Origin of the sequence: Leptotrichia sp. HSP-342, from assembly GCF_041199995.1 — a bacterium.
GTDB lineage: Bacteria > Fusobacteriota > Fusobacteriia > Fusobacteriales > Leptotrichiaceae > Leptotrichia > Leptotrichia mesophila.
Window position 1 is genome coordinate 2,191,519 of sequence record NZ_CP165646.1, and the last position, 57,671, is coordinate 2,249,189.

Below are 57,671 nucleotides of genomic sequence, written 5' to 3' on the forward strand. Positions count from 1 at the left end.
TCTGCTATCCAAAGCGGAATTACATCATCCACTCCAAATTTTCTCATAAGTTCCTTATATTTCACAGAATGATTATTCTTTCTATCAATAATTTCATCAAAATTGTACTTCATAAAATCACATCCTTTTATTTATTTTTTAATTATTTTTTGTTGACAATCCTCAAATTAAATTATAAAATATATCTAAAATACTATAAAGAGGTAAATTTAAATGACTAAAGAATATAATAAAAATTTTATAATACAGCAAAGTGCAAAACTTTTTTATTATAAAGGCTATAAAAACACCGAATTAACGGATATTTTTAAGGCTTGTGAAATGCCTAACGATATTTTTTACAAGTTTTTTTCTAGCAAGGAAGAATTGCTTATTGCTGTTATAAAGTATCATACTGAAAATCTTATAAACTTCTTTAACAGCAATGTAGATGACTTATCAATCCATAAATTTCACTATTTTTTTGAAAAATATTTTGAAAATATTGTAAATAACAAGTTTCATGGTGGAAGCCCGCTTGGAAATTTAGCTTTAGAGCTAGCAGATTTAAAAAATAATATACGTGAAGAACTTGTAAAATCCTATAAAAAAATAGAACTTAGATTTTCTTTTTTTATAACTACTTTAAAATATTCTTTTCCTGAAAAATACGATGATATCGTTCCAGAAACAACGGCAAGACTTCTGATAGCTCTACTCGAAGGAACTATTCTTATGTTAAAAACTGAAAAAGAAAGTTCTGCAATTAACGACTTCTTTATATTTTTTGATAATCTTTTCCAACTTAATAATGATACTGATGAACAGCTAGAATCTGAAGAAACTGTTTCAGAAAGTGAAAAAATGATTTCTAGTGACGTAACGATCAATATTCCCGATTCTATAGAAAATGAGATCGCAGGTGGAGAAATAGATGGAGCCGCTATTAACGAAGCTCACAATATTGACGTTTCTCAAAGTATTTCAGATGATATTTCCGAAGAAGACAATATTCAGAATGAAGAAATTGATGAAATTAAAAGCTTTGCAAATTTCAAGACTGATGATTATTATAATGACAGTATGTATTATGATGTTGATTCTGATAGTCTTATCAATGTTTTTGACGATTTAGAAAATTCCAAAAATAAAATTGAAGATAATGAATAAATATAATTTTAGATTAAAAACTTAGGGAGAATATATAAAAACTCCCTTTTTTATTTTATTTATATTCAAGTCTTTCACTTGAAACAATTTTGCCATCTTCTGCAACGATTACTTGGTAATATGCTTGTGAACCATATAAAATAACCTTCCAATTTCTAAATCCTTTTTTATACAATCCAACATGCTGAGCTCCAACTGCCTCATTAAATTTTTTCTTTACCTCTTCAATGCTATTGCTAACAACAGTATCCCTCGATACAACTGCCGAATCTGGTACAACTCTTTTTCCAACTGATGAACAACTTATTAACATTCCAAAACATAAAATTATTATTATTTTTCGTATTTTCTTTTCCATTAATTATTCACTACCTCTATTTTAATATCGAATTGCAAATCTGTTTTTTCCTCATCCAGATAAGTATATTTTATTTTTTTTAGAACAGCATTTGGATTACTGTCAAGAATTTCATTAATATTTTGATTTGCCTTTTCAATTTGCTGAAAATTTTCCGCAAGCTGAGCATTTGAAAATCCCTTTATTTTAAGATAATTAAACATATTAAAATCATACATAAAATTCTCCTTTCTTAAATAAAGATTTTTATTTAAATTTATTTTTCAAGTTCTTGATATGTTTTTTCCAAAATTTCCTCAAAAGATAAATTTGTCTTGAAACCAGCGGCTTTTATATGTCCTCCACCACCAAAAATTGAAGCTATTTTATTTACGTTATATTTATCATTTGCACGAAAACTTCCTTTTAATGAACCATCAACATCTTCTCTTACAAATAGTGAAAGTTCCATTCCTTCAATCTTTAAAAGCATTTCTGCCGCACCATCTGTATCATCTTTTTCAATACTTAGCTTTTTCATTTTTTCCTGTGTCAAATAGTAGCTTATGAACTTATAATACTCATTAATTTTTTTATTTTTATAAAGCTCACCAATAAATCCAACTTTTTTTTCACTAACTTCAAAAATAATATTAGCAATCTTGTGATTATTAACACCTGCTCCAATCAACTTGGAACATACAAAAAAAGTATGTTCTGTGACATTGTCATGCCTAAAGTTACCAGTATCATTAATTATTCCAAGATACATATATTTAGCGATTTTCTCTCTCAGCTCAATCTCAAAAATCTCTAAAAACTGATACAAAAGCTCCCCTGTACTGCAAATGTCTTCCACATAATTAAAATCTGCATGTTCAGTATTGCTAATGTGATGATCGATATTTATAGATTTTTTACTAAGTTTTTTTATTTCTATAGCCTTTCCATATCTTTCCTTATTTGCACAATCTAAACTTATAAACAAGTCAAATTTTTCATCATTTTGAAAATTATGCTTAAATTTCTCACCAAATTTTTCATAACTCCAAATCAATTCTGTATCTTCAAAATGTCGCATATACTTAGGCAACTTATCATCAACAACGATTTTTATCATTTTTTTCATATTATTTTTTTTGCAAAAATCATCTATCATAAAATAAAATGCCAAAAGCGAGCCTAATGCATCTCCATCGGGATTAATATGCGCTGTTAAAATAATATTTTTAGATAGTTTTATTTCATTTACGATTTCTTTTGGAGAAATGTTTCCTTTATAATTTTTTTTCATATATTTTTATTTTATTCCTGTTCTTAAATTTTTTAGCTATTATTTCCCAACAGAACGGATCATATAGCCACTTCCTGCTTTCTTAGCTTGATTTTCCATAGTTTTTAAAGTATTCGGGTTGTCTGTCATATTTGACATCACTACATAAACTGTTCTTCCATTTACTGAAGTTTTTTTATAATAGAAATTTCCACCTAGCTTCTTAGCTATTTCTCTTGCTGAAGATTCCGAAGTTACCGAAGCTACCTGAATGTACTTTTTAGATCCGCTTTTTATCTGATTTTTTTTGGCTTCTTCCCTTGCTTTTCTTGCTGCCTCTTCTTTAGCATGCTGTTTTACCGCTTCTACTCTTGCCTGTTCCTTTCTAGCTGCCTCCTGCTGCTGTTTTCTTATTTCAGCTTGACGAACTTCTATTTTTGCTTCTTCCTGACGTTTCTGCTCAGCAATTTTTGCCTCTTCCTGTTTTTTCTGCTCTAATTTTTTAACTTCCAGTTTTGTTTCTTCCTGTTTCTTTTTGGCATCATTAGTTATTTTTACATTTGTTTGTGATTGTGATGAAACGTTTTTTGGATTAATTGCTATTTGATCTTGCTGTAAATTAATTGGCTGTGAGCTTTTTGCCTGCTCAAGCTCTTTTGTGACTGTTTCATTATTATTTTCCACAACCTGATTTGGTAAAGTCAAATTGTTTTTATAGTCTTTAGAATTGTAAAAATCCTTATTTCTAATTTTCATCTCTTTTGTAACGCTTTCAGTCGTAGTTTCTTTTGACTTTTTATAGCCTGTTGCAAGCACTATACCATAAGTAACAACTGCAACAATTCCAACTGCTCTCATTACTTTAAACGGATTTAACCGAAAACTCATTTTTTCTCCCTTCTTTCAACTTTTTATTTTATTAAACAATCTCTTTTAATATTTTTTTAGAATTTTCCGCTGCAAGTTTTACAAAACTTGTGTATTCCATTCCGGAATCATCTGTAATCGAATCTGAAATTGAACGGATTATCAAAAATTTTACACCTAATCTTGTGCAAACCTGAGCTACAGCTCCACTTTCCATATCCACACAAAGTGCCTCAAAATCCTTTCCAAGCTGAATTTTTATTTTTTTTTGACTCACAAACTGATCCCCAGTCAAAATCCTTCCAAGTAATATCTGATGTTCAAAATCAGTTATATTTCCAGTTTTTTCAATAAGTTCCTTATCTGACTCAAATGCCCACTCCTTCATTTGAGGAATCTGTCCCATTTTATAACCAAATGCTGTAGCATCAACATCATGTTGAACAACATCTCGCCCAATAACAACATCTCCAACTTTCAGTCTTTCATCCAACGATCCTGCAACTCCTGAAAAAATTACCTCATCTACACCAAATTTCTCAATTAATAAAGTAGCAGTAATCGCAGCATTTACCTTCCCAATTCCAGACTGTACAAAAACAACATCTTTATCATTAAATTTCCCAGTAAAAAACGATATTCCGTTTATAATATTTTCTTTAATATCCTTAATTTCCTTTTTTATTGCCTCAGCCTCTTCAATTACAGCTCCAATAATTCCTGTCATCATTCGTTTCCTCCAATTCTTATTTTTGTTCTTTATCAATATTATTTATATTTTCAGAACCATCATTATTTTCAATAGTTGTATTTATACTTCCTTCATAAACATAAGTATCCTTCAACTTGCAAGTCTTTGTCTCATTTGTATTAAGAACTGCCTGAAATTCCCATTTTTCATCTTTTCCAAGCGAACTTATATTGTCAACTGCATCTCCAATTTTTGCTCCATTTTCATCAAAACATGGAATCTCAATAGTTAAATTTCTCTTTGTTACTCCATTATGTGTTAAAATCCCTGTAACAATAGTCTTATTGCCTGTTATTTCAACTTCTGCATCTGAAAATTTATATTTTGTATTTTTGGCCTTTATTTCTCCATCTTTTCCACCAATAATACCTCCAATCAATTTACCAGTTGTCCCAATAACCGCTCCAGTAATCCCACCTGCAGCTTTTATAGTTCCTCCAACTACACTTCCAACTCCGCCAACAATTCCACAAGATGAAATTCCAAGCATTATTCCAATTAACAAAATCTTTTTTTTCACTTTTCTTAATTCCTATTCTTTCAATTATTTTTTCAAAAACTCTATAAATTTTTTTATTAATAAATATTTTTCTTATATTTCTTTATACTTTTTTAGGGCAAACGGAAATAACCACCATACCTTTTTAATCCCAGCTCGTTTAGGCATTTTTAATTTAATAAACAAATAGTTTAGTAAAAAATATTAAGCAAAATTTCGTCAGAAGAAAAATAGTTGTTTAAACTTTTATAAATTATTTAAAATTATATATACTTATTCATATTAAAATAACCTATATTTAAAAATGAGTTCTATTTTTCTTTTATAAGAAAATTTTACGTCAAGAAGGGTAGTTCATAGAACTTTTCGCCATTAGCTCTAAGAGGTAGCCAGTTAAGTATTCAAATAACTGTTATTATGAAAGAGGGCATGATGTCGATGCCCTTACGTTAAAATGAATTATAAATATAAATAGAAAAACAATTATTAACTAAAATATACTAAAATAAAAATTTAATATATATTTTCAAAACATTATATATTATTTAACTATAAAACAATATTAGTATAACATTAGAATATCATATTCCAACTAAAAAAACAAGGCAAATCATCCAATTTTACCTAAAAAGTAAACTAGAATTCTTGCCTTCATCTACTTAAATTACAGTCCTTAAAATTTCAAAGCTTCCAATAGTTTTTATATTAATTCCAACAGGGATTAAAACTGTTTCTCCTTTTTTAATTGAAAGCTCTTCGTTTTCTCCCCATACAATTTTTCCTTCTCCTTCCAATATTGAATAAATTGTCATGTTTTCATTGTTCACATCTTCAAAAGAATCAGAAAATTTTAATTTATCAATTGAGTAATATTCTTTTTTTATAATATGTTTTCTCAAAATATCTTTCCCATTTTCAGAATCATCAAAATCAGTATTTTTAATTTCCACTTCTTTTCCAAAATCAATTACATCAGCAGAATCCTGTAAGTGTAGTTCTCTTTTTTTCCCATTTTTATCAATTCTGTCAAAATCATAAATTCTATAAGTTACATCTGAGTTTTGCTGAACTTCTGCAAAAAGTACGCTTCCTTTTAATGAGGCGTGAACTGTTCCCGGTGTAATATCAATAAAATCACCTTTTTTAACAGTTTTTTCTTCAAATAATCCATCAAAATCATTTTTTTCTACTTTTTCCAAGAATTTTTCTTTTGTGATACCAGGCTTCATTCCCATAATTAAAGTTGCATCATCACTTGCCTCCATTATATACCAAGATTCACTTTTCCCAAATTCATTGTGTTTTTTTAGGGCAACTTCATCACTTGGATGCACCTGGATAGAAAGTCTATCGTTTACGTCCAGATATTTTATAAGAAGCGGAAATTTATTTGGATATTTTTCATAAACCTTTTTTCCAGCAAGTTCTCCTTTATATTCCTTGTAAATATCATCCAGTCTTTGTCCAGCCAAAGCACCATTTTCCACAATACCCATTCCATGCGGATGTGCCGATACTTCCCAAGATTCTCCAATTTTTTTGCCTTCAGGCAATTTCATTCCTAATTTTGTTTCAAATTCACGTCCACCCCATACTTTTTCCACAAAAAATTTTTTAAACTTCATTGGATATAACATAAGAACTCTCTCCTTTATTTAATTTATATAATTAATTTTCAATAATTTCTTTATTTCATGATAACATTTTGAATCAAATTTTACAACAACATAATGAAAAAATTTTGCAAAAAAAACCTGCAAATAATATCTGCAGGGGAAAAGTATTTTTTCATTTTTGGGGTGTTATCCTCTACTTAAAAAATAGTAGACAACTACAATTTGAATTATGATATAAATTATATCACGCTCCATGACAGTTTCACCCCCAATCATGGTATATTAAGGTTTTTGACGAAAACCCAAATAATTATATCAAATTATAATACAAAAAGCCAGCTTAAATCAAACTGGCTTCTGTCGTCAAATTTTTAATATACACATGATTGCTTTTTACAAAATAATTATACCATAAAAAAAGTTTTTTATCAATTAATTTGAAAAAATTTTGTTAATATTGTAAAATGCTTAAAAGACGATTTTTAATGTTAAGAGGTTAAAGAATATGTATGTTTACGATGAGCAGAAAATTGAAAAGGAAAAGAGAAAAAGACGACTGTTTATTTTAATGAATAGCTTAATGTATGTGATTATTCCAATTATAATAGGATTTTTGAAAATTAATAAAAATATTATATCTATTTGGTTAATAATTATTTTTGGAATTTTGAAGTTTTATTTGGAAACGAAAAAGGATTTTGTAAATGATTATGAAAAAGAAGATGAAGAAACTGGAGATTTTGAGGAAACTTTGCGAAAAGAGAAGTTAAAAAAGAAAATTTTTTATTTAAAGATGAGCTGTGTATCAGTTTGTTTAATTGTAATAACTCTAATTAATATAAATATATTTCAGTTGCCAAGTTATGTTAGGGATTTAAAAGAAATTAGGAAAATTATTTCAAATAGCAAAGAACTTTATGTAAATGGGAAAAAGCTTGAAAATACAGAAGATGTGAAAAAATGGATTTGGGATTCTACAAATTATTTTGAGATTTTGTGGGATTACAAGAGGACAGATAATGTAGAAGAACCCAAAATAAAGGCAACTTTATCCAATGATAAAGGACAGTATCTAGTAATTGAGAAAAAAGAATACGGATGGAGTTTTTTGAAAATGAAAGAAAACCATTACTATAAGTTAGGTATTACTTACAAAAAAGATGTTGACAGAACAATTGAAATGGAAAAATCTTTGGGACTTATTACTCAAGATTAAATATTTTAACTGAACAGGAAATTTCAAAAGTCAAAAAAATTAAAGCAAGGAGATGAAAAAATGAGTTTAATGAAGGAAAGAAAAGTTGAAAATATCTAACTTTTTTATGATTTGATATTTGTTTATGCTATTTCGAAAATATCAGGAATTATTCATCATCCTCATCACGGAGTGATTGAGCCTTGGACATTTTTTAATTTTGTATTAGCATCGCTCGTTGTCTTACAAGAATGGTTGTATATGACAAACTATTTGAATAGATTTGGGACGTTTAACTTTCGTGAAATTATGACTATGTGTGTAAATATGACGACAGCGATTTATTTGTCTAATTCTTTTTTAGCAGATTCGAGTCAAGCCTACTATCCTTTTACAATTTCAATGTTAATTATGGCTTTGACTGTAGCATTTTCGTATCACTGTCAAGCAATGAAAAAAGGATTTGGCGAAAAAGAAGCTGTTAATGAGAGAAATATTCTTTTAATCGTTAGTTCATTGCTTATAATCAGTCTGTTCGTAAATTTTTATATTGGAACAATACTTCTTATAATTGCAAACTTTTCAGGAGTTTTTCTTCCTGTAATTTACAAAATTGAATTTGACAACAATGTTGCTAAGTTTGGACATTTAAAAGAACGATTTGAATTATTGACAATTTTGTTCTTTGGAGAAATGATTGTCGGGATTGCAAAATATTTTGATATAAAGCATTTTACAATTTATCCATTTATCGCTTTAATTGCAATATTTTCACTATTTGGAACATATACAATCTTGATAAACAAAATGATAAACCATCATCTGGTAACACGTGGATTGGTGCTGATGTATTCACATTTTTTCCTGCTAATTAGTTTAGGAATTATAATTTCCTCTTGGAATTTAGTTGGGCAAGAACCGAATAAAACTTTTTTGGCACTTTTTTACATTTTTGGATATACAGGCTTTTACTTAATGTTATTCGCAAATGGTATTATCTGGACAAAGAAAAACGTCTAAACAGAAAGGTTTTTTCAAAAATTTTAGGAATTTTAACTATTTCATTTGCAGCAATTTTTATTTTTAGACAAAATTTGATAATTATGGAATTTTTGATATTATTTCTAACTTGTGCAATTTTACTGATAATTGCTAGGAAATATAGAAAAACACAATCTTAGAGCATAATTCCAGTAAATAAAATTTTATAACATAAATAAAACTGCCTCAATATTCTGAAGCAGTTTACTTTTTTATTTTTATAAATTTATTATTTAATTAGTCTATTTATTTTCGATAATTACTGTTTTTGGATCAACTTTATTTCCGTAAACAGGCTCAAGAGTTGCTTTATATGCTTTTTCAAAGAATCCTTCCTTAGTAAGAGCATCTATTTCAGTATTTAGCCAGTCTAACAGTTCCTTGTTCCCTTTTCTTACAGCTGGAGCAATGTAGTCCTGTTCCCCTAACTGTTTAATATCCACAACAAATCCTGGATTTTCTGTTGCCCATGCGAATACTAGAGTATTATCATGTGCAAGTGCAGCTCCCCTTTTATCTAATAATGCGTTAAATGTTTCTGTGTTTTGGTCATATTTCAGTAATTCTATATCTGGATGATTTTTAGTAAAGTAAATTTCTGCCGTTGTTCCTTTGTTAACTATTAATTTTTTACCTTTCAGCTCCTTCACATCTTTTATTGGAGCACCTTCTGGCGAAACAATCCCTAATGATACCTTCATATAAGGTTTTGCAAAATCAACTTTTTGTTTTCTTTCATCTGTTACTGTAAAGTTTGCTAGAATAATGTCAACTTTATTTGATAATAAATATTCCACTCTGTTTGCAGCTTCTAATGTGATAAATTCTATTTTATTTTCATCACCTAATAAATCTTTTGCAAGTCTTTTTGCCAAATAAACATCATAACCCTGATTTTTCCCATTTTCATCAACAAATCCAAATGGCGGCTTATCTCCAAATACTCCTATTCTTATTTTTCCTGCTTTTTTTATTGCCTCAATTGATCCTGGTTCAGCACTTCCCTTTCCACCTTTTCCACAGCTTATTGCAAATACCCCTAAAACTAAGATTGCAATAATTTTTACAAACCTTTCAAAATTCTTTTTCATAATTACCTCCAAGTTTATTTAATATTTTTGTTATTTCTTATCCTAATTTTTCCAATTCATCTTTTAAATATTTAGCTAGTTCCAACATAGCATATTTCTCAGCTATTTTTTCAGCATCGGCATTGTAGTTGGTATTTGTATTTATGTCATAAACAAAAACTTCGTTGTTTTCATTTATGATAAACTCTATTGCCGCCACATCTATGTGGTTTTCTTTCAAAAATTTCTCATATTTTTCAATTTGATTTTCTGGCAATCTTTCGATAATTCTAAATTTTGATTTTTCTGCCGCTTCTTCTCCTACAGGACAGAATTTATCATTTATCTGGCACGAATCTGCTGGACATAGTTCAAATCCGTCGCTTGAGTCAACTTTTACGGCATAAAGATATTTTCCACCTATAAATTCAGCTCTTATGATATGTCCATCCACAGGCTTCACATATTCCTGAATCAAGCTTATTCCATCAACAGAATCTTCAAAATCATTTCCATTTACATAATTGTCAAGTTCTTCATAACTTCTTATAAGCCTTACCCCAAGTCCTTTTCCAGCTCTGTTATGCTTTATGATAAAAGGATATGTGTCAAGTTCCTTTGCAGCATTTAAGATTTGCTCTTTTCCCACAGCTCCCAATGTTTTTGGAGTATTTATCCCTGCCTTTTGCAGTAATATGTATTGTTTCAGTTTACTCACTTCAAGATTTATTGCAGATGTTCCATTAATTACACGGACTGCTTCTGTTCCTTTGTTTTCCAGCCATGTTAAGACTTGCTCCGTTAATTCTGGTGCGTATCTGTGCCCTCTTGTATGTGAAGAAGCGCTCATTCTATTATAATACACGCCTTTTTCAGGCTCTTTTCCTATATTTAATATTCCTTCTGATAAATCCAGTTCTTCATAAGGAACTGACAATTCATCCAGCCTTGCAGTCAGATGCCTTGTCCAATCCATATTTTCATGAATTATGTATACTTTTTCCATGTTTTCATCCTTTCTATTTTTATTTTTAAAGTTTATTCAGCTACAGCTGCATTTTCTCGAAGTCCAGCATACACTTCCTCTGTTTCCACAACTTCATATTCTGCAGTTTTTTCAATAATTGCAGGAACAAGCGTGTTTCCAACTACATTTACCGCTGTACGTCCAGCATTTGCCAAAAAGTCAACTGATACAATCAGGGCAATGCCTTCTGCAGGTAAATTAAGCTGCGCCGCAGTTGCAAGCAGTACAACCAATGCTCCAGATGGGACTGCTGCAATTCCTTTTGTAATTATTGTCAAAAACAATATTAACGGTATTAATTGACCCCATGTAAGCGGAGTTGAGTACAAGTTTGTTATAAATGTTACCGATAAACTTATATAAATGCAGGCTCCAATAAGATTAAATGAATATCCAAGCGGTGTAGCAAAAGCTGAAACTGATTCAGATATTCCATTTTCTTCACTACGTTCAAGAAGTGTAGGTAAAACTACTGCAGAACCTCCTGTTGTAAAAGCTATTAATACCAAATCCTTAATATTTGATAATAATTTTAAATAAGGAACTTTGAATATGTATGCAATAATCGGAAATACAACTAATAGAGCTGCCAAGTATCCAACATAAAGAAGCAGTACAAACTGTCCTAATAAATACAAATCTCCAAGTCCAGTTTTTGCGACATTGCTTGCAATCAGCCCAAACACTCCCACAGGTGCAAATGCAATGGCATAATCTACAATCTTATACATAGCCTTTATCCAAGATTCAAAGAACGTTATAACAGGTTTATTGTCATCTCCAACAGCAATTAAGGCAATTCCCAAAAATACTGCAAAAAATATAACTGGTAAAAGATTTCCATCTGCAAATGCTGTAAATACATTTTTAGGTACAATTGATGTTAAGAAATCGCTCAAATTAATGTTAGAAGCAACATCTTTAATAGCTTCTGTGGAAATGCTTCCAGCTTTTATATTTGCACCAATTCCTGTTACTTTCCCTAAAATAAGGCTAAGCGTGATTACTAACGTTGTAATTGAGAAAAAGTGTAAAAATGTCTTAAATGCAAGATTTCCAAACTTTTTAGTATTTTTCATTGTAACTATTGACAGAACAACCAGCGGGAATACAAGCGGTACAATAACCATCTGAACTAAACTTGTAAACAGCACTCCCAGTATTTTTAACTCTTTAGCAAATGACGGAAATAACTGTCCGATCAAAATCCCTAATAGCGCACCAATCAATATCTGTGCCAATAAATTCAATTTTCTAAATCCTAATAATTTTTTCATACTTTCATTCTCCCTTCAACAATTAGCATTCACTAAATTGTTTTACTAAATTTTTTATTTATATCAACAAAGCTGATTCCACCTTATCTTTCTTTTCAAAATTAAATATATTTAAGAATTTCTTAGCCCTTTCAGTTTTTGGATTTCTAAAAAATTCCAGCGGATAATTTGTTTCAACGATTTCTCCAGAATCCATAAATACTATCCTATCCGCAACTGCTTTAGCAAATTCCATTTCATGAGTAACGATTATCATTGTCATTCCTTCCTTTGCCAATTCCAGCATTACATCCAGCACTTCTCTTACCATTTCAGGATCAAGTGCCGCTGTAACTTCATCAAATAGTATTATTTCTGGATTCATACATAGTGATCTTATAATTGCTATTCTTTGTTTTTGCCCTCCTGACAGTTCTCTTGGATATGAGTTCTTTTTATCCAGAAGCCCTACTCTTTCGAGCAATTTTTCTGCTTGTTCCGTAACTTCCTTTTTATCCCTTTTCTGTACTTTAAGCGGTCCTAACAGAAGATTTTGCATAACTGTCATGTGGTCAAATAATTCATAACTTTGAAACACCATTCCTATTCTCTGACGTATTAAATGCCATTTTGTCTTATCTTTATTAATAGCATTTCCTTGTAATTTTATTTCTCCAGACTGTATTTCTTCAAGTCCGTTTACACATCTTAAAAGTGTACTTTTCCCGCATCCAGAAGGCCCTAGTATTACTACAACCTCGCTTTTATTTACTGAAAGCGAGACTCCTTTTAGTGCGGGAATGCCTTTTTTATATTCTTTTTTTATATCAGAAAGTTCCAATAAAACTTCCGAATCTGCCATTTTGCTTACCTCCGTTTCCTCTATTTTTTAAACAGCCCATTTTTTCTCCATTTTTTTTGATAATAATGTAATTGGATAACAAATTATGAAATATAGAAAAAATATGAACAGATACACCCAAAATGGTGCCATCGGATTTTTCCTGCTTGAAAATTCTATAATTTGCCGTCCTATTTTTAGAACTTCTGCAACTTCTATAAAAATCGCAAGTGAAGTTGTCTTAATCATTCTTGTTATAAGATTTACCGCTGCAGGTGCAATTCTTCTTACTGCCTGCGGAAGCAGCACATATCTATAAACCTGACTTGTATCAAGCCCCAAAGCCTTTGCACTTTCTCCTTGAATTTTTGGAAGAGAAATAATAGCTCCCCTCACAATATCCATCATTTCAGCCGTTCCCCATATCACAAACACTATTATTGTCGTAGTTTCTGAGTCAATATGCAAATCAAAGCCTTTTGCAACTCCAAAATAAATTATGAACAGCCACACAAGCAAGGGAATGATTCTCATACTTTCCAGATAAAACTTCAATATTCCATAAATAATCTTATTTTTTGAAGTCATAACTATGCCCAGAATTAATCCAAACAATATTGAAAATACTATGGAAACAAGGGCAATTTGTCCTGTTACAATAAGTCCACCCATAAGTCTTTGCAAATTGACTCCTTTAAAAATAACATCAATTCCCGACAGTTGCATATCTTATTCTCCTTTCAATTACTGTTAAAATAAACGAAACTGGTAAAATAATAATCAAATATGCTGCAACAAGCATAAACAGACTTTCATTTGTTTTATAATAAAGCCCTATCAAATCCCGTGTCAGATACATCAGTTCCATTAAAGCCAAAATCCCTATTACTGAAGTTTCTTTCAAAAGAAATATTATATTTGCCGCTATCGCGGGAAATGAAACTGTAAATGCCTGTGGCAATATCACGTTAGTTATAAGCTGTGATTCTGTAAGTCCAATACTTAATCCAGATTCCCGTTGCCCTTTCGTAACTGACTCCAATCCGCTCCGAAATGCCTCACACATGTAACTTCCGCCAAGGAAAGATAATCCAATCACGGCACAGATATGCGAATTAAACGTAATTCCAATTTTGGGAAGCCCAAAATACAGAAAGAATAACTGTATTACAAGTGGCGTATTTCTCGAAAGCTCAATATAAATTCCCACAATCTGTCTAACAGCTGGAACTCTATAATAAAGCACCAATGCACAAACTATTCCAATCAATATTGAAAATATAATTCCAAAAATTCCTATAGTCACAGTCAATTTCATTGCTTCTAAATATTTAGGAATATTTTCTATTATAAAATTAAAGTCCATTTTTGTATTTCCTTTCTAAGAATGTTATTATATATTCTATTTTTTTACCTCTTATATTTGTATATAAAAATATTATACTATAAAAAATTTTATTTGTAAAGAATTATTTTGTATATACATATATTTTTTATTTAAAAAACTATAAAAAATTTTTTTAAAATTTAAAATATAATACTTGAAAACAATAGTTTTATAAGGTATAATTTATTTATGACATAACTCAGTGAAGAAACTAAGAGCATAGTTGCTGAGGTTATAGCGGAAAATGAGTTGAATTATTCGGGATACTGAATATGTAGGCTTTTGATAAAGTGGCGACATTAATCAACGAGTGTATACATTCACAAGATTAAGTTATAAGCATATTTGTAATGATAGAAGATTAAAGCACTTTAATTGGATTAGGCAGATTCAATAGACGTTCCTGTGGAAAATAACCTTAAAAGACTTGAGGGTGATAGCTCAAGAAACTATAAGGAATAATCAAAATCTGTTAGGTGGTTGATGTGAACTGAATAAGTCACTATAATTGATTGTTAAAGTTACAACGGCAAAAATAAATCCACCAGATTAAATTATGAATACCAAATTCTGAATGCTTTGTTGTTGTTATTGGTGAAATTCCAGTATATCTTAACTATCATTTGATAGAGTTTAAGAAGTATAAAGGTAGCTCCTTTATGCTCAGACTTAGGCTGATATTAGCTAAATAAATCAGTTATTACAAATGTAGAGCGAAAGCTCATGTCCATTATACATGTGAAAAAAAAACTCCAAATATTTTTATTTAGAGATTTTTTTTGTCACTATTTTTTGATGTTTTTTAAAAATTTTTTTACTTTCTATATTGAATAAATCTCAGTTTCACTTTCAGAATACCTTTTCAGAAAATTTTGTAACCGTTGATTTTTCGAATTAATAAAAATTTCTTCTGGCTTTCCTTCTTCTATAATTGTTCCATCATCCATAAATACAATATAATCAGAAACTTCCCTTGCAAACTGCATTTCATGGGTAACAATTATCATTGTCATATTTTCTTTTACCATATCTTTTATAACTTTCAGAACTTCTCCAATAAGTTCAGGATCAAGTGCCGAAGTTGGTTCATCAAGCAAAATTACCTCTGGACTCATTGCAACCGCCCTTGCGATCCCCACTCTTTGCTGCTGCCCTCCAGAAAGCTGATTTGGATAAAATTCGGCTTTATCTTTTAACCCCACTTTTTCAAGCATTTTCAATCCGATTTCTGTTGCTTCGTTCCTATTCATTTTTTTCACAATTAAAAGACCTTCAATTACATTTTCCAAAGCAGTTTTGTTTTTGAACAAATTATAATTCTGAAAAACCATTGTCGTATTTTTTCTAAGCCTATTTATATCTTTTTTATTTATTTTACTTAAGTCAAAAGTTTCATTTCCAAAAGTTATTGTTCCAGATGAAGCTGTTTCAAGAAAATTAAGGCTTCGTAAAAATGTTGATTTTCCCGATCCACTCGGTCCTATGATGCTTATTACCTGTCCTTTTTCTATTTTAAAGTTTATTCCTTTCAAAACTTCATTTTTTCCAAAAGACAATTTTAGATTTTCAACCTTTATCATTTTACAGTCCACCTACTCTCAATTTCTTTTCCACAATTCCCATTACTTTTTCCACAATTATACAAACAACCCAGTAAATTCCCGCAACAACAATATATGCCTCAAAAATATCCAGCCCCGAAGCCGATATTATTTTTGCTTTTCCCATCATTTCCACAATTGAAACTGTAAAAGCAAGTGAGGAATCCTTTATCAAACTTATGAAAGTATTTCCAAAATTAGGAAAAGTTATTATAATCGCCTGTGGAAGTACAATTCTTCTCATTGCCTGCCATTTTGTCATTCCAATAGACAATGCAGCTTCAACTTGCCCTTTATCCACCGACTGAATTGCTGCCCTAAATGTTTCCGACAGATAACCTGATACATTTAAAATAAATGCCACGTAAACAAAGATAATCGCAGGAATATTATTCACATCTATATTAAATCCATACTTTAAATGTATATAATCCAATATTTTAGGCAATCCATAATAGGCAAGGTAAATTTGAACTAAAAGAGGTGTTCCTCTTATAAAGGACACATAAATTGTAGCAAGTCTTGTTAACACAGGAATTTTATTTATTCTCACAAGTGCGATAAAAAAACTAAGTATCAGCGAAAATATCATCGTAACAATCGCAATATTCAAAGTCATCGGCAATGCTTTCAGTATTTCTGGAATCGCTCTTACCATAAAACCCCAGTTTAAAAAAGGTACATTATTATTCATTACTTTTCTCCTGTTTATAAATTATTTCGTATAATCTCCACCAAACCATTTTTCTGATATTTTGGCAAGCGTTCCGTCAGCTTTCATTTCAGCTAGTGCTTTATTTACTTTATTTTTCAATTCTTCGCTATCTTTTCTAAATGTGAAGTATACAGGTGTTTTTGTTACAGGCTCTCCTACGATTTCTACAAGATTTCCTCTTTGCTTTGTGAAATATCCTACTGTTAATCTGTCATTTAAAGTAGCGTCTGCTTTTCCTTGTGCAATTTCTTCTAGTGCAATTGAAACATTTCCGTCAAAATAAGCATAATTTATTTCCTTATTTTTGTCAAAATCAGTCAGAGTCTTGTTATAATTACTTCCTACTCCTGTCATAACCCTTTTACCTTTTAAGTCCTCAAGTGTCTTAATATCAGTTCTTCCTTTTTTAACAATAATTTGAGCAGCTGATACTAAATAATCATCAGAGAAAGTATATTTTTTCTCTCTTTCAGGATTTTTAGCAATTTCATTTGCAATAAAGTCAAATTTTTTCGATTCCAGCCCTAAAAACATACTATCCCAAGGCGTAGGCACAAATTCTATATCTAAATTTGCCCTTTTACCAATTTCTTCAACAACTTCCACATCATATCCAGTTAATTTCCCACTTCCATCAGTAAACGTAAATGGTGCATAAACTCCTTCTGTTCCAACTTTCACTTTTTATTTTCCTTCACTACTCCCACTTTTACTATTTTCTTGTTTCCCTCCACAACTGATAAGAAATAGTCCTATCAATAAAATTCCTGTTAATTTTAAAATATTTTTCATGATTTTCCTCCTAAAATTTTTATATTTTTTATTATTTTTTAGATATTTTGTTTAATAAATATTTTTTCATATTACTATATTTTTCCTTTTTTATTTTCGTAGGATTACTCATTGCCGAAAATCCTTATCTTGCAGTAATGGTTTATCCTGATAATCAAAATATTCGGCAAGATTGCTACGCAATAACCTATGGCTAATCTACGACATTTTTCTACACTGACAAGAAACTCGCTATGCTCAGACAGTTTTGCCAGTGCAAAAAAATACTCCGACGGACTATTTATGCTGGACTTTATTTAAAAAATGAAAATTATATTTTAATTATTTGAAAATATTAGTTTTATATCATTTATAAAAAAGTTTGTAATAAATTCGTTATTTAAATCGAGTTTAGTATAAAATTAAATTTTTAACTATTTCGTATAATCTCCGCCAAACCACTTTTCTGATATTTTAGCAAGAGTTCCGTCAGCTCTCATCTCAGCAAGTGCTTTGTTCACTTCATTTCTTAATTCTTCGCTATCTTTTCTAAATAGGAAAAATGTTGGTGTTGTACTCAAAGGCTCCCCTACCAGCTGAACTTTATCTCCTTGCTGTTTTTTATAGTAACTTACCACAAGTCTGTCACTCAATGTTGCATCCGCTTTTCCTTGTGCTATTTCTACCAATGTCAATGTAATTCCGCCATCAAAATAATTAAGATCTATCTTTTTAGCAGCTGTTTTATTATACTCCTCAACAGTTTTTGAATAATTGCTTCCAACTGCTGAAATTACTCTTTTACCTTCTAGATCCTTCAAAGTTTTTATGTTATTCTCTCCCTCTTTTACAATAATCTGAGCAGCTGAAACTAAATATTTATCAGAAAAAATATATTTTTCTTCTCTTTCCTTAGTTTTTTCAATTTCATTGGCAATAATATCATATCTTTTTGACTCTAACCCCAAAAATATGCTATCCCAAGGAACAGTTGTAAACTCAATATCTGCATTTATTCTTTTTCCAACTTCCTGAATAACCTCAACATCATATCCTGTCAATTTCCCGCTACTTTCATCCTTAAACGAAAATGGTGCATAAACTCCATCTGTCCCTACTTTTATAACCCTTTTTTTCCCAGCGTTAGTTTTATTTCCGCAAGATACTGCTAAAATCAACACTAATAAGATTCCTAGCAATAATTTAATTTTTTTCATTCCAAGACCTCCAAAAATAAATATTTTTTAAAGAAAAAAGCCGAATAAGATTATTCGACTTTCTAGCATGTAATCTCATTTTTTCAATTTATTTACTTTAAAATGAGCTTACATATAAAATTTTTTCAATTAATTCTAAAATAAACTCTACAAATTCATACATATTATTATATTAAAATGCATTTTTTTATTATATAGTAAAATATTCATAGTTATTAATCTTTTAATTTGTATATAAAAATATTATACTATATTTTTTTAATTTTGTAAAGATTATTTTTTTATAAGCGTTTCATTAAATTCTGTATACTCCAATGCAGTACCCTTAACAAGATTCTTCCCATCAAAACCAATGATATCACCAGGCACTAAAGTATGTATTTCATCATCATTCAAATGTATTTCCAATTTTCCTTTCAGAACTGAAATTACGACATCTTCTCCTTCATGATTATGCAAAGGAATTTTTTCTCCTGAATCTAAAATTTCCTTCACCACTTTATAATTATCCCCACTAAAAGCTAATCCACCTTGATTTTTTACTATTCCAGCCATTTCAATCATCTCCTCTATATTTTAAATTAACTAATATCTTTTAGCTATACAAATATTATACTCCTATTCAAATATTTTGTAAAGCAAAATTTTTTTTAAAGTCACAATAATTATAAAATTTTTCTTATATAATACTAATTTCTCATTAGAAAATAGTGTAATTTATTAAACATTCACTATTTAATGAAAATATACTCGAACCCGTTTAAAATTGAACTGATAGAAATTATATAATTTAGGGTTTGAGTAAAATAGTCATAATTTTTGAGTTCTGTTTTAAACTAGTTTTACTATAGTATTAGCTATTGAACAATCCTATTATAAAAATTTATTACTATTTTTAAAAGAGAATTAGTATTAAATAGAGAATCACATAAAAAACAAATTGAGATAAAGACTAATAGATGTAAATTGAAATACCCAAAATAAAAAAGAAAACCATTTTTATTTATTCTAACGGTTTTCTATTTTGAATTTATTGATTTTTTACGAAAAGTTATTTATTTTTTTTGATTCAATATATATTCATAATATTCTTTATATTTTTTGCCTATATTTAACAAATCCCGCTCTACAGCAATATTATAGGCAGTTTCTGTAATTTCATCCAAGTTTTCCACATTGTTTTCCACAATATTCCTTATTTTTTGGCAAAATTCTTCGTTAGTCCTAGCCTTAAAACAAGTTTTTCCATCTTCCAGCCAATCTTGATATACAGGAATATCTCTCACTACAAGCGGTAATTTTGCTGAAAGCGCTTCCAGCACCACAATTCCTTCGTTTTCTTCGTAAGTCATAAATAAAAAGGCTTTTGCAGCACTAAATGCTCCAATTAGAATATCTTTATCGACATATCCTGGAAAAATTAGATTTTTTGGTGGATTTTCAATGATTTTCTGTATTTTGTCAGGAAGCATTGACTTTACGCTTGACGATCCAAACCAAAGAAATTGATAATCACTGCATTCCTGGGCTACTTTTACAAAATCTTTTATTCCTTTTCTCTCAAAAGGCAGTCCAGCTGTTATAATTAACGGCTTATTTATGTCATATACTGATTTATATTCATTTAAAAATTTTTCTTTTAAAACTTCATTTTTATTAAATTTATTTATATTTACACCGTTTGAAATTACTCTAATTTCTTTTTCTTTTTCTAAATATTTTGATTTTATAAGATTTTTTGTATATTCTGACGGAGAAATCAAATAATCTGCTTCATTGTATAATTTCTTTGTCCAGAATTTTATAATTGGCGACAGGACATAGCTCCCCTTTATACTTCCACGAAAATCTTCATAAGTTGTATGCGTGTGATAAATTACAGGTTTCCCTTTTTTCTTTGCCTGTTTCAACACTTCATAAGATTTTAGTGCAACAGTATTTATATGTGCTAAATCATAATCATCTTCAGGATCCTGGGTAACTTCAATATTATTTGCTCCAAGGGCTTCTACCTGATGATTTAAGGCTTGTCCAACGCCGGATTTGCTGAAAGAACTTTTCCCCTCTGAATATAGTAAAACTTTCACGACTATCATACTCCTCTATTGTTTTTTTGTAAACTGCTTCTACTCGTTCTCCAAATTTCTGTGCTGTGTAATCTTGTGAAGCGACAAAAGCATTTTCGATAATTTTTTCTCTAAATTCCTTATCTTCTTTTAAAAGCATTATAGAATTAATAAATTCTTCTTCTGTTCTGTAAACAAGCCCTGCTTCGTTCTTTACAAGCAAGTCTTCCAGATTTAAGTCATATCTTGCCACAACAGGTGTTTTAGCAGCCATTGCCTCAACAAATGTAAGTCCTTGCGTTTCCGATATGCTCGCGTTTAGAAATACATCCCCCATTTGATAATAAGCAGCAACTTTATCATGTGGCACTTCCCCTGTAAAAATAACTCTATCTGAAATACCAAGATCCTCAGCTTGTTTCTTCAAGTCATCCAAAATTCTCCCACGCCCAACAATCATAAATTTAAAGTTTTCATCCTTAATTTTAGAAAACATATCAATTAACAAATCAATACTTTTTTCTTCGGCAATCCGCCCGATATACACACAAAGAAAATCACTTTTTTCTATTCCAAAATTTTCTCTCATAAATTCCAAATCTTCATCGGAATAATTTCCACGATAAAATTTATCCAGTTCCAGCCCAGTTGGAATAATGTTCATTGTCTGGTCAACACCATAAGAATACAAAATATCTTCAACTTTCCTTGTTGGTACAATCAGTCCATTACATTTTTCACAATAAAATTTACTAATCGCAGCTGCAATCTTTTTCCCAGCTGAAACAAATCTCGAACCAAAAATATAATGTGTATAATATTCATATAACGTGTGATACGTATGAACAAGCGGTATTTCAAGATTAATTGCAGCAAATCTCGCAAATGTTCCTACACCCCATTCTGTCTGTGAATGAATAATATCTAATTCCAGCCTCTTTATCTTTTTTATTATTTTTGAAGAATAAATCATTCCCAGTCTATACTGTGGCAACGGCTTAAATTCCATACTTGGTATTCGTAAAACATTAGGCTCAACTTGAGGTGCATCTGGATCAGTCGTAGTAATAATATATACTTTATGCCCCAGCTTTCTAAGCTCCTTCTCAAGTGTCATAATCGAACTTACAACTCCATTTACTTGAGGTCTGTATGTATCTGTAAATATTCCAATTCTCATTTTTATATTTCTCCTTCTATAATAAAGCCTTGTTTCAATTTTATTTTTACTCTCTTGAAATTTTTTTAGGCTACTATAAATTTTCACACAAATAACCATTTTTATTCTATATCTTATTATTTTTTTATATAAGTTCTATTTCAATTTAAATAAAAAAATTCTTATCTGCTAATTTTTAGCGATTTCCAAGAAGAACTTACCTATTTTCCCCATTCTATAATCTTTCATAAGCCTTCTCGAAATAATTTCATAATTATGTTCATCATTTTTAGAAACACCAAGCCGTTTTTCTAAAATTTCCAGTATCTCATGGTTTTCCAATCCCAAAATTTCCTCATTAGTTATATATTCTTCCAAATTATACACTTTTACAAGATTTTCAATTTTTCCCAAATCCTTTAATTTATCTAAAAATTTAATTGCAACATGCTCCAATTGTAATACATTGTCCTTTATTGAGCCAGTAATCGCTAAATTATAAGCTACCTCATCATCTTCAAACTTTGGCCATAAAACTCCTGGTGTATCCAGCAGTTCCAATTTTTCATCAATTTTTATCCATTGCTTTCCACGTGTAAATCCTGGAGTATTTCCAACTCTTGCTTTATTTTTATTCACAAATTTATTAATGAATTTAGACTTCCCAACATTAGGAATCCCAACAATCATAGCTCTTACTTCAGTTTTACGAAGTCCTTTTTTTTTCATTTTTTCCAATTTCTCAGCATAAATTTTATCTGTAATTTTTCGTAGTTCATTAAAATTAGTCCCTTTTTCTACACTCAAAGCTACAAAATAATCAGAAAAATTATTTTTCAAAAAATAATCTTCCCAACTTTTTAATTCCTTGCTATCAATCAAATCCACTTTGTTCAGAACAATAATCTTTTTCTTATTATTTGCCAGCTTTGAAATATCTGGATTTTTACTAGAAATCGGAATCCTTGCATCTAAAATCTCAATAACAACATCAATTATCTTAAGATTTTCAACAATTAAATCCTTTGTTTTCTTCATATGCCCTGGATACCAGTTTATATTCATTCTTTCATTTTCTCCATTTTCTATCTAAATTTTTATTTTTAATCCTAAAATTAAGACTAATTTTAAAATTAAAGATAAAAACTCAATATTATTAAATTTTTCTAACCATTTATCCATCTGTTTTTTTATTTCTGCTTTAGATATTTTTATTAATAATATTTTTTTCTATCTTTTTTATACTTTTTTTATAAAGCAAAGGGGAACAGTCGCCATCCCCTTTGCAATCCCCGCTCGTCTAAGCATTTTTTGGAAACAAAAATTAAACTCGCTTTGCTCAAACAGTACTTTTTGTTTCCAAAAAATCACGACAATTTTAATTTAACTACAACAAATAGTTTAATTAAAATACTTAAAATAAGAAAAAGTAATTATTAATTAATATGTCTTATACTATTCCCCGTTTAAATAGCGAATATTTAATAAATTTTGAATTACATACTATCATTAGTAAAAAATTAAAATTTTATAACTTCTATTGACATTAGGCGTGTCTGAAAACTCAAAATCTATGTTGTTTTTAATGTTTTTTTGATTTTATAAATTATACAAATCACAATAAAATCAGTGTTTATTATTTTTGATTTTGAAAAAATTTGTTAAAAATTCATCATTTTGAGAATTTTCAGACACGCCCTATTAAATTACTCTGTTTTTATGGTTTTTAAATAAATACCATCATCATTTATTGCTCTTATAAATAAAACAATTTCTCCCTTAATTGGCTTTTCTTCCAACTTTTCTATAATTTCAGAAACATTTCCACGAATTATTTCTTCATAGATTTTGGTAAGTTCCCTTGTAATTACAACGTAACGTTCTCCCAGATATTCTTTTATATCTTTTAAAGTTTTTAAAATTCTGTTAGGTGATTCCAAAATTACAATTGTCCGCTCTTCTTCCTTTAATTTATTGAAAAGTGTCTGTCTGCCTTTTTTCTTTGGTAAAAAGCCTTCATATGCCATTCTTCGCATATCTAGCCCTGAAATGCTTGCACCTGTTACAATTGATGAAGCTCCTGGTATTCCAACGACTTTTATTCCTGCTTTTAAAATTTCATTTACTAACTCAAAGCCTGGATCTGAAATACACGGCGTTCCAGCATCTGTTACAAGTGCAATTTTTTTTTCATCTTTTAAAAGATTAATAATATTCGTAATTTGATGAAGTTTATTATGTTCATGGTATTGGTACACCGTTTTTTCGATTTCATAATGAGAAAGAAGTTTTTTAGTGACTCTTGTATCTTCTGCAAAAATATAATCAACTTCCTTCAAAACTTTTATTGCTCTAAAAGTTATGTCTTCTAAATTTCCAATTGGCGTACCAACAACATAAAACATATATTTCTCCTATTTTTAATTTCTTTTATTAATTTTGATAACGGTTATTTTCTTTTTCCTGTTCCACTTATTTTTTTATTCATTTCTTCGATTGCTCTTTTTAGTTGAACATCCCCAGCTGAAATAATTTTAGCTGCTTCTTCTTTACCTTTATCTTTTATAATAATATCTTCTATTTCTTTTTCTCTATTTTTTCTAGCTTGTTCACTGTCGTTTGCATACCCTTTTAATGCAAGCAGTTCTTCCATTTTTACTTCTATATCAGGCTCAATTCCCTTTTCATGAATGTAGTTCCCTTTTGGTGTAAAGTATTGGGCAATAGTAAGTTTTATGGCATCCTCTGTTCTCAAAGGTATAACTTGCTGAACGATTCCTTTTCCAAATGTTTTTTCTCCAATGATTGTACCACGTTTGTAATCTTTAATTGCACCTGTAACAATTTCAGAAGCACTTGCACTTGCTTTATTTGTTAATACGATTAATGGGAAATTACCTAGATTTTTTGAAGTTCTGTTATAATTTCTCTGTTGTCCATTTTTATATTTTAAGTAAACAATTAAATCTTCTTTTACAAAAAGTGAAGAAATATCTTGTGCTTCTTGTAGCGAACCTCCTGGATTAGAACGTAAATCCAATATTAATCCTTTCATTCCTTTAGATTGTAAATCCTTAATTGCTTTTTCAACTTCTGCTCCAACGTGATTTCCAAATCTTAAAAGACTCACGTAACCAATGTTATTTTCAAGCATTTTGCTTTCAACCATTTCCAGTTTAATTTTAGCTCTTGTCAATGTAAATTTCATTGGTTCTTTTTTACCTTCCCTAACTACTTCTACATCAACTTTTGTTCCTTCCTTACCTTTCAGAAGTTTTACAGTTTCATTGGCTGTAAGCGGCAAGATATCTTTCCCGTCAACTTTTATAATTCTATCTTTTATTTTTATTCCTACTTTTTCAGCTGGACTTCCGATAAATGGTGAAACAACTTCAAGAGCTTCTCCCTTTTTCTTACTTATACTCATTCCAACCCCAACATATTCTCCTTCCATATCTTCAGAAAAGTCTGCTAAATCAGCTTTAGACAAGTATTCTGAATAAGGATCCTTCAGTCTATTTACAACTCCTGCAACAGCTCCTTCATAAAGTTCCTTTTTGCTTGGAGTTTCTTCCTTTCCAACATAATTGTTTTCAATAATATTTATTACATCCACAATTCTGTTCAACTCTGTTGTGTCTTTTGAATATCCGGCACTTGTATCCTTGTCATTTCTTGTTGTTTTTATTATAGTGGTAGCTGCAAATAAAGGCATGCTTACCAATATAAGTCCTAATACTGCCTGCATTATTTTGTTCTTTTTCATTTTTCCTCCTAATAATGTATTTTAACAATTATAAAAATATATTTTTATAATAAATTTTTGCATTTAATTTTAAACATGTATTTTGCTGTTTTTTTACTAAAACTACTTTTTATGGAAATTTTAGCAACATTAAAAACTCCTTATTACCCTTTGCCCCTTTTATTGGAGAATCTTCAACGCCAATTAGCTCGTATCCATATTCTTTTGAAAAGTGAATTATTTTTTTTATGGCTTCATCGTGATATTCCTCATTTTCCACAACACCATTTCTTCCAATTTTCTCCCTTCCTACTTCAAATTGTGGCTTAACTAGCATTACAGCCTTTCCATCTTTAGCAAGAAACTTCTCGAAATAGGGAATCACTTTCGTTAGGGAAATAAAAGATACATCTATTACAATAAAATCAACCTTTTGATTTTGAATATCTTCTTCCTTCAAGTCTTTTATATGCATTTCTTCAAGCGAGACTATCCTATCGTCATTTCTTAGTTTCCAATCAAGCTGGTTTTTACCAACATCAACACTATATACACGCTTTGCTCCATTTTGCAATGCACAATCTGAAAATCCACCTGTAGACGCTCCAATATCAAGCACCAATTTATCACTAAAATCCAAATTCCAAGTTTTTATGGCTTTTTCCAATTTTAGTCCACCACGACTTACATATTTCAATTTATCTTTTATACGGATGTTCAGTTCACCGTTGTCTTTAAATATTGTTCCAGCCTTTGTTACAACTTGGTCATTTACAATAACATTTCCTGCCATTATCTCCCGTTTTGCCTTTTCTCGTGTTTCAAAATATTCTTTCTCCACAAGGATTACATCCAATCTTTTTTTCATTGCTTTCTCTTTCCAGTTCTCTAAATAAATAAAAGATAGCTTTAATAAAGCTAATTTAAAACCAAGTTTAGAGATTGCACTATTTTATAAAATTCTACTTTTCTAGCTTTTGACAATCTAGCATTGAGAAGAATGAATATATAATAAAACACATCTCTTATTTTTCTATTTATTTTTGATTACTAAAATCATATTTATCAAAACACATGGTAAAATCACTTTAAAATTAAATTTAAAGAACTATCTGATTTTATTTCAATTTCATTTAGATTTACTAATTTAATCTTAAAATGTCTACAGCATATTTCAATAAACTTATTTATTTTATCACATTTCAAGGTATATTTCAAATTTTTTACTTTATTAAAATTTTCTAATTTTCCAAATAAAAAAAAACTTCTTGACAAATTTTAAAAAAAATGTTAATATTATATTCAATCAAGCTATTTTATTAAAAATTAAATTTAGGTGTTCCGTTACTTCTAAGTGAAGGAACTCATAAATTAAATTTAAAGCTGTCACAAATGGCAGCTTCTTCTAATTAAATAGAATAAAACAAAAGGACATTCTATTTTTATTAATGCCCTTTTTTAATTATTTTTTATTTTTTATTATTTTTCAATTTTTCTGAAAAATCTAGAATATCATTTACAACCATAGGCTTTAATCCTGTTTCTTTAAGTTCTTCTAAACTTTTCAAGCCGTACCCTGTTTTTATTAGAATAGATGTAATACCCAGTTTTTCTGCAGGAATCAAATCAGTTATCTTATCGCCTATCATAAAAGAATTTTTAACATCAATATCAAATTCGTTTATTGCAAGTTCAAAATTTCCCGTATTTGGTTTTCGACAACTGCACTCAATTCCATATTTACCCTCAACATTTGGGTGGTGCGGACAAAAGTACGATTTTTCAATTTTTATACCATTTTTTAACAAATCTTTTTCAATAAAATCCTGTAATTTTAAATAATCATCTTCTGTATAATATCCTCTTGCAATTCCCGCTTGATTTGTTATAATCGCAAATTTATAGCCTAAATCACGTAATTCCTGAAGTCCTTTAATTACATTTTTTTCGTATTCAAAATCTTCGATTTTATATAAATATGATTTTTCTACATTTATTACACCATCTCTGTCCAGCAGGATAAATTTATTTTTCATAAAATTATATTCCTTTTTATTAAGATATTCACTAATTTACTTTATACTAATCTCCATTTAAATAACAAATTTATTATAAACTTTTCTAATAAAGGATATAAACCTAATGTTTTCAAGTAATTTAAGATATAATTTTCATTTTTAAACGAGGTTTAGTATTAAATTTGTTGAATTTTAATACATCTATAGGTCATTAATTTAATTAAAATAATTACTAAATCAAAATTGTAAGGGCATGTAGTGTGATGCCCTTACGTTAAGTTAATTCATTACAACATCTCTTATAAAGAACTCTCCACCAATTGATACAAATCCTAAATTTTTAACTTTTGGATTTACTAAGTAAAGTTTTTGTTTTTGGAATAAGATTGTAACTGGTTGCTCTTCAGAGATAAGTTTTTCCATTTCTAGCATTGCTGGAACTCTTACTTTTGGATCAGCAGAGCTTTTTACAATTTTAGTTAATTCGTCATATCTTGCGTTTTTGAAATCTCCACGGTTGTTTGCGTTTGTACTTTCAAATAAATCTAAATATGTGATTGGATCTAGAAAATCTCCAGTCCAGTTCATAAGAGCAACTTGATAATCACGTTTTTTAGTTCTTTCAACACGCTCCTTACCTGTTACAACATCCAATTCGACATTTGCTCCTAAGTTATTTCTCAAGTTTTCTTGAATGTATTCGACAATAGCTTTTCTGCTTCCTGTATCATTAAATAAAATTTCAAATCTTGGAAGTTCTGTTAATCCTTCTTCTCTAAGTCCTTCTGCTAGTAATTTTTTAGCTTCTTCAACATTGAATTTAGGCTGGTCAGTTGTAACTTCCTGTGCGAAATCTTTTGCAATACCGTTTAGTCCAATTCCAGTTGGAGTGAATGCTTTAGTCGCTTTTTCAGAGCCTTCAAGAACTTTGTTTATAAGTTCATCTCTATTTATTGCCATAGTTATTGCACGTCTTACTTTTGCATTTTTAAATACATTTTCTTTTGTGTTGAATAGCAAGTAGTAAATTCCGCCATCATCAGCTTTTACAAGTTCTGGTTTTCCAGCAAATTCTTTTGCTTGTTCAAAAGTTATAGCAGTTACATCAACTTCTTTGTTTTTAAAAGCATTAACAGCTGAATCTGTAGCGATTATTTTTAATACGACATTGTCAGTTTTTACATTAGATGCGTCCCAGTAGTTAGGATTTTTTTTGAATTTTAATTCTGAGTCGTGAGTCCAGCTTTCCATAGTGTAAGGACCGTTTGAAATTGTGTATTCAGCATCTGTAAAGTATTTATCCTTTACTTCGTTGTAGAATTTTTGGTTTAACGGCATAAATGATTTGAACGTAACTAAATCATCAAAATATGGAGTAGGTGCTTCCAAAGTTACTTGTAATGTTTTATCATCAATAACTTTTATTCCAACTTCATTTTCTGAAGCTTTTTTAGAATTGTATTTTTCTCCATTTTTTATTACAAATAACATACTTGCATTACTTCCTGCTGTGTCAGGATTTAATCCACGAAGCCATCCAGCTTTAAAGTCCTTTGCAGTAACAGGATCTCCGTTGCTCCATTTCACACCGTCTCTTAAATGGAACGTCCAAACAAGTCCGTCTTCTGATTTTTCCCATTTTTCAGCAATTCCAGCAACAGATTTTCCAGTCTTGTCTTTTCTTAAAAGACCTTCTAAAATTAATTCATCAACAGTTCCACCAGGAACATCTGTTGTTATTTGCGGATCAATTGACGATGGTTCAGTTACTATATTTAATGTAAATGTATTTCCATTACTTCCATTTTTACTTCCACACGAAAGCACAAACATTAGCAATGTCAATATTAAAAACAGCTTTTTCATTAATTTATTTCCTCCTATTTTAAATGTTTTTTCAAAAATTTAGATTATTAAATAGAGGGGGGTAACATACTACCCCCATAATTTAACTTATTTCAATGATAGATTTCCAAAATAATATTCTCCACCAATTGCAACAAATCCAAGACCTTGAACTCTTTCATTAACTAGATATTGTTTTTCTCTATGGAAAAGCACACCAACTGGTAAATCTTCTGCAATTATTCCTTCAAGTTTAACAAGTGCAGGAATTCTGACATTTTGATCGGCTGTTCCTCTGACAGTCTTAACTAAAGCATCATATTGAGGGTTTTTATATGAACCATAGTTAGTTCCACCTGTTGATTCAAATAAATCTAAATATGTAATTGCGTCAGGATAATCTCCAGACCATCCTGCAAGAACTAAGTCAAAGTTTTTTTGTTTCATTCTTGAGAATCTTTCCTGAGCAGTCATTATTTCCAGATTTAATTCAATACCTAAGTTTTTTCTTAATTGTTCTTGAATGTATTCTGCAATAACTTTATTATTTCCACTTTCATTAATTAGCATTGACATATTAGGGAATTTTGCTGCTCCTGTTTCCTTCAGTCCTTCTGCCAATAATTTTTTAGCTTCTGCAGGATTGTATGCTAATGTTGAAGTAGAAACTCCTTCTGTAAAGTCTTTATCATTCAATCCTTTTATTCCTATTCCTTTTGGAACAAGAGTTTTTGCCGCTGTTCCGTATCCATTTAATACATTTTTTACTAAACCTTCTCTGTCAACTGACATAAGAAGAGCTTTTCTGATTTTTACATTTGCTAACGTCTTATTGTTAAAGTTAAATAGCAAATACCATACTGATCCATCATTACTCGAAACCATTTTTGGATCATCTTTAAATCTTTTTGCTTGTTCAGCTGTAATTGAAGTTACATCTACTTCCTTGTTATTAAACGCATTTAATGCTGAATTATTATCAGTTATTATTTTGTACACAATATTTTCAACTTTTACATTAGGTGCATCCCAGTAATTAGGATTTTTTTTGAATACTATTTCTGAGCCATGTGTCCAGCTTTCCATTGTGTAGGCACCTGAAGATATTGTTTTTTCAGATTCTGTAAAATATGAATCTTTTGTTTCATCAAAGAATTTTTGATTTAATGGCATGTAAGTTTTGAATGCTACAAGGCTGTCAAAATATGGAACTGGAGTTCCAAGTTCTACTTCCAAAGTTTTATCGTCGATAACTTTTATTCCAACTTCTTCTGCAGTTCCTTCTTTTTTATTATATTTTTCTGCATTTTTTATTGGATAAAGCATGTATGCGTATTCAGAAGCTGTTTCAGGTTTTAATGCACGAAGCCATCCATTTTTAAAGTCTTGGGCAGTAATTGGATCACCATTGCTCCATTTTAGATTATCTCTTAAATGAAATGTCCATTTTAATCCATCAGCCGATTTATCCCAGCTTTTAGCAAGTCCTGGCTCAAATGTTCCATTTTTCCCTTTTCTAGTCAATCCTTCCGTTAAAAGATCATCAACAGTTCCTCCCATTATTTCCGTTGAAATTTGCGGATCAATAGATTTTGGCTCATCCGTCAGATTTAAAGTAAACGTTTTGCTATTTCCGCCACTTTTCCCGCAAGAAATAACGAAAATCAGCATCATTAACATAGCTAATATTTTTTTCATAACAGTTTTCTCCTTCAAAATTTTATATTAAATTTATTGAATAATTTCAAAATTAAACAATTTTATTTATTATTTTATATAAGTATTATCCAAAACGAAATCTTTTCCTATTGGACTAAATACAATGTTATGAACTCTTGGATTCAATAATTTTGTATTTTGTCTATAGTAAAGTAGTCCCACAGGCATATCTTCTGCAATTATTCTTTCCATTTCAATCATATTCTTAACTCTTTCTTCCTGATTTCCAGAACTTTTAACTTTTTTCACAAGTTCGTCGTAACGAGGGTTAGAGTAATCTGAAAAATTGTTTCCATCTTTTGTCAGGAATCTATCTAAGTAAGTGATTGCATCGTTATAATCTCCGTTGTAACCTGCAAGAGCAATTTCATAATCTCTGTGTTGCATTTTATCTAGTCTTGATTGGAATGTCATTCCTTCAATTTTAAGGTTTACTCCTAAATTTGTTCTTAAACTTTCCTGAATATATTCAGAAATAACCTTATTATTTCCAGAATCATTGAAAATCATTGTTAAATCAGGCAATTTTTGTAACCCTAGCTCTTTTAATCCTTCTGCTAGCAATTGTTTTGCTTTTTGTGGATTGTAAGCTGGGAAAATTTTTCCTGCTTCTTCAGAGAAATCTTTTGAAATACCGTTGATTCCAACACCTTTTGTTGTATAAGTGTAAGCAGCTTCTCCTGTATTATCAAGTACATCTGTAATCAATTTTTCTCTATCTACAGCAAGTGATAAAGCTTGTCTAATTTTTTTGTTCGCAAGAACTTTATTTTTCATGTTGTATGTCATATACCAGACAGAACCATCTTTTGTAAGCAGTTTACGTTTGTCATTCTTAAATTCCTTAGCCTGCTCAATAGAGATGTTTGTTGAGTCAATTTCTCCATTTTTAAAAGCATTTACGCTGGCATTAGGATCATTTATAAATAACATCTTTATAGATTTTAATTTGATGTTATCTTTATTCCAGTAGTTTTCATTTTTTTCGAATACAATTTCTGAATCTCTTGTCCAAGATTTTATTATATATACACCTGATGAAATTGATGTTTCAGGAGATGTCATATATTTTTCTCCTACTTTATCATAGAATTTTTTGTTTAGAGGAGCATAAGTCTGAATTCTTACAATCGAATCAAAGTAGGTAAGAGGATTGTTCAATGTTACTTCTAGTGTGTAATCATCGATAACCTTTATACCAAGCTGATTTTCATCTTTAATTTTTCCTGCGTTAAATTGTTCAGCATTTTTTATGTAAAATAATTTGTCTGCATATTCTCCTGCTGTTTCAGGTTTTAATGCTCTAACCCAACCATCTCTAAAGTCTTTTGCCGTAATAGGATCACCATTGCTCCATTTTGCATTTTTTCTCAAGTGGAATGTCCACACTGTTGAATTTTCGTTGTGTTCCCATTTTTCTGCCACACCAGGAATAGATTTTCCATCTTCTGCCTGTCTTGTTAATGTTTCAGCAATAAGTGAATCCACAAATTCTCCCGTTGAATCATTTGCAAGCTGTGGATCATAAGATTTCCCTTCTTCTTTTAAGTTGAGTTTTAATGTTTCAGAATCTCCACCTTTTCCACAGGAAATAACGAAAGCCAGTAATATTGTAAAGATTAGTAATATTTTCTTCATACTTGCACTCACCCTTTCTTTTGGCGTATTAAATTAGTAAATTAAAATTATTTTGTGATATAAGCACTATAAAAGTCTACAGAATCTCCAACTGAACGTAAAACAACACCTTTTAAGTTAGGATTTATTAAATATACCCCTACTTGATAGTAAAGTGCTGAATATGTAAAGTCGTCTGATAGTAATTTTTCCGCTTTTTTCATCGCATCCATTCTAGTTTTATTATCTTGGTTAACTTTAGCCAAGTCAATTAATTTGTCATACTCAGGATTTGAATATTTAGCAAAATTAAGATCTTTTGATTTTGAGTGGAAAATTTCAAGGTAAGTCATAGGATCTGCATAATCAGGTCCCCAACCATATCTTACTATATCAAATTCTCCAGCTTTTGCACGTGCAATTCTTTCTTTAGTAGTCAGAACTTCTACTTCTACATCAATTCCTAATTTTTCTTTCCATTGAGCTTGATAAAATTCTGCTTCTTTTTTACCAGTTCCCTTTTCGTCAACAGTTAATTTTAACTTAACTTGTGCAGGAGTAATATTTAATTCTTTTAATCCTTCATCAAACAACTGTTTTGGAGTAGTGTTTGAGAATTGTGCAAATAAATCTCCAGCTTCTTTTCTAAAGTCACCTTTTTCTCCAGCGTTTCCAAGTGCAACAACTCCTGAAGCAGGAAGTCCAACTCCGTTTAGAACACTGTCAACAAGCTGTTTTCTATCTATTGCAAGAGATAATGCCTGTCTAATTTTTATATTTTTTAACACAGGATTTGAACGATTAAATCCAAAATAGTATACTCTTCCATCAGGAACTGTATGTAATTCTGGTTTTCCTTTGTAACTTTCCATCTTTTCTACAGAAATTCTTGTTAAATCTAACTCTTTATTTTCAAAGAAATTTGTAGCGGCATCAAGATCTGCTACAATTGTTGCTGTAAGAGTGTCTAATTTTATATTTTGAGCATTCCAGTAATTAGGATTTTTCTTCATAACAACTTTACTATTATGTTCCCATTCTTCCATTATAAATGGCCCATTATAAATTGATTTATCAGCTTCAGTTGCGTACGCTTCGCCATTAGTGGCCAATGCTTTTTCATTAACTGGGAAGTAAACTGGCATAATTAATGTTTTTATAAAGAATGGTGCAGGTTTTGATAAAGTAAATTCAAGTGTATAGTCGTCTTTTAATTTTACTCCAACTTGTCCAAAGTCTTTTATAGTTCCATTATTAAAGTTCTCTGCATTTTCAATGTAGAAAGTAAGTATTGAATATTCAGATCGAGTTTTAGGATCGATTCCTCTTTTGATTCCGTTAAAGTAGTCTTTTCCTGTAACAGGATCTCCGTTGCTCCATTTCATTCCTTGTCTGATTTTAAATGTCCATACTTTTCCGTCTTCTGATTTAGTCCAGCTTTCAGCTCCAGCAGGAACAACTTCATTTTTTTCATTTAGCCTTACAAGTGGCTCATAAGTCATATTTGTAACCATAAATCCACTGATATCAGTTAAAACTTGGGGATCTAAAGATGTTGGTTCAGCTTCAATGTTAAATGCTGCTGATTTACCATCATTGCCAGATTTTCCACAAGAGATGATAAACATTGATATAAGTAAACAAAATACTAAAAAACTTTTTTTCATAATTCTGATATTTCCTTTCTAAAATTTTGATTTTTTATAAATAAATTATTTTGAAACATTAAAATATTTTTTAAATAAGTCCTTTTTCCTTTAAGAAAGAAGTTTCCACAAAGTGTCCTGGCTTATATTCAGTTAATTCAGGAGTTTCAGGGATAATTCCTATTTCAGAAGCATCTCCCATTGGACTTCTTAAATATGATTCATCCATATCAATTTTTGATGTTTTCTTGAAATCAGGATCTGCTATTGGTACAGCGGAAATAAGAGACTTTGTGTAGCTATGAACAGGGTCGCTGTAAACAACTTCTGGAGTTCCCAGTTCTACTACTTTTCCACGATACATAACTGCTACTCTGTCTGAAATATATTTTACCATTGACAAATCATGTGCGATAAATAGTAAAGTCAAATTTCTTTCTTTTTGCAAGTCCTTTAATAAATTTACAACTTGTGCCTGAATTGACACATCCAGAGCTGAAATTGGCTCATCACACACTAACACTTCTGGATCAACGGCTAATGCTCTTGCAATACCGATTCTCTGTCTTTGCCCTCCAGAAAATTCATGTGGGAAACGGCTTGCATGCTCCCTATTTAGTCCAACAATTTCCAAAAGGCTGTAAACTTTTTCCATTCTTTCCTGTTTTGAAGCTGCTAGTTTGTGAATATCAATCCCTTCAGCAATAATATCTCCAACAGTCATTCTTGGATTAAGGGAAGCCTGCGGATCTTGGAATATCATCTGAACTTTTTTTGTGAATTCTTTTCTTCCATAATCTTCTATAGGTTTTCCGTTAAATAAAATATCTCCATTTGTTTTTGTATAAAGTCTGCTGACAGTTCTTCCAAGTGTAGTCTTTCCAGAACCTGATTCTCCTACAAGACTTAGGATTTCACCTTTGTAAATGTCCATTGTAACATTTTCTACAGCCTTTAGTACTTGTCTTTTTTTCATTGGAAAATATTTTTTTAAATTTTTCATTTCTATTAATTTTTCTTTTTTGTTTTCATTAGACGACATTATTTCCCCTCCTCTTCTCTGTTATCTGTTTCCTGCTCAAAAGGAGATTTTACTTTTGGAGCACCATCGACATAAAGCCAAGATTTTACAAGGTGTCCATTTCCTAAATCAATCATAGGAGGTTTTCTTTCGTAGTCAATTTTCATTGCGTATTCAGAACGTGCTGCAAATGGATCTCCTGCAGGCGGTTTTAATAAATCTGGCGGAGTCCCTGGAATAGAAGCCAGTTTCTCTCCAATTTTCATATCCAATCTTGGCAACGATTTTAAAAGTCCCCAAGTATAAGGATGCTTTGGATTTTTAAACAGTTCTCTTACAGGAGCTTCCTCTAATTTTTCCCCAGCATACATAACAACTACTCTGTCGGCAGTTTCAGCAACTACTCCTAAATCATGCGTTATAAGTATTACGGCAATGTTCAGTTCTTTTTTCAGTTCATTTATTAAATCTAGAATTTGTGCTTGTATTGTAACATCCAAAGCTGTTGTCGGCTCATCACAGATTAACAAGTCTGGTTCACATGAAAGAGCAATGGCTATAACTGCTCTTTGACGCATTCCTCCAGAAAATTCATGTGGATATTGATGAAATCTTTCTTCTGGTTTAGGAATTCCAACTTTTCTAAGCATTTCAACAGCTTGCTGTTTTGCCTCTTCCTTTGTTACATTCTTATGAATTAAAATCCCTTCCATAATCTGTTTTCCAACTTTAATTGTTGGATTAAGCGATGTCATAGGGTCTTGAAAGATCATTCCAATTTTTCCGCCACGAAGTTCTCTCATTCTTTCTGGAGAAGCTTTTACCAAATCTTCCCCATCAAAAAGAATTTCTCCATTTTTTATTTCCCCTGGTGGCATTGGTATCAATCTCATAATCGTTTGCACAGTAACTGATTTCCCAGAACCAGACTCTCCAACGATTGCAAGCGTTTCTCCACGATCCACAGAAAAGTTAATACCTCTAAGAGCCTGAACTTCCCCAGCATACGTATTAAAAGAAACACTCAAGTCTTTTACTTCTAATAATTTTTTTCCCATTCTCTAATCCTCTCTGTATTAATATGGATTGTTATATATTTTAAAATATTAAAAAAACTTAGATAAAAGCCTTTTTGATTAATAAATAATTTTTCTTTATTGAATTTATTAATTTAATTTATTTAAGCAAGGGTATCAATCGCCATACCCTTGCATCCCGGCTTGTCTAAGCATTTTTTGAAAACAAAATTGAAACTCGCTACGTAAAACTTCGCTCAAACAGTCAATTTTATTTCCAAAAAATCACGACATTTTTTATAAAATTTTTAAATTTTTAATCTCTTAGTTTTGGATTTAATGCATCATTTAAAGCATCTCCAACAATATTGAATGCCAGTGTAATTAATGAAATTACAACTGATGGAATGATAAATAAATATGGATATGAAGTCATATTTACGAAACCATCAAATACCAAGTTTCCGAGTGAAGCCTGTGGAATTGGTACTCCAAGCCCAATGAAACTTAAAAATGCTTCAGTAAAGATAATGTTTGGTATATCTGTTGTAAGTCTTATTATTATTACACTTAATGTATTTGGAATTAAGTGTTTTAGAGTTATCCATAAAAAGTTTCCACCAAGTGATTTTGAAGCTAATACAAACTCATTTTCCTTTATTTTTAGGACTTCTCCACGTACTAACAGTGAATAATTTAACCATCTTGTAAGAGACATTGCGATAATTATTGTTTTTACACTATTTCCCATTACAACCATTAATAAAATTATATAAATCATTGATGGAATAATTAATAAGATTTCTACAATTCTAGTCATTATTGTGTCAATAATCCCACCAAAATATGCTGATACAGCCCCATAAATTGTTCCGAAAACAACACAGATTGCAGCTGTAATCAAGGATAATTCCATTGAAATTCTTATTCCTTGTGAAAGTCTTGCAAATAAATCACGTCCTAAATTATCAGTTCCTAAATAATGTCCTTTTGCAATCCCTTTCGCTGGGCTTAAAAATTTAGCTGATAAATCTTGAGCTCTATAAGAATATTTTGTCAAACTTTGTCCAAATATTGCTAAAAACAAGAAAACAAGAGTTATTCCCAAAAATGACAAAGCTAATTTATTTTTCTTGAATCTTCTCCATCCATCCTGCCAGAATGTTAAACTTGGTTTGTAGATTACTTCGCTTTGATTGGTGTCAGGACCTACAATTTGAAAGTCTTCAGGTGTTGGGATATAATCATTTTCAGTTATAATTTTTTTTATATTTTCTGCCACTATACCTCATCTCCTTTTCCAAGTTTAATTTTAGGATCAACTAAAACATACACAATATCTACAAGTATCATCATAATGATTAGGAATATTGCATAAAATACCGTAACTCCAAGTACCATTGTATAATCCCTGTCATTGATACTGTCAACGAAATATTTTCCTAATCCAGGAATTGAAAACATCTTTTCAATTACAAACGATCCTGTAAGAACTGCCGCAATTGTTGGACCCATTATTGTAATAATTGGTAAAATTGCATTTCTTAAAGCATGTCTAAATACTATATTTTTGGGTTTTACTCCTTTTGCAATAGCCAGTCTTATATAATCCTGCCCCATTACTTCTATCATTTTATCTCTCAATAAACGTGCAATTAATGCCACTGTGTAAAGTCCAAGTGCAATAACTGGCAATATTTTTTTATCAAAAGTATCCCATCCAGAAAGATTTATCCAAAAAAAGTCAGGTAAAAAACCATTTCTGATTAAAGTTCCATTATGGATATCAACGACATATTTTTGCATAAGCCCTGCCAATACAAAGCTCGGTACAGATATTCCAATTATTGCAACAATCATTGAAAGCCTATCTTGAAATTTTCCTCTTTTAAGAGCCGCTATAATTCCAAGCGGAATTCCAAGAGCTAGTGCAAATATAATAGATCTTGCTCCTAAATCTGCAGATGTCAGAAAACTTTTGTTAATAACATCATTAACAGTTCTTCCACGAACTTTCATGGATGCTCCCAAATCTCCTTTTGCTATGTTTTTTAGATATTCAACATATTGTTCCCCAAGTGGACGATCCAAATGGTATTTTGCCATTAGATTTTCCTTTACTTTAGGTGGTATCGCTTTTTCACTTTGAAATGGATCACCAGGTAACATATGTATCAGAAAAAATGTAATAGTAATAACTAGCCACAACGTTACAAGCCCCATTGCGATTCTTTTAATTAAAAACTTTAAAATATTTTTCATACTCGCTTCCTTTCGCTAAAATTTTATATATGTATATTATATCTTATATTTAGTCATATTTGCAAGCAAATTTATTTATAAAAATATTTTTTTACTATTAATTTTTTTTATGGATAAATAATGATTCTCTAAATACAATATATTTTACTGAATTTTAAGTAATAAAATACAAATAAAAATAGTCTAAACTTATATTAAAATTAAATATAAAAATTTAGACTATCTATTTATTTATAATTTAATTCAAAAGATGTCTCTATTAGGTTATGTATAAAAACTTCTAAATTTCTCAGTTCGGAGTAATCCTGTGTTAAGTACTTTTGCTAAGCCATTTTCCGAATAAAATTAATTTTTATACGTATCACAACGATTTAACCATCCTGCTAGCCATTTTTTCTCATTTTTTTCAGGATCAGAATTTTTTACACGTCTTTCAAGAACAAATTTTGCAGAATTGCTAAATTCTTCAAGAGCTGCTTTTCCACTTTCAGTTCCTTTCATATTTTCAAGGACTTGAAGAAGCCCCCATCCTTCTCCCTTATAAGTTTCTGTTCTTGTAGTTCCTTCTCCCTTGAAATTAACATAGTCAATTAAAGGATAAAGACCATTTGGAGATTTTGCAACACGATAAAATTGTTTTTTTACATTTTCTGGATTATCAGCAATTTCAAGCATTTTTTCCAAAGAATTTTCAAGACGCTCAAAAATAAAAGAAACTTGAATATCCTTCGTATTATAAAGAAAATCTGTTAATTCTGCAATATCCTTATTTCGAGCATTTTTTAATCTAAAAAGCTCATCTCTGCTCTGCCACGGCGAATACTTATTTTCTTCCATAATTCTTGGTAGTTTCACATTATGAGCCTTGTAATAAGCTACAAGTGGCGGAAAACTTTCTTCAAATCTCCCTTTCTGCCCTTGTTTATACCAAATAAAATGCCCAATCCCAAGTGATGGAAAATTCTCTCCAGTATTCCAGTACACAAGCTCATCTTTTTTCCCACCAGCCTCATTTTTAAAAATTTTCTCAGCTACAATATCTAGCTCTGCTTTTGAAATTGTAAGACCAGTTTTTTTGGATGTTTCTTCAGTATCAGGTTTTGAAGGTGTTTTAGTCATATTTTTGTTAGATAATCCAAATGAAATAATAGAAAATGCCGTAATACTGGCTAGAATTAATAATTTATATTTATTTTTTTTCATAAATCCGCTCCTTTTTTAGTAAAAATATTAAAATAATTTTATTACATTATAACAATTTTTAACGATTTTTTACTTTTTTTTATCTTAGTTCAAATTCAAAAATAAAATTTTGTATTCCACAGAGACAGAGCAAAAAATATGAGAATAGTCATAAAAAAATTAAATTTTTTTAATCATTCTACTTTATGATATTCCTTCAGAACTTTCTTCATTAAACATTCTCCTTTTTATAAAAATTTTTAAGTTCTGTAAAGTTATCTTCTTAAAGCCATCTGTAAAGATTTTTTAATATTTTCTTATCACTCTTAGAAATTTCATCTATGGCTTTTACTAGATGAAACTTGTCATAAATATACATTAACTTGCAAATTCTAAGGTCTCCTAAAAGCTATTTTTTTTAATAAATTGGTTATTTTTTAAATATACTTGATTTTTTTAAATAATATGGTATACTATGATAGAAAACAGTATCATATAAAATGAAAAAGGAGCTGATTAGCATGAAAAAATTAATTCTAGTAGGATTTTTAGCATTTGGAGCATTAGGATTCTCAAGATTTGTAAATGAATGTCAAGTTACTAGTAAAGCCAAAGGAAGAGCAACTTGTGAAAGTTTGGAATCTGGAAAAACTTTTCAATTTACAAGTGGTAAATTATCTTCAATTTCAAAAGGATCTACTTACAAAATTTATTTTGAAGGAAATGGATACAAAGGTTTACGTCTAACTAAGGCTACTCTTGTTTCTTCTGAAGACGATTCTTCAGATTACGATGATTCTGAGGGAGATGACTAATTAATCATCTCTTTAATAGATTATAATAAAAAGACTCTAAGTTTTTTAAACCTAGAGTTTTTTTGTTTAGCTTTATTTAAATTATAATTCAATATCTTCTTTTCTTAAAGTTGGGAATAAAATAACATCTCTAATTGAAGCAGAGTTTGTCTGTAGCATAACTAATCTGTCGATTCCTATTCCAAGCCCTCCTGCTGGTGGCATTCCATATTCTAAGGCACGGATATAGTCTAAATCCATTCCTTGTGCTTCATCATCTCCAGCTTCTTTCAATTTCACCTGTTCTTCAAATCTTTCCTTCTGATCTCTCGGATCATTTAATTCTGAATAAGCATTAGCAAATTCTCTTCCTGAAATAAATAATTCAAATCTGTCTACCCATTCAGTTTCACCTTTTTGATTTTTTGAAAGTGGAGAAATTTCTTTTGGATATTCTGTAATAAATGTCGGATTTAATAAAGTTCCCTCAACTTTTTCTTCAAATATCAAATTTAAAATTCCATATTTTGTATAAGTTCTGTCTTTTTCTAGTGGAATATTCATTTCCTTAGCTTTATTTATAGCATCTTCATCGCTGCTAACTGTATCAAAATCAAATCCAGTTGTTTCTTTTACAATGTCCTTCATTGTAACACGTCTCCAAGGCTTTGCCATATTAATAGTCTTATCTTCATATTCAATTTCATATTTACCATGAAGCTCAAATGTTAAGCTTGAAATCAAATCTTCTGTCAAGTCCATCATATCATTAAAATCAGCATAAGCCTGGTATAGTTCCATCATCGTAAATTCTGGATTGTGTTTTATTGAAATTCCTTCATTTCTAAAACTTCTGTTTATTTCGAATACTTTTTCAAATCCACCTACAAGTAGTCTTTTTAAGTACAATTCAGGTGCTATTCTCAAAAACAGCTCCATATCAAGTGCATTATGGTGTGTTACAAATGGTCTGGCTGTAGCTCCTCCAGCAACTGGATGCATCATTGGAGTTTCCACTTCTGTAAATCCATGTTTTTCAAGATAGCTTCTAAAAAATCTTATAATTTGGAATCTTTTTTTCATAGTATCCATAACTTCCCTGTTCATTACAAGATCCACATATCTTTGTCTGTAACGAGTTTCGATGTTAGTTAACCCATGAAATTTTTCTGGAAGCGGACGTACATTTTTAGATAATACTTCAAAAGAATCTACTCTTAAAGTCAATTCTCCAGTATTAGTTCTAAAAAGTTTCCCTTCAAGTCCAATAAAATCTCCAAGTCCCATTTTTTTATAAATTTCGTACTGTTCTTCTCCAACTTCATCTTTTTTTACATAGTATTGAATTTTCCCAGTTGGATCCTGAATTTGTCCAAATCCATTTTTCCCCATTCTTCTAAAGGCAACGATTCTTCCAGCTGTTTTAAATACTTTATCACAAGTTTCATCGTATTGATTTATTTCTGCAATATCATTTAATTTTTCATATTTTCGGCCATACGGTTCAATTCCTATTTCTTTCAGTTCTTCTACTTTTTTTAGTTTTTCTTTTATAATACCATTATCATTGTGGTTTTGATTGCTCATCTATTTTTCCTTTCTGCTTTTTAATTATCTAACATTTGTATTTCTAAATTTATACTATTTATCACTTCATTACCATCTATTATATCATATTCCAGTATTATTTTTCCATTTTCTTTTTCAAATTTTTTTGTAAAAATTTCATATTTCCCACGAAATTTTGTTGTAATGAAAGTAAACGAAGTATTTTTATCTTTTTTGAATATCTGCTTGAAATTGATTTCACCGTGTCGGTAAATTTCAATGGAATCAATTTTATCAACAATCTTACATTTTCCATATTCATCTTTGTAATGATATTCTTTTTTTTCATCAACAATTATTATTTTTTCCAGTTCAAATAACTTTTCATAATTTTCTTTAAATTTATCCAAACTTTTTATTTTTATTTTCATTTTTTTCCTTAAATATTTGGTTTTTATTCATTTTCATCTTCATCATCAAAGAAATCATCTAAAAATTCAGATAAATCCTCATCATCTTCGTCTTCATTGTCAAAAAATTCATTTTCATCATTATCATCATTTAGTGAATCAAAATTTCTTTCATCAAATTCTCCATCCACATTTTCATTTTTGTCGTATTCTCCAAAATCTTCGTTCCAATACATGTAATCCTTGTCAGACCCATAATATTCATCATTCCATATTTCAAGAACTTGATCTTCCTCGTCTTCATCCAAATCATACAGTTCCTCTTCGATACTGTCATAGTAAAAAACCTTTTTTTCTCCAGTTTCATCATCGCAAACTAAATATTCCTTATCTCCTACCGTAATATTTGAAAGGCACGTATATTCTTCAACGTCACCCTCATTATTGATTTTTTCAAATTCTTCCCCAGCAGAATACATAATCTCCCTCCGTTATTTATGATATTTTATATTATTATTAATTGAAACCCATCTGTATAGTTGCTCTGTTAAAATTAATCGCATAAGTTGATGTGGAAAAGTCATTAGCGAAAAACATAATCTGAAATCCACAATTTTTCGTAAATTATCATTTACACCATTTGAACCGCCTATTATAAAATTAATTTCACTGCTTATCATAGAAATTTCTTCAATTTTTTGTGCCATTTCTTCTGAATCAAGCATTTTTCCTTTTAAATCAAGTAAAATATTGTATGAATAACTTTTTTTTGAGATTGCATTTATTATTCTTTCAGTCTCAGAATTTATTGCATTTTCAATACCTTTGTTATCATCTTCTTCAGCAAGTTCTATAATTTCGAGTTTAATGTACTTTGATAACCTTTTTAAAAATTCATTTATTCCCTCTTTTATATATTTTTCTTTTATTTTTCCAATACACACTACATTAATTCTTATCATATTTTTTCCTTATTGTCAAAAGTTTTTTCATTTTTTTACTAAATTTCTCAATTTTTACCCTTATTTTCTTCTGCCAAACATTTTATCCAAATCATTTCTAGAAAGTTTTACAATAATTGGCCGTCCATGCGGACACGTATATTTCCCAACTTCGTGAATCCTTCGAACCATATTCTGCATTTCAAATGCATCGAGTTTCTGTCCAGCCTTCACGGCTCCTTTGCACGACATCGAAATAATAATATTTTCGCGTAAATCCTTTATTTCAACTTCATTTTTCAAATCCATAAGTAACTGTAAAAATACATTTTCAATGCTATCCCGAAAATCAAAGGCAGGCACGGCACGAATGACAACTTCATCTTCTGAAAATTCATCAATGTCAAATCCAAAATCTCTAAAAATTTCAACATTTTCAAAAATAATATTTTTTTCAATTTGTGTAACTTCCATTTTTAGTGGCAATAATAAATGCTGTGATTCAATTTTCTTATTATAAAACTTGTCCTTTAGCTCTTCATACAAAATTCTCTCATGAATAATATGCTGATCATAAATTTCCAATTCGTGGTCTCTGCGAACAAGAATATATGTATCAAAAATTTGTCCTAGAATATCATAATGAATCTGCTTTCCAACATGTTTTTCAAACGTTCCGATTTTATAATGGGATTCATTTTCAGTATTTTCATTTATAATATCAAAATTTCTATATTCAGAAGTATTTTTATAATTCTCAAAATCACTTCTTTTATCCCAATTTTTCGTAGAATATTCATTCTTTGTCTTAAAGTTTTCCACATTGTTTTCCACAGTCATTTTTGAATTATCATTCATCTTATTCCATATTTCATCAACACTTAAATCATTTTCATTTTTGTTTTTTGTAAAGTTTTCACTATTTGAAAAACTATCATTACTCATATTTTTAGAACTATCAAAAAACTCAGAATTTTTATCATTTTCATTAAAATTATCTACTGAAAAATTATCTTCCTCATTTAAATTTTTAGTATTTTCTAAAACCTTTCCGTCAAAAGTTTCCAAACTTATAACTTTTTGATTTTCCCCCTTCAAAACATCATCAGAAAACAAATCATCCTTTTCCACAGCGACATTCTCGTTAATGTTAATATTTTTCTTTATCAGGTCAATATTAGGTTGCCAGTTTTCTCTGTCATTGTAGTAAAAAAAGTCATCAATTGCTGATTTTATTTCATTATAAACAATCTTATCATTCGAGAATTTTATTATTTTTTTGGATGGGTGAACGTTTACATCTATTTCCTTTGGATCGGTGTTGTAAAAAATAATGGCAAATGGATATTTCCCCTTCATTAGTTTAGTGTAATAGCCGTCTATAACAGCACGCTCAATAGTTGCTGACTTTACATATCGGTTATTTACAAAAGTAAACATAAAGTCCTTTGAACTTCGTAAAATTTCTACGTTACCTAAATATCCATATTCAAATTTTTTCAAATTTCTCAAAACTGACTTTCCAAATAATTCGAGGATTGCATTCTCAATACCTTTTCCACTTGTTTTTATCGTACTTTTTCCATCTAGTTCCAGCGAAAATGCCACATTACTGTTTGAAAGTGCTTCCTTTAGCACAATATCCCTAATTTTACCATATTCTGTTGACATTTTTCGTAAAAATTTCCGTCTGGCAGGCGTATTGTAAAATAAATCCCTGACTTCCATTTCTGTACCGACATTTCTCGAAACTTTCTCAAACTTTCTCACAACTCCGCCATAACAGCCAATCTTATATCCTACAGGACTATTTTCAGAACGTGTAGTAATCATAAGCTTAGACACCGCTGCAATAGATGACAGAGCCTCTCCACGAAATCCATAAGTATTTAAGTTAAAAACATCTTCCTTTTCCTTAATCTTAGAAGTAGCATGCCGCTCGACCGACAAAAGCGTATCGTCCTTATCCATACCAATTCCATTATCACTTACTTTAACATCAGTTCCAGATTTGAAAACTTCAATTTTTATCATTGTAGCCTTCGCATCCAGCGAATTCTCAATCATCTCCTTAATCATCGAAGCTGGATTTTCTACAACTTCCCCAGCGGCAATAATATTTGACACTTTTTCATCAAGTATTTTTATATATCCCACAATTTTTCCTCCTTTTTCATCAGTTTTTCTTTTTTAAGACAAATACAGCTATCACACAGATAATTAATCCAGCAACTGCAGGCTTCAACATTGACAATGCACTCTTGCCAGTTAAAAGGTAGCTGTTAAATATTTTAAGAATTGCAGTTGCTATTAAAATTAATAAAAGTAATTTCCAGTTTTTTGTCCAAGTTGAAACTATTATAAAAACAAAAAAAATTATAACAGTAAAAAGTAGGACAATTTTATCTATTGTCCATCCACTTTTCAAATAATTTGCTTCAAAATTTAAAAATTTTACAATTTCAGGATTAGTTATATTTGGCTTTGGAAACCAGAACATACTCGTAAACAGACCAAAAATAGAAATTGAAATTCCTGAAACCCTCTTTTTGTATGCACTCCAGATTATTGGAATAATAAATAGTGGTCTAATATACCAGCTTAGTATATTACGGTGTCGCTGAAATGCCCACATAAAAAATATGTTATTACTAAAAAATAAATAAATTAAAATTATTGTCATAATTCCAAATAATATGCCTATAGCTATGTCAAATTTTCTTGATTTATCCATTATTCAAAATCCTTTCCAAAATATATCTTAACTCTTTCAATATTAAACTGATAAAATCAAATAATTTTAGAAATAATCATAATTTTTTATTTTCAATTTCAAATTATACTCAAACCTACTTAAAATTAAACTACTAAAAATTATATAAATTTAGGGTTTGAGTAAAATAGTCATAACTTTTGAGTTTTGTTTTAAAGCAGTTTTACTATAATTTTCACAATTATAATTTCACAGTCTTACTCACAATAATCTTATACTTTTCTTCAAAAATTCCTGCTAATTTTTCCAAATCCTCTTCCAGACAAAGTACCTTCACATTAGGCCCCGCATCCATTGTAAAATAACATTTCTCCCCATTATTTCTCAAATTTTTTACAAAATCCATTGCTTCATAAGTTTTTTCATTAAAATATGTAAACGGAGGATTTGCAGTTTCAATTGTCTTGTGCATTCTAAGAGCATTCTCTTCTGTCAAAGTTCCTACTTTTTCAAAATCATTTTCAGCAAGATATTTTTTCATATTTATAAAGTCAATTTCAGACTGTTTTACCCACTCGTCAAAATATGTCGAAGTTTTGGCACAAAGTTCCATTCCATTTCGGCTTGAAATTTCCTTTTTATTTTCATTCAGCACAAGCACAATCATTGCCAGCCTCAAATCTGTCTTTACCTCATAAATTTCTCCAGTATCCTTGTCCCAAGCCGCAACAGGTCCAAAAAAGCTTCTCGAAGATGAACCAGAACCAAATTTTGAAATCTGTGCAAGTTCAGATTGCGTATAGCTTTTTCCAAAAAGTTCATTACAAGCCTTTATTACAGCCGATAAACCACTCGAACTGGAAGAAAGGCCAGCAGCTGTCGGCATATTATTTGTTGTAGAAATTTTTACCTTCTGACTTCTATTTTTCCTGAATAAATCCACAACTTTACTAATCTTTTCTGTATGTACACTATCCTGCAATTCTCCATTCAAATAAAACAAATCTGTCATATCCCCAAATTTATCTTTACAATTTTCACTTTTTATCTCTTTTTCAACTGCAATTTTAATATCTTCATCATTTATAAATTCCATCTCTGTTTCTGTAAACATATCGTTAAGGGTAAGAGAGATGCTGCTTGTGGAAGGTATCATTTTTTCTGCATCTTTTTTTCCCCAATATTTTACAATCGCAATATTAGCATAAGATTTGACTTTTACCATTTTTACTCCTTTTTTTATTAAATTTTCTCCACCCAAATATTCTCTGCTCCACATTTTAACAATTCATCTTTTATTTTTTCTACAATTTCCAGATTCTTAGCAAGTGCGATTACACAGCCTCCTAATCCTCCGCCAGAAATTTTTGCCCCACTTGCTCCGTTTTCGATTGCTGTTTTTACAAATAAGTCTGTTTTTTCAATGGTTATATTCAAGTTTCCGAGTTCTGTATTTGCTTTTGTCATAATTTTTCCTATTTTATCAACTTTTTCTTCTTTGGATTCAATATTTTTAGTTAAGATTTTAGTTATTTCATCTGTCAATTCACCTAGTTTCTTTAAAGAAATATCAGCTTTATTTCCTAAATTTTTCACATTCTGAATTGCCTCACCAGTATTTCCATAAATGCCCGTATCTGCAATTACAAGATATGCATCAAGATTTAAGTCAATGTAAGAAAATCCCTTATTTTTTATGAATTTTATGGCTTTATCGCTTAGGCACGTTTTGGCATCTAGCCCGCTTGGAGTTTTATGAGCCACAATTTCAGCCGTATGAACTAGTTTTTCCAGTAATTCATCATCCAGATTTTCCTCAAAGTAGTCAAAAACCGCTCTGATTGCGGCAATACTGACTGCTGCTGAAGAACCCATTCCACGTTTTGGCGGAATTTGAGAAGTTACCTTGTATTTTATTTTTGCATTTTCTTTTTTTAAATGTCTTAATGCAGTAAAAACTGCAACTGAAAGAGTGTCTGTCTTGTTATAAAAAAAGCTAGTTTTTGCTTCTTCAACTACACATTCAATTTCAATCTTTTTTAGTGGGATAGCAATGGCAGGATAACCATAAACGACAGAATGTTCTCCAATTAATATGATTTTACTATGTGATTTTCCGATACCTTTTTTCATTATATTTTCCTTTTTTACTAAAATTATACAAATTTATTATACTAAAAAAGTTAGAATAATCCAACACTTTTTTATATATTTTCAAACTTTTTCAAAATTTAAAGAAATTAATATTTGGATAGAATAGGACGCCTTTTTCAGATTTGTTTTTTACAAATAAAAAACTCCAAGTTCATAAAATACTTAGAGTTTTTATTCTATTCTCAAACCCTATAAAATTAAAAAATGAAGACTAAACTAATTAGGGCTTGACGGATACTGTCATAATAGCTTTTGAGTTTGATTTAAAATTTTTATAGTTTATTTTTAATCTGCAAGAAGTTTTGCACTAGTTAAACGTAATCCTCTATATCCATTACCTTGAAAATAAATTTTATAAGTATAACCACTTGAAACAGAAGATAATCTACCACTTGTAAATTGAAATGTTTTTTCTGATTCATTGCTTTTACAAGTTACAGATTTACTTGTTTTGCTTGTAACATGACACTCTTTAACAAATCTTGAGAATCCTAATACTCCAAATGCTAAAAATCCTACTAAAATTAATTTTTTCATACCAATCAGCTCCTTTTTTATTTCTTATACCTTTTATAATTACAGTATATCACATAACGTAAAAAAGTCAAGTATTTTTTTAAATTTATAAATAAAATTTTATAATAAAAAAGAGCATCTATAGAAATCTTGCTCTTTTTTAAATCATTAAATACTCTATTTTAATTCTTTCTTTGCTTTTTGGAATAAATCTTCTATAAATTCCCCTTTATTTATATCATTATCTGAAATTTTTATAGTTCCTGGAATTCCCCTTGTAAAAGTATAAATGTTATAATTCCATTTATTCTTTGTAGTAATTTGACGAATATTTTTATTTTCTGATGCCGCTACTTCTGTAACTTCTATCTGTCCTTTGTATTTGTTTTTTTCAAATAACTTCAAAATACTTACAAGTGCAGATTCATCGTGCTTTTCTATAATAAACTCAACTTTATCTGCTCCTGAAAGGTTTTGATACATCTGTTTTGCAAAATCTCCATCCTTTTTCATTCCAAAAAGAAGATTTGCAAGTCCTCCTCTATTTATTGTTCCTGATATTATTGGACTTTCATAATTGTCATTAATAACTCCAATTACAACTTTGTCAAAAGCTGAAAACGAAAGTGTTCCAAAAATAATAAATAGTGCTAAAATTAACTTTTTCATTTGTCTCTCTCCTTTTTTATTTTTTTCAGTTTTATAAAGAATTTTAGTTGATATTATATTTCTATCTTCTTCTTCCCTTCATAAATCCTCCACCAAGTCCTGGAATACCGCCACTGTTGAACATTTTCATCATTTGTTTCATTTGTTCAAACTGCTTTATCAATTTATTTACATCATTTACCTGAACTCCGCTTCCTTTGGCAATTCTCATTTTACGGCTTCCATTTTTTAGAAGTTTTGGATCACGTCTTTCCTGAACTGTCATTGAAAAAATGATTGCTTCGACCTTTTTCATTTCCTTTTCAGCCATTCCCATGTCAATCATGCTAGTGTCAACTCCTGGTATCATTTTCATAATTCCAGCAATTGATCCCATTTTTCTTATCATTTTAAACTGCTTTAAAAAATCTTCAAAGTCAAACTGGTTCTTTCTAAATTTCTCTTCCATTTTCTTGGCTTCTTTTTCATCAATGGCTTCCTGCGCCTTTTCTACAAGTGAAACAACATCTCCCATTCCAAGAATACGTGAGGCAAGCCTGTCTGGGTGAAATGGTGCGATATCATCCAGTTTTTCCCCTTCACTTATAAATTTAATTGGCTTTCCTGCAACTTCCTTTACTGAAAGGGCAGCCCCTCCACGAGTATCTCCATCCAGTTTTGTAAGCACAACCCCAGTAATATCAAGCTGTTCATTAAACTCTTTTGCCACATTAACTGCATCCTGTCCAGTCATTCCATCAACTACAAGCAAAATTTCATTCGGATTAAAACTGTCCTTTATATCTTGCAGTTCATTCATAAGCTGCTCGTCAATGTGAAGTCTTCCCGCCGTATCAATAATCACATAAGTTGCATGCTCATTTTTTGAAGCCTCGATTCCCTGTTTTACAATTTCCACCGCATCTGTACTTTCATCAATCGTAAATACAGGAACTTTGACTTGCTCTCCTAATACCTTCAATTGCTTTTTCGCAGCAGGTCTATAAACATCTGCTCCAATCAGAAATGGCTTTTCCCCTTTCGATTTCAAATGCTTTGCCAATTTTCCAGAAAACGTAGTTTTCCCAGCTCCTTGAAGTCCAGAAAGCATTACAATAGTAGGATTTTTATCAGCTTTAGCAATCGAGACATTTGAACCTCCAAGCACTTCCACAAGTTCATCATTTACAATCTTGATAAATTGCTGTGTAGGATTAACCCCGCTAATAACCTGTTCTCCCAATGCCTTTTCCCGAATCTTTGCCACAAAGTTCTTAGCCACGCTGTAATTTACATCCGCTTCAAGCAATGCCAGTCTTACTTCTCTCAAAGCATCCTTCATATTGTTTTCCGTCAATTTTCCCTGTCCGCTGACTTTTTTGAATATATCCTTAAATCTGTCTCCTAAATTATTGAACATTATTAATTTTTCTCCTTGATTTTATATATTTTATTTAATTTTTACTGAGTATAGGATAACATATTATAGGGAAAAAGACAATAAGCATAGCAGGTTATTTATGAATTTGCAAAAAATATGGTTTAATAAATGAAATTCAAATAAAAATCATAAGAATAATAAATTTTTATTCACTAAAATATACCCAGCCCTGTAGCAAGCAAACTCATAAAAACTGGAAGAGTCAAGAGTTTGAGATTAATTCTAAAAAAATTTTAAAAATAAGTTTATTGTAAAACTAGAAATGAGGTAAATAAATATGAAAAAAATAAATTTTATAAAAAAGGGAAATAAAAAATTTGCTTTATTTTCAATGTTATTTCTAATTTTAAGCTGTTCCAACAAGACTGGAAATAACGTAGAAAATAAAAATAATACAGCGGATACTGAGCAGCAAAAGACAATTTCTCAGGAAGATTTGCAAAAGTACACTAAAAATGCCGTACAGACACAGGATGCTTTTGTAAGTGTACATAACAGCGTTAAGGATTCAATTGTAAATATCAGAACTAAAAAAACTGTTATAGTAAATACGTATAATCCGCTGGAAGAAATGCTTTTTGGACGTTCTGGAGGACAGGAAAAACGTGAATCAGGGTCACTAGGTTCAGGATTCGTTGTTTCAAAGGATGGATATGTTGTTACAAATAATCATGTTATTGACGGTGCAGATGAAATTTATGTAAAATTCTCAAATGGACGTGAATACCGTACAAAACTTGTAGGAACTTCACCAGAAGTTGATATCGCTGTACTGAAAATTGATTCAAACGAGACTTTTAAACCGTTAGAATTCGCAAATTCAGATCAAATCCAAATCGGACAGTGGTCAATAGCCTTTGGAAATCCATTGGGATTGAACGACTCGATGACAGTTGGAATTGTAAGTGCTGCAGGACGTAGCTCGCTTGGAATTGAAGAAATAGAAAACTTTATTCAAACAGATGCTGCTATCAATCAGGGAAATAGTGGAGGCCCGTTAATTGACATAACAGGAAAAGTTATCGGAGTAAATACTGCGATTTATTCACAAAGTGGAGGAAGTGTAGGAATCGGATTTGCTATTCCGGCAAACTTGGCAATGACAGTCAAAGATTCAATTATCGCAAATGGTAAATTTGAAAAACCATACATTGGCGTTTCTATGGGAAATTTAGATCAAGACAAAATAAAAGCCCTTAATCTGAAATCTTCAAACGGAGTATTCATAGTCGATGTTGTGCCAAATAGTCCAGCCGCGGCGGCAGGAATAGCTAAAAATGATGTTATTACAGCTGTTGATGGAAAAGAAGTAAACTCTGCGGGTGCATTTGTTGGAGAAATTGCCGCTAAAAAAGTTGGACAAAATATAAAATTAACTGTATATAGAAATGGACAGCCAACAGAGGTGGCAGTAACGCTCGTAAAAACTCCTAGTGCGATTGAGCAGCAACGTATTATACAGCAAAGACAGCAGCAACTTGGAAGATAATAAAAAAGGTGAAAGAAGTATTCCAGTCATTGATTGGGATATTTTTTTATAAAATTAAAGCAATAAAAAATGGAGAAAACTCTTTATTATAAGTTTAGCTCCATTTATTTTTTTATTTAGTTAGCTCTTTTATTACTTCCAACGCTTTTTCGTAATCTGGATGTTCTCCAACTTCTTTTACATATTCTACATATTTAATAATTCCGTCTTTATCTACAATAACAGTTCCTCTTGACAATAATCTTAATTCTTTTATTACAAATCCATATTTTGTTCCAAAATCTAACTCTTTATGGTCTGAAGCCGTTAAAGCGTTTTTAATTCCTTTGTCTGCACAATATCTTCCTAATGCAAATGGTAGGTCAGCCGAGATTGTAAGTAGTTGAACATCATCTCCAAAACTTGCTGCTTCCTGATTAAATCTAGCCAGCTGTAAAGCACATACTCCAGTATCAACTGATGGAAATACTGCTATTACAACAACCTTTCCTTTATAGTCACTTAATTTTACTTCCTTTAATTCTGGTGATAAAACTGTAAAGTCTGGTGCTGTTTCTCCAGCTTTTACTTCGGTTCCCACAAGAGTTACAGGATTTCCCTTGAATGTTACTTTATTTTTTATTTCTGCCATTATTCCTTCTCCTTCATTTTAATTATAATTTTGCTAATTGTAAATATTTGTAAATAACTTCTCATTACTTAAAAAACTAAAATACTACAACTTCATATAAAAATAAAATTTAAATAAAATAACTATAATTGAAGAATTTGTTTTTTAAAATAATTTAATTACAATTTTTATATTTACAATTGTCTACTTTTTGTAATTATAACACATTTAAAATTGTTTGTATAGAAAAATTATTTGATTTACAAATAAATTTATTTCTTTTCTAAAATATGTGTCATCCCCTGTTCCACGATATGCTTTATATGATCGTCTTCTAGTGAATAATACACGACTTTCCCTTCTTTTCTATACTTAACAAATCTTCCCTGCTTTAAAACTCTTAGCTGATGCGAAATAGCAGATTGAGTCATTTTCAAAAGATTTGCAATATCATATACACACATTTCTTCTTGAAATAAGGCACTTAATATTCGCATTCTAGTTGTATCTCCTAGTATCTTAAAAAAATCAGCCAAATCATATACAACTTCCTCTTCTGGCATCATTTTTTCGACCTTTTCCACAATATCCTTATGAATAGCCTTTATTTCATAATTTTCATTTTCTTCTTCCAGTATTTTATTCATTTTCCCTCCCAGTTCTTGGAATATATATTGTTATTATATCACGTATTTAAATAAGTGCAAAATTAGATTTTTTCTTTGACAATATAGATTGTATAATATGTTGTAACAAAATACACCATCCTTTATAATACAGTTGTTCAAGCTGCTATTAATAAAAGGAAAGTATTTATATGACTAATAAAACTAACAGTTTTTCTCATATTAAATAGAGGTGTAAGTATCATATGGTATTTACGCCTAAATATAGAATTATACATAGTCAAAACAGGAAAAATGTGAGAGAAATTCTAAGAAAATTATGTGAATACTAAGTCCTTTGTATTAAACTCCATTAAACTAACTAAAAATAATGAGGTATAAAATAATAGAGTGATGAAAATGGCAAAAGCATATGAAATAAGAATAATTATAAAAAAAATGAAGATATAAGAGATATGGACAATTAAAAGAATAAGGAAATAGCTTAAATTTTAGATTTCCATCATAAAGTTGTGAACAAATGGATAAGTATATTTTCAGATCAAAGAATACAAGGGGCTTGTGAACAAGCCAAAGAGTAAAAATATAAAAATATGACATTTAAATATCTGAAACTGTTCGAAGAATAGAAAGAAAAAGGTAAATTGTTAAGCACAAATGAAATAAAGGAGGCATAGGCATATATTCAACTAGTTAGGCATAGCATTGACGGATACACAGAGTTTTTAATCCTAGAAGCAGATATCCAAAGAAAATAGATGATAAAGCGATTGAGCAGTCTAAACAAAGTTACCAGTCTGGTGCAGCAACAAGTTCAGACCTAGCATTCCCTACCATTATATAAGGACAGATATGCTTTAGTTATACCCAACTGCAATACAGATAATATTAACGTTTTTGTGAATTAACTATCTGAAATCTGCAGTATAGTCTGTGATGGAGCGGCCTGGCATAAATCAAAAGATTTAAAAACACCAGAAACATTATAATAGCACATACCATTGAACAAATCTGAAATAAGAAAAAAGGAGTTCTGATAACAGGATATTCAAGACATTAAATGCTGTAGTTGACAAGTTATGTGATACTATAAAATCACTTACAGATGAACTGATAAAAAGCATAGCTCTTCATCAATGGATTTATTCTGTATGTTCTTTTATTTTATAAATATTATTATTTTCATTAGATCTGTTCGATAACCTATAGTTCAAAATTATAAATTGCACAAATTAACGAAAATCTCAGGGCAAATTTTCTTCTCTTCTTTCTGTAACGTGTAGACACTATCCTGAATTTCTTGATATACCTGTTCACATGCTCTATGTAGATTCTCCGCTTTGAAATAGTTGAATTGTATTTTCTATCTTCTTTAGTTAATTTGTTCCTTTTTGTCGATTTTTCAGGTATCAAGCTATTACTGTGTATCTTATTCATGCCTATGTATCCTTTGTTGGCAATTAAAAGTATATCTTTTAAAAAATGCACGCAGCTTTTGCAGAACAGCTTAAAGTCATGAACGCTTCCATGTGAAAATGAGATATTAAGTATCCTCAGATCTTTTTCGTCTGCCACTATCTGAGCCTTTATCATGTGCTTTCTCTTTTTTCCTGAGTAATATTTCCGCTGTTTTTTAGGACGTTCAATCTCGCATTCCGTAGCGTCAACCAGTACAACCTCTATCTCAGTGTCCCTGACAAGCTCCCTCTTTTTATCAGTATATTCTCAGCTCATTTAACATACTCATAGAATGTCTCATTCAAAAGTTTCAGCATTTTATCAAAAGTGTTCTTTTTAATACCAAAATTTTTCTGATAGTTTTCTTCCTTAAGTTTTTTTATTCTTTCAACATTTTTTCATCACCAGTATTATTATACCCTAATATTGTTCTTTATACAAGGTTGTCAAACAGGTCTAATGATATTTTTGGAGCTAGATATCTGTTCCTATACAATTATTTTAATCTTGTATACTGGACAGTAAAAGAGATTTATTCCGAAAGTTCTGTATATCTCCTTTGATGAAATGAATATCTTGATCTGGTAATATTTTACTTAAAAGGATCAATTGTATTTTTATCGATTTGAGTTCAAGAAAAATAGAGTATATTAAATATCTGTGATATATATTACATAATATTATTAATTTTTATGATATAATTTCATAATGGACAATTTTACATTTTTTATAATTAGAGCCAAAATTCATTTGCAACTTTTTGAGATTTAGCTCTTTTTAAATAAAAATATTAATGTTATAAGAGGAGATTGAAATGTTTAGTTTAGACGATACACTTTATGAGATTATAGACAAGTATCCTGAAGCTCTTGACTTTTTTATTGCTAATGGGTTTGAGCAATTGAAAAATAAACAGATGCTTGAGGTTATGGGGAAAAATATTAAGTTGAAAACGGCACTTATGTCAAAAAAAATTAATCAGGAACTGTTTGTTGAAAAGCTGGAAACATTTTTGCAAAAAGATGCAGATATTGATGTTTCACTGGATGAAAGCAAAGCTGATGAAAATAGTGACTTGATAATTGAAGGAGTTCTACCTTGCCCTATCAGAATACCACTTTTAGAAGGTATAAAAGACTGGGTAAACGAACAGAATGAGAAAAATGATTATACTATTTCATATACCTTAAAATCAGCAAATTTAGGGCTTGACTGGGTTGTGGAAAAAGTTAAGACAGGTAATCCTGACAAAGTTTCGGATATATTGCTTTCGGCTGGATTTGAACTGTTTTTTGATAAAAATTTGATGGGGCAGTACATGGAAAATGGTATTTTTGAAACACACCTTGAAAATATGAATAAAGATTTCTGCAACGAAACTATTGATTTGCGGGATCCTAAAAAACGTTACGCAATAATGGGAGTTGTGCCAGCAATATTTTTGATAAACAAGACTTCTTTAGGAGATAGAAAAGCACCAGAAACTTGGGCAGACTTGTTAAATGACGAATTTGAAGACTCAGTTGCATTGCCAATGGCTGATTTAGACTTGTTTAATGCCCTTCTTGCAAATCTTTACAAAGATTTTGGAATGGACGGGATACATAAATTGGCACGTTCATACAAAAAAAGCCTGCATCCAGCTCAAATGGTAAAAGCCAGAACTCGAACACCAGAAGCCCCTGCTGTCAGCATTATTCCATACTTCTTTTCACAAATGATTGACGGAACAGGAGATTTGGAGGCTGTATGGCCAAAAGATGGAGCTTTGCTAAGCCCAATATTTATGATTACCAAAAAATCTAAGGCAGATAAAATCAAGCCATTTATGGACTTATTTATGTCAAATGAAATTGGAACAATTTTTTCTGCAAATGGAAAATTCCCGTCAACAAATCCAAATGTGGATAACCATTTAGAAGAACATCAGAATTTTAAATGGATTGGCTGGAATTACATCTATAGCCATGATATTGGAAAAATTATTCGTGAATGTGAAGATGAATTTAATAATGATGTGCAAAAAAGCCTTGCACAATAAAATTTAAAAAATAAAAAAGGAGAGATAACTATGAATTTAATAATATTTTCAGGCCCACCATCATCAGGAAAAACAAGCGTTATTCTAAAAACAGTAGAAGCCTTAAAATCACAAGGAATGTCAGTTGGAGTAGTAAAATTCGACTGCCTTTACACAGATGATGACAAATTATACGCAAAAGCGGGAATTCCAGTAAAAAAAGGAATTTCAGGAGCTTTATGTCCAGACCATTTCTTCGTATCAAATATCGAGGAAGTTGTACAATGGGGAAACAGCCTTGGGCTTTCAATATTAATTACAGAATCAGCAGGCCTTTGCAACAGATGTTCGCCATATATCAAGGACATCAAGGGAGTCTGTGTAATCGACAATT

At 30.2% G+C, this 57,671-nt stretch carries 56 protein-coding genes and 1 pseudogene (2 of these 57 only partly in view); 8 read left to right on the top strand and 49 right to left on the bottom strand.

The window, feature by feature from the left end:
* Nucleotides 1–113 carry the 5' end (the start) of a MalY/PatB family protein gene (locus tag AB8B23_RS10930; protein WP_369712768.1) on the bottom strand. Its footprint begins 1,078 nt before the window's first position, so the window shows 113 of its 1,191 coding nt (coding positions 1–113); its start codon is at nucleotides 111–113; its stop codon lies beyond the left edge, outside the window.
* A 100-nt stretch (nucleotides 114–213) separates the two neighbouring features.
* On the opposite strand from AB8B23_RS10930, the gene AB8B23_RS10935 reads away from it, so the two are divergent.
* On the top strand, nucleotides 214–1,149 hold the full coding sequence (locus tag AB8B23_RS10935) for a TetR/AcrR family transcriptional regulator (protein WP_369712769.1): 936 nt from the start codon (nucleotides 214–216) through the stop codon (nucleotides 1,147–1,149).
* A 55-nt stretch (nucleotides 1,150–1,204) separates the two neighbouring features.
* On the opposite strand, the gene AB8B23_RS10940 is transcribed toward AB8B23_RS10935, so the two are convergent.
* From AB8B23_RS10940 to AB8B23_RS10970, 7 genes are all read right to left on the bottom strand, one after another.
* Entirely contained in the window at nucleotides 1,205–1,507 is a 303-nt protein-coding gene (locus tag AB8B23_RS10940) for a hypothetical protein (protein WP_021744451.1), read from the bottom strand.
* A complete protein-coding gene (locus AB8B23_RS10945) occupies nucleotides 1,507–1,725 on the bottom strand; it encodes a hypothetical protein (protein WP_021744450.1) in 219 nt (72 codons plus the stop codon). Before AB8B23_RS10945 ends, AB8B23_RS10940 begins: the two co-directional genes overlap by 1 nt.
* A gap of 38 nt (nucleotides 1,726–1,763) precedes the next feature.
* Complete coding sequence (locus AB8B23_RS10950) at nucleotides 1,764–2,780, bottom strand: DHH family phosphoesterase (RefSeq protein WP_369712770.1); 1,017 nt, start codon at nucleotides 2,778–2,780, stop codon at nucleotides 1,764–1,766.
* Nucleotides 2,781–2,819: 39 nt separating this feature from the next.
* Complete coding sequence (locus AB8B23_RS10955) at nucleotides 2,820–3,647, bottom strand: SPOR domain-containing protein (RefSeq protein WP_369712771.1); 828 nt, start codon at nucleotides 3,645–3,647, stop codon at nucleotides 2,820–2,822.
* Nucleotides 3,648–3,678: 31 nt separating this feature from the next.
* Complete coding sequence (locus tag AB8B23_RS10960; RefSeq protein ID WP_081686578.1) at nucleotides 3,679–4,353, bottom strand: 5'-methylthioadenosine/adenosylhomocysteine nucleosidase; 675 nt, start codon at nucleotides 4,351–4,353, stop codon at nucleotides 3,679–3,681.
* A 19-nt stretch (nucleotides 4,354–4,372) separates the two neighbouring features.
* Nucleotides 4,373–4,897: an FxLYD domain-containing protein gene (locus AB8B23_RS10965; protein WP_021744446.1), complete on the bottom strand. Its 525-nt coding sequence runs from the start codon at nucleotides 4,895–4,897 to the stop codon at nucleotides 4,373–4,375.
* A gap of 638 nt (nucleotides 4,898–5,535) precedes the next feature.
* Complete coding sequence (locus AB8B23_RS10970; protein ID WP_369712772.1) at nucleotides 5,536–6,513, bottom strand: type I phosphomannose isomerase catalytic subunit; 978 nt, start codon at nucleotides 6,511–6,513, stop codon at nucleotides 5,536–5,538.
* A 484-nt stretch (nucleotides 6,514–6,997) separates the two neighbouring features.
* On the opposite strand from AB8B23_RS10970, the gene AB8B23_RS10975 reads away from it, so the two are divergent.
* Nucleotides 6,998–7,708 (top strand): hypothetical protein, encoded by a 711-nt coding sequence (locus tag AB8B23_RS10975; protein WP_369712773.1) that lies wholly within the window; start codon nucleotides 6,998–7,000, stop codon nucleotides 7,706–7,708.
* A 111-nt stretch (nucleotides 7,709–7,819) separates the two neighbouring features.
* On the top strand, nucleotides 7,820–8,707 hold the full coding sequence (locus AB8B23_RS10980; protein WP_369712774.1) for a low temperature requirement protein A: 888 nt from the start codon (nucleotides 7,820–7,822) through the stop codon (nucleotides 8,705–8,707).
* Nucleotides 8,708–8,970: 263 nt separating this feature from the next.
* On the opposite strand, the gene AB8B23_RS10985 is transcribed toward AB8B23_RS10980, so the two are convergent.
* The 27 genes from AB8B23_RS10985 to AB8B23_RS11115 all read right to left on the bottom strand — a co-directional run bounded on the left by AB8B23_RS10985 (nucleotide 8,971) and on the right by AB8B23_RS11115 (nucleotide 39,930).
* A complete protein-coding gene (locus AB8B23_RS10985; RefSeq protein ID WP_369712775.1) occupies nucleotides 8,971–9,819 on the bottom strand; it encodes a cysteine ABC transporter substrate-binding protein in 849 nt (282 codons plus the stop codon).
* A gap of 37 nt (nucleotides 9,820–9,856) precedes the next feature.
* Complete coding sequence (locus tag AB8B23_RS10990) at nucleotides 9,857–10,804, bottom strand: ATP-grasp domain-containing protein (RefSeq protein WP_369712776.1); 948 nt, start codon at nucleotides 10,802–10,804, stop codon at nucleotides 9,857–9,859.
* 32 nt (nucleotides 10,805–10,836) lie between these two features.
* A complete protein-coding gene (locus AB8B23_RS10995; protein WP_369712777.1) occupies nucleotides 10,837–12,102 on the bottom strand; it encodes a dicarboxylate/amino acid:cation symporter in 1,266 nt (421 codons plus the stop codon).
* A gap of 58 nt (nucleotides 12,103–12,160) precedes the next feature.
* Nucleotides 12,161–12,943: an amino acid ABC transporter ATP-binding protein gene (locus AB8B23_RS11000; RefSeq protein WP_369712778.1), complete on the bottom strand. Its 783-nt coding sequence runs from the start codon at nucleotides 12,941–12,943 to the stop codon at nucleotides 12,161–12,163.
* 27 nt (nucleotides 12,944–12,970) lie between these two features.
* Entirely contained in the window at nucleotides 12,971–13,648 is a 678-nt protein-coding gene (locus AB8B23_RS11005) for an amino acid ABC transporter permease (RefSeq protein WP_021746371.1), read from the bottom strand.
* Nucleotides 13,629–14,288, bottom strand: a complete 660-nt coding sequence (locus AB8B23_RS11010) for an amino acid ABC transporter permease (protein ID WP_369712779.1) — start codon at nucleotides 14,286–14,288, stop codon at nucleotides 13,629–13,631. Before AB8B23_RS11010 ends, AB8B23_RS11005 begins: the two co-directional genes overlap by 20 nt.
* 842 nt (nucleotides 14,289–15,130) lie before the next feature.
* Nucleotides 15,131–15,889 (bottom strand): amino acid ABC transporter ATP-binding protein, encoded by a 759-nt coding sequence (locus AB8B23_RS11015; RefSeq protein ID WP_369712780.1) that lies wholly within the window; start codon nucleotides 15,887–15,889, stop codon nucleotides 15,131–15,133.
* 1 nt (nucleotide 15,890) lies between these two features.
* Complete coding sequence (locus AB8B23_RS11020; protein ID WP_012806453.1) at nucleotides 15,891–16,604, bottom strand: amino acid ABC transporter permease; 714 nt, start codon at nucleotides 16,602–16,604, stop codon at nucleotides 15,891–15,893.
* Between the two features lie 21 nt (nucleotides 16,605–16,625).
* The gene (locus tag AB8B23_RS11025) at nucleotides 16,626–17,306 is read right to left on the bottom strand and encodes a transporter substrate-binding domain-containing protein (RefSeq protein WP_369712781.1); all 681 of its coding nucleotides are present in this window, start codon (nucleotides 17,304–17,306) and stop codon (nucleotides 16,626–16,628) included.
* 524 nt (nucleotides 17,307–17,830) lie between these two features.
* A complete protein-coding gene (locus tag AB8B23_RS11030; protein ID WP_369712782.1) occupies nucleotides 17,831–18,613 on the bottom strand; it encodes a transporter substrate-binding domain-containing protein in 783 nt (260 codons plus the stop codon).
* Between the two features lie 273 nt (nucleotides 18,614–18,886).
* Nucleotides 18,887–19,168, bottom strand: coding sequence for a cupin domain-containing protein (locus AB8B23_RS11035; protein ID WP_012806450.1), 282 nt, complete (start codon nucleotides 19,166–19,168; stop codon nucleotides 18,887–18,889).
* 500 nt (nucleotides 19,169–19,668) lie between these two features.
* Complete coding sequence (locus tag AB8B23_RS11040) at nucleotides 19,669–20,709, bottom strand: glycosyltransferase family 4 protein (protein ID WP_369712783.1); 1,041 nt, start codon at nucleotides 20,707–20,709, stop codon at nucleotides 19,669–19,671.
* Nucleotides 20,603–21,859 (bottom strand): glycosyltransferase family 4 protein, encoded by a 1,257-nt coding sequence (locus AB8B23_RS11045; protein WP_369712784.1) that lies wholly within the window; start codon nucleotides 21,857–21,859, stop codon nucleotides 20,603–20,605. The genes AB8B23_RS11040 and AB8B23_RS11045 overlap by 107 nt, the downstream gene beginning before the upstream one ends.
* A 168-nt stretch (nucleotides 21,860–22,027) precedes the next feature.
* Nucleotides 22,028–22,903, bottom strand: coding sequence for a ribosome biogenesis GTPase YlqF (gene ylqF / locus AB8B23_RS11050; protein WP_369712785.1), 876 nt, complete (start codon nucleotides 22,901–22,903; stop codon nucleotides 22,028–22,030).
* Nucleotides 22,904–23,544: 641 nt separating this feature from the next.
* Complete coding sequence (gene rsmI, locus AB8B23_RS11055; RefSeq protein WP_369712786.1) at nucleotides 23,545–24,243, bottom strand: 16S rRNA (cytidine(1402)-2'-O)-methyltransferase; 699 nt, start codon at nucleotides 24,241–24,243, stop codon at nucleotides 23,545–23,547.
* 44 nt (nucleotides 24,244–24,287) lie between these two features.
* The gene (locus AB8B23_RS11060; RefSeq protein WP_369712787.1) at nucleotides 24,288–25,604 is read right to left on the bottom strand and encodes a S41 family peptidase; all 1,317 of its coding nucleotides are present in this window, start codon (nucleotides 25,602–25,604) and stop codon (nucleotides 24,288–24,290) included.
* A 109-nt stretch (nucleotides 25,605–25,713) separates the two neighbouring features.
* Nucleotides 25,714–26,451 (bottom strand): TlyA family RNA methyltransferase, encoded by a 738-nt coding sequence (locus tag AB8B23_RS11065; protein ID WP_369712788.1) that lies wholly within the window; start codon nucleotides 26,449–26,451, stop codon nucleotides 25,714–25,716.
* Nucleotides 26,452–27,052: 601 nt separating this feature from the next.
* On the bottom strand, nucleotides 27,053–27,619 hold the full coding sequence (locus tag AB8B23_RS11070) for a D-glycero-alpha-D-manno-heptose-1,7-bisphosphate 7-phosphatase (protein WP_021744426.1): 567 nt from the start codon (nucleotides 27,617–27,619) through the stop codon (nucleotides 27,053–27,055).
* A 261-nt stretch (nucleotides 27,620–27,880) separates the two neighbouring features.
* On the bottom strand, nucleotides 27,881–29,467 hold the full coding sequence (locus tag AB8B23_RS11075) for a peptide ABC transporter substrate-binding protein (RefSeq protein WP_369712789.1): 1,587 nt from the start codon (nucleotides 29,465–29,467) through the stop codon (nucleotides 27,881–27,883).
* 87 nt (nucleotides 29,468–29,554) lie between these two features.
* Complete coding sequence (locus AB8B23_RS11080) at nucleotides 29,555–31,144, bottom strand: peptide ABC transporter substrate-binding protein (protein ID WP_369712790.1); 1,590 nt, start codon at nucleotides 31,142–31,144, stop codon at nucleotides 29,555–29,557.
* A gap of 69 nt (nucleotides 31,145–31,213) precedes the next feature.
* Nucleotides 31,214–32,803 carry a peptide ABC transporter substrate-binding protein gene (locus AB8B23_RS11085; protein ID WP_369712791.1) on the bottom strand — a complete coding sequence of 530 codons (1,590 nt, stop codon included), beginning with the start codon at nucleotides 32,801–32,803 and terminating at the stop codon, nucleotides 31,214–31,216.
* 47 nt (nucleotides 32,804–32,850) lie between these two features.
* Nucleotides 32,851–34,449, bottom strand: a complete 1,599-nt coding sequence (locus tag AB8B23_RS11090) for a peptide ABC transporter substrate-binding protein (RefSeq protein ID WP_369712792.1) — start codon at nucleotides 34,447–34,449, stop codon at nucleotides 32,851–32,853.
* A 70-nt stretch (nucleotides 34,450–34,519) separates the two neighbouring features.
* The gene (locus AB8B23_RS11095; protein ID WP_369712793.1) at nucleotides 34,520–35,470 is read right to left on the bottom strand and encodes an ABC transporter ATP-binding protein; all 951 of its coding nucleotides are present in this window, start codon (nucleotides 35,468–35,470) and stop codon (nucleotides 34,520–34,522) included.
* Nucleotides 35,470–36,507, bottom strand: coding sequence for an ABC transporter ATP-binding protein (locus AB8B23_RS11100; protein ID WP_369712794.1), 1,038 nt, complete (start codon nucleotides 36,505–36,507; stop codon nucleotides 35,470–35,472). Before AB8B23_RS11100 ends, AB8B23_RS11095 begins: the two co-directional genes overlap by 1 nt.
* 274 nt (nucleotides 36,508–36,781) lie before the next feature.
* Nucleotides 36,782–37,747 (bottom strand): ABC transporter permease, encoded by a 966-nt coding sequence (locus AB8B23_RS11105; RefSeq protein WP_299574548.1) that lies wholly within the window; start codon nucleotides 37,745–37,747, stop codon nucleotides 36,782–36,784.
* Nucleotides 37,747–38,727 carry an ABC transporter permease gene (locus tag AB8B23_RS11110; RefSeq protein ID WP_369712795.1) on the bottom strand — a complete coding sequence of 327 codons (981 nt, stop codon included), beginning with the start codon at nucleotides 38,725–38,727 and terminating at the stop codon, nucleotides 37,747–37,749. Before AB8B23_RS11110 ends, AB8B23_RS11105 begins: the two co-directional genes overlap by 1 nt.
* A 345-nt stretch (nucleotides 38,728–39,072) precedes the next feature.
* On the bottom strand, nucleotides 39,073–39,930 hold the full coding sequence (locus AB8B23_RS11115) for a hypothetical protein (RefSeq protein WP_369712796.1): 858 nt from the start codon (nucleotides 39,928–39,930) through the stop codon (nucleotides 39,073–39,075).
* A gap of 500 nt (nucleotides 39,931–40,430) precedes the next feature.
* Between AB8B23_RS11115 and AB8B23_RS11120 the strand changes: the two genes are divergently transcribed.
* Entirely contained in the window at nucleotides 40,431–40,724 is a 294-nt protein-coding gene (locus AB8B23_RS11120; protein WP_051311991.1) for a hypothetical protein, read from the top strand.
* 81 nt (nucleotides 40,725–40,805) lie between these two features.
* Here the strand turns inward: AB8B23_RS11120 and lysS are convergent, their stop codons facing one another.
* The 11 genes from lysS to ffh form a co-directional block, all read right to left on the bottom strand.
* A complete protein-coding gene (gene lysS / locus AB8B23_RS11125) occupies nucleotides 40,806–42,290 on the bottom strand; it encodes a lysine--tRNA ligase (RefSeq protein WP_369712797.1) in 1,485 nt (494 codons plus the stop codon).
* Between the two features lie 20 nt (nucleotides 42,291–42,310).
* Nucleotides 42,311–42,682: a DUF1934 family protein gene (locus AB8B23_RS11130; RefSeq protein ID WP_369712798.1), complete on the bottom strand. Its 372-nt coding sequence runs from the start codon at nucleotides 42,680–42,682 to the stop codon at nucleotides 42,311–42,313.
* Between the two features lie 23 nt (nucleotides 42,683–42,705).
* Complete coding sequence (locus AB8B23_RS11135; RefSeq protein ID WP_369712799.1) at nucleotides 42,706–43,140, bottom strand: hypothetical protein; 435 nt, start codon at nucleotides 43,138–43,140, stop codon at nucleotides 42,706–42,708.
* A 12-nt stretch (nucleotides 43,141–43,152) separates the two neighbouring features.
* A complete protein-coding gene (locus tag AB8B23_RS11140; protein ID WP_369712800.1) occupies nucleotides 43,153–43,623 on the bottom strand; it encodes a 23S rRNA (pseudouridine(1915)-N(3))-methyltransferase RlmH in 471 nt (156 codons plus the stop codon).
* A gap of 60 nt (nucleotides 43,624–43,683) precedes the next feature.
* Entirely contained in the window at nucleotides 43,684–45,759 is a 2,076-nt protein-coding gene (gene mutL / locus AB8B23_RS11145) for a DNA mismatch repair endonuclease MutL (protein WP_369712801.1), read from the bottom strand.
* Nucleotides 45,760–45,778: 19 nt separating this feature from the next.
* Entirely contained in the window at nucleotides 45,779–46,336 is a 558-nt protein-coding gene (locus AB8B23_RS11150; RefSeq protein WP_369712802.1) for a hypothetical protein, read from the bottom strand.
* A gap of 220 nt (nucleotides 46,337–46,556) precedes the next feature.
* On the bottom strand, nucleotides 46,557–47,594 hold the full coding sequence (mvaD, locus tag AB8B23_RS11155) for a diphosphomevalonate decarboxylase (RefSeq protein ID WP_369712803.1): 1,038 nt from the start codon (nucleotides 47,592–47,594) through the stop codon (nucleotides 46,557–46,559).
* Nucleotides 47,558–48,448, bottom strand: coding sequence for a mevalonate kinase (mvk, locus tag AB8B23_RS11160; protein WP_369712804.1), 891 nt, complete (start codon nucleotides 48,446–48,448; stop codon nucleotides 47,558–47,560). Before mvk ends, mvaD begins: the two co-directional genes overlap by 37 nt.
* A gap of 306 nt (nucleotides 48,449–48,754) precedes the next feature.
* Nucleotides 48,755–49,006 carry a hypothetical protein gene (locus AB8B23_RS11165; protein ID WP_021744407.1) on the bottom strand — a complete coding sequence of 84 codons (252 nt, stop codon included), beginning with the start codon at nucleotides 49,004–49,006 and terminating at the stop codon, nucleotides 48,755–48,757.
* A gap of 156 nt (nucleotides 49,007–49,162) precedes the next feature.
* Nucleotides 49,163–49,654 (bottom strand): hypothetical protein, encoded by a 492-nt coding sequence (locus AB8B23_RS11170; RefSeq protein WP_369712805.1) that lies wholly within the window; start codon nucleotides 49,652–49,654, stop codon nucleotides 49,163–49,165.
* A gap of 61 nt (nucleotides 49,655–49,715) precedes the next feature.
* Nucleotides 49,716–51,053, bottom strand: coding sequence for a signal recognition particle protein (ffh, locus tag AB8B23_RS11175; RefSeq protein WP_369712806.1), 1,338 nt, complete (start codon nucleotides 51,051–51,053; stop codon nucleotides 49,716–49,718).
* A 298-nt stretch (nucleotides 51,054–51,351) separates the two neighbouring features.
* Here ffh and AB8B23_RS11180 point away from each other — a divergent pair, with 298 nt between their 5' ends.
* Nucleotides 51,352–52,563, top strand: a complete 1,212-nt coding sequence (locus tag AB8B23_RS11180; RefSeq protein ID WP_369712807.1) for a S1C family serine protease — start codon at nucleotides 51,352–51,354, stop codon at nucleotides 52,561–52,563.
* A 112-nt stretch (nucleotides 52,564–52,675) separates the two neighbouring features.
* Here AB8B23_RS11180 and tpx read toward each other — a convergent pair whose 3' ends face one another.
* Together tpx and AB8B23_RS11190 are read right to left on the bottom strand one after the other, a co-directional pair.
* Nucleotides 52,676–53,194, bottom strand: a complete 519-nt coding sequence (gene tpx / locus AB8B23_RS11185; RefSeq protein ID WP_006805499.1) for a thiol peroxidase — start codon at nucleotides 53,192–53,194, stop codon at nucleotides 52,676–52,678.
* Nucleotides 53,195–53,445: 251 nt separating this feature from the next.
* Complete coding sequence (locus AB8B23_RS11190) at nucleotides 53,446–53,820, bottom strand: ArsR/SmtB family transcription factor (RefSeq protein ID WP_369712808.1); 375 nt, start codon at nucleotides 53,818–53,820, stop codon at nucleotides 53,446–53,448.
* A gap of 170 nt (nucleotides 53,821–53,990) precedes the next feature.
* Between AB8B23_RS11190 and AB8B23_RS12000 the strand changes: the two are divergent.
* A pseudogene (locus AB8B23_RS12000) lies at nucleotides 53,991–54,125 on the top strand (IS200/IS605 family transposase); the annotation flags it as partial.
* A gap of 877 nt (nucleotides 54,126–55,002) precedes the next feature.
* Here AB8B23_RS12000 and AB8B23_RS11195 read toward each other — a convergent pair.
* Nucleotides 55,003–55,482: a transposase family protein gene (locus AB8B23_RS11195; RefSeq protein WP_369713938.1), complete on the bottom strand. Its 480-nt coding sequence runs from the start codon at nucleotides 55,480–55,482 to the stop codon at nucleotides 55,003–55,005.
* Between the two features lie 589 nt (nucleotides 55,483–56,071).
* Here AB8B23_RS11195 and AB8B23_RS11200 point away from each other — a divergent pair.
* Entirely contained in the window at nucleotides 56,072–57,298 is a 1,227-nt protein-coding gene (locus AB8B23_RS11200) for an ABC transporter substrate-binding protein (protein ID WP_369712809.1), read from the top strand.
* 30 nt (nucleotides 57,299–57,328) lie between these two features.
* A protein-coding gene (locus AB8B23_RS11205; RefSeq protein ID WP_006805894.1) for a GTP-binding protein crosses the window boundary here: on the top strand, nucleotides 57,329–57,671 show its 5' portion. 350 nt of this gene lie beyond the right edge of the window; 343 of the gene's 693 nt are visible here — the first part of the coding sequence; it begins with the start codon at nucleotides 57,329–57,331; its stop codon lies beyond the right edge, outside the window.

Excerpts from the sequence above, each read along its gene's own strand:
- AB8B23_RS10935 (WP_369712769.1), top strand. The coding sequence starts at position 214 with ATGACTAAAGAATATAATAAAAATTTTATAATACAGCAAAGTGCAAAA.
- AB8B23_RS10940 (WP_021744451.1), bottom strand. The coding sequence starts at position 1,507 with ATGGAAAAGAAAATACGAAAAATAATAATAATTTTATGTTTTGGAATG.
- AB8B23_RS10945 (WP_021744450.1), bottom strand. The coding sequence starts at position 1,725 with ATGTATGATTTTAATATGTTTAATTATCTTAAAATAAAGGGATTTTCA.
- AB8B23_RS10950 (WP_369712770.1), bottom strand. The coding sequence starts at position 2,780 with ATGAAAAAAAATTATAAAGGAAACATTTCTCCAAAAGAAATCGTAAAT.
- AB8B23_RS10955 (WP_369712771.1), bottom strand. The coding sequence starts at position 3,647 with ATGAGTTTTCGGTTAAATCCGTTTAAAGTAATGAGAGCAGTTGGAATT.
- AB8B23_RS10960 (WP_081686578.1), bottom strand. The coding sequence starts at position 4,353 with ATGACAGGAATTATTGGAGCTGTAATTGAAGAGGCTGAGGCAATAAAA.
- AB8B23_RS10970 (WP_369712772.1), bottom strand. The coding sequence starts at position 6,513 with ATGTTATATCCAATGAAGTTTAAAAAATTTTTTGTGGAAAAAGTATGG.
- AB8B23_RS10975 (WP_369712773.1), top strand. The coding sequence starts at position 6,998 with ATGTATGTTTACGATGAGCAGAAAATTGAAAAGGAAAAGAGAAAAAGA.
- AB8B23_RS10985 (WP_369712775.1), bottom strand. The coding sequence starts at position 9,819 with ATGAAAAAGAATTTTGAAAGGTTTGTAAAAATTATTGCAATCTTAGTT.
- AB8B23_RS10990 (WP_369712776.1), bottom strand. The coding sequence starts at position 10,804 with ATGGAAAAAGTATACATAATTCATGAAAATATGGATTGGACAAGGCAT.
- AB8B23_RS10995 (WP_369712777.1), bottom strand. The coding sequence starts at position 12,102 with ATGAAAAAATTATTAGGATTTAGAAAATTGAATTTATTGGCACAGATA.
- AB8B23_RS11000 (WP_369712778.1), bottom strand. The coding sequence starts at position 12,943 with ATGGCAGATTCGGAAGTTTTATTGGAACTTTCTGATATAAAAAAAGAA.
- AB8B23_RS11005 (WP_021746371.1), bottom strand. The coding sequence starts at position 13,648 with ATGCAACTGTCGGGAATTGATGTTATTTTTAAAGGAGTCAATTTGCAA.
- AB8B23_RS11010 (WP_369712779.1), bottom strand. The coding sequence starts at position 14,288 with ATGGACTTTAATTTTATAATAGAAAATATTCCTAAATATTTAGAAGCA.
- AB8B23_RS11015 (WP_369712780.1), bottom strand. The coding sequence starts at position 15,889 with ATGATAAAGGTTGAAAATCTAAAATTGTCTTTTGGAAAAAATGAAGTT.
- AB8B23_RS11020 (WP_012806453.1), bottom strand. The coding sequence starts at position 16,604 with ATGAATAATAATGTACCTTTTTTAAACTGGGGTTTTATGGTAAGAGCG.
- AB8B23_RS11030 (WP_369712782.1), bottom strand. The coding sequence starts at position 18,613 with ATGAAAAAAATTAAATTATTGCTAGGAATCTTATTAGTGTTGATTTTA.
- AB8B23_RS11035 (WP_012806450.1), bottom strand. The coding sequence starts at position 19,168 with ATGGCTGGAATAGTAAAAAATCAAGGTGGATTAGCTTTTAGTGGGGAT.
- AB8B23_RS11040 (WP_369712783.1), bottom strand. The coding sequence starts at position 20,709 with ATGATAGTCGTGAAAGTTTTACTATATTCAGAGGGGAAAAGTTCTTTC.
- AB8B23_RS11045 (WP_369712784.1), bottom strand. The coding sequence starts at position 21,859 with ATGAGAATTGGAATATTTACAGATACATACAGACCTCAAGTAAATGGA.
- ylqF (WP_369712785.1), bottom strand. The coding sequence starts at position 22,903 with ATGAATATAAACTGGTATCCAGGGCATATGAAGAAAACAAAGGATTTA.
- rsmI (WP_369712786.1), bottom strand. The coding sequence starts at position 24,243 with ATGTTTTATGTTGTTGGTACGCCAATTGGAAATTTAGAAGACATAACT.
- AB8B23_RS11060 (WP_369712787.1), bottom strand. The coding sequence starts at position 25,604 with ATGAAAAAGAACAAAATAATGCAGGCAGTATTAGGACTTATATTGGTA.
- AB8B23_RS11065 (WP_369712788.1), bottom strand. The coding sequence starts at position 26,451 with ATGAAAAAAAGATTGGATGTAATCCTTGTGGAGAAAGAATATTTTGAA.
- AB8B23_RS11070 (WP_021744426.1), bottom strand. The coding sequence starts at position 27,619 with ATGAAAAATAAATTTATCCTGCTGGACAGAGATGGTGTAATAAATGTA.
- AB8B23_RS11075 (WP_369712789.1), bottom strand. The coding sequence starts at position 29,467 with ATGAAAAAGCTGTTTTTAATATTGACATTGCTAATGTTTGTGCTTTCG.
- AB8B23_RS11080 (WP_369712790.1), bottom strand. The coding sequence starts at position 31,144 with ATGAAAAAAATATTAGCTATGTTAATGATGCTGATTTTCGTTATTTCT.
- AB8B23_RS11085 (WP_369712791.1), bottom strand. The coding sequence starts at position 32,803 with ATGAAGAAAATATTACTAATCTTTACAATATTACTGGCTTTCGTTATT.
- AB8B23_RS11090 (WP_369712792.1), bottom strand. The coding sequence starts at position 34,449 with ATGAAAAAAAGTTTTTTAGTATTTTGTTTACTTATATCAATGTTTATC.
- AB8B23_RS11095 (WP_369712793.1), bottom strand. The coding sequence starts at position 35,470 with ATGTCGTCTAATGAAAACAAAAAAGAAAAATTAATAGAAATGAAAAAT.
- AB8B23_RS11100 (WP_369712794.1), bottom strand. The coding sequence starts at position 36,507 with ATGGGAAAAAAATTATTAGAAGTAAAAGACTTGAGTGTTTCTTTTAAT.
- AB8B23_RS11110 (WP_369712795.1), bottom strand. The coding sequence starts at position 38,727 with ATGAAAAATATTTTAAAGTTTTTAATTAAAAGAATCGCAATGGGGCTT.
- AB8B23_RS11115 (WP_369712796.1), bottom strand. The coding sequence starts at position 39,930 with ATGAAAAAAAATAAATATAAATTATTAATTCTAGCCAGTATTACGGCA.
- AB8B23_RS11120 (WP_051311991.1), top strand. The coding sequence starts at position 40,431 with ATGAAAAAATTAATTCTAGTAGGATTTTTAGCATTTGGAGCATTAGGA.
- lysS (WP_369712797.1), bottom strand. The coding sequence starts at position 42,290 with ATGAGCAATCAAAACCACAATGATAATGGTATTATAAAAGAAAAACTA.
- AB8B23_RS11130 (WP_369712798.1), bottom strand. The coding sequence starts at position 42,682 with ATGAAAATAAAAATAAAAAGTTTGGATAAATTTAAAGAAAATTATGAA.
- AB8B23_RS11135 (WP_369712799.1), bottom strand. The coding sequence starts at position 43,140 with ATGTATTCTGCTGGGGAAGAATTTGAAAAAATCAATAATGAGGGTGAC.
- AB8B23_RS11140 (WP_369712800.1), bottom strand. The coding sequence starts at position 43,623 with ATGATAAGAATTAATGTAGTGTGTATTGGAAAAATAAAAGAAAAATAT.
- AB8B23_RS11150 (WP_369712802.1), bottom strand. The coding sequence starts at position 46,336 with ATGGATAAATCAAGAAAATTTGACATAGCTATAGGCATATTATTTGGA.
- mvaD (WP_369712803.1), bottom strand. The coding sequence starts at position 47,594 with ATGTGGAGCAGAGAATATTTGGGTGGAGAAAATTTAATAAAAAAAGGA.
- mvk (WP_369712804.1), bottom strand. The coding sequence starts at position 48,448 with ATGAAAAAAGGTATCGGAAAATCACATAGTAAAATCATATTAATTGGA.
- AB8B23_RS11165 (WP_021744407.1), bottom strand. The coding sequence starts at position 49,006 with ATGAAAAAATTAATTTTAGTAGGATTTTTAGCATTTGGAGTATTAGGA.
- AB8B23_RS11170 (WP_369712805.1), bottom strand. The coding sequence starts at position 49,654 with ATGAAAAAGTTAATTTTAGCACTATTTATTATTTTTGGAACACTTTCG.
- ffh (WP_369712806.1), bottom strand. The coding sequence starts at position 51,053 with ATGTTCAATAATTTAGGAGACAGATTTAAGGATATATTCAAAAAAGTC.
- AB8B23_RS11180 (WP_369712807.1), top strand. The coding sequence starts at position 51,352 with ATGAAAAAAATAAATTTTATAAAAAAGGGAAATAAAAAATTTGCTTTA.
- tpx (WP_006805499.1), bottom strand. The coding sequence starts at position 53,194 with ATGGCAGAAATAAAAAATAAAGTAACATTCAAGGGAAATCCTGTAACT.
- AB8B23_RS11190 (WP_369712808.1), bottom strand. The coding sequence starts at position 53,820 with ATGAATAAAATACTGGAAGAAGAAAATGAAAATTATGAAATAAAGGCT.
- AB8B23_RS11200 (WP_369712809.1), top strand. The coding sequence starts at position 56,072 with ATGTTTAGTTTAGACGATACACTTTATGAGATTATAGACAAGTATCCT.